We start from the raw sequence: 57,671 nt of genomic DNA, 5'->3' as shown, positions 1-57,671 counted from the left end.
GCATCAATCTGCACCAGCACCTCGGACTGCTCCTCCTGAAAGGGAAGAAAAACATGGTTTCCCGTGTGATAAAAGCGACGCTCCATGAGCTGCTCCGTCTGTGCAAATGCATCGTAAAGCTCAACGTCCGGCGTGATCTCACCCGACACGGCCAGAAAGCATTCCTGGTCCCACATTTCACGAATATAATGGTACAGCTTCCGTCCGAACGCTTCCCAGCCGCCATCCGGCTCCTCGCTAAAAAACAGGATGGACTGCTGTGGGTTCAGGTTCAGATAGTGAAAGGGCATCTGCAAATCGCTCTGCATCTTTTCAATCTGTTCGCTGTTTACCTGTTCAAAATAGTTGTTGGCACACTCCAGCAGTACCATACGGCAAAAATCCCGGACAAAGCTCATATCGAGAAGCGTCTGTGTTTTCTCCTGCATTGCGCTGCGGCTCTGCCCATTGACCATCAGATACAGCAAATGTTCCCGCAGAAACTCCATACTTTCGTCCTTCCGTTTTTCCTCACGCTCACTCTTTGCAAGCTTTTCGTTGATTTCACCAACCACCTTTTCAAATTCTTCCGGGTTGACCGGTTTTAAAATATAGGCGAAAACACCGTAGGAAATCGCCTTTTTTGCGTAGGAAAACTCATCATACCCACTGAAAATCACCGTTTCCGTCCCCGGATACTCCTCATGAATCCGGGAAAGAAGCTCAATTCCATCCATGAACGGCATATTGATGTCGGTCAGCAGTACGTCTATCTTCTCTTTTTCAAACACCTCCAGTGCTTCCTCCCCATTGGAGGCCTCCAGAATATTTTCCCGGATATTCATCCGCGCAAGCAGCATCCGAATGCCCTTTCGTTCTATCATTTCGTCATCTACAATCAGATATGTGTACATGTAGTTATTCCTCTTTCTAAGCAGCATTACATATTGTTTCTATTATACCATTTTTCGTTTAAAACTGTATAGCTTTTGCCGCTCAAAACCGTTCCCGGAAACGCCGGAGCCGTAACCATTTCAAAAAAATGAAATCCGGAACGGTCTCCGATTTTTCGATCCGTTCCGGATTTTGTTTTTCACTTCTGTTTTTACTTTTTATTTCTGCTTTCTGTTCTGAATTCCTGCTTTTCCTCAATGAATAAAGAACGCGTCCTCTTCCTCATCTTCCACAACTGGCATCATCGGGTTATACTCGGTTTCCACCAATTTTTTCACCAGCTCGTGATCGAAGTTGCGGCGAATTTCACAGGTTCTGTCGAAAATCATGGTTGCTTCATCCCCTGGGGTGCATGCCGGCCAGTTCGGGAGGGATGGGGTTTCCGGGCTTCCGTAGCGGGCAAAGTTGATCCAGGCGGTGGCCATACGCTCCTGCAGACGGTCTGTTTCGCCCGGGACATTGCATACGGCAATGCGGTCGATGTTATGGAATACGAACGGAATCTCGGCACAATGCCATGCGGCTTTTCCGCCATCGATCGGGAATTCATAGGTAAACTGATAGGAATAAGTCGGCGCTTCTGTAAACTCCGATTTCTGACGAATGAATTCGATCGTTGCCGGACGGAAGAACGTATCCACAGACCACAGGTCGGCAATTGTTTTGTCCGGGTATGCTTTTTCAAAAAGAGAAATCAGCTCCGGCGTTGCATCACCATATTTTCTTGTCAGAAACGCAATCTGTTCCTCACGGTTCATCTCATGTTTTCCCGGCACAACCGGTCCAAAATCAAACTCACCGATGTTGGTTCCTGCCAGCACCGGAATCGTTTTGGCGTGATCCGTAAATCCGCATTTGATCGGATTTCCGCGGAACCAGCCGTTCTCCATCGGTCCCTGTCCGATATAGCAGCCTTTCGCAGCAACCTCTGCCTCAACTTTATTGTACGCATTTGACAGCTCATAATACGGGATCGTCTCAAGCTTCTCCACCTCGGATTCGTCCAGATTCAGTTCTTTTAACAGAGCCTTCACAATCGCGGTGCCGTCTCCGTCCTCTTTCTGATAAACCTTTGCCTCATAAACACCGCTCTCGATGATACCCTTCTGGAACAGGCCGTCTGCTGCCGGCGTATTCATCAGCGTTGCCACCTTCATACCGCCGCCGGACTGACCGAAAATCGTAACATTCTCCGGGTCTCCGCCGAATGCCGCGATATTGTCATGTACCCACTGCAATGCAGCTACCATATCTGCGTTTCCTGCATTCGCAGAATTTTTGTATTTTTCGCCAAACGGCGAAAGATCGAGATAACCGAGGATATTCAGCCGATGGTTCACGGAAACAACAACGACATCACCGAACTCGCTTAAGTGATCCCCCTCATATGCCACATGCTCAATCGCAGAACCGGCGCTGAAGCCGCCGCCGTGGAGCCATACCATGACCGGCTTTTTCGCACCCGGATCAAGACTCTGTGTCCAGACATTCAGGTTCTGGCAATGCTCGTCCTGCGGCCAGTAACGATGCGGTACCAGCACCTCCATGTTCGGCTCATCCTGCTTTAAAAGCGGACATACATAGCCGTACGCCAGCGCATTTTTGATTCCTTTCCATGGTTTCACCGGCTGTGGCATCTGGAAACGATCCGCCTCGGCGTAATGGATTCCATGAAAGGCATACGTCGTGTTCAGTCGGAAACCGCGTACCTTTCCTGCTTTTGTCTCTACTACCGGATCTGTTTTACTGCATACAAAATAATCTCCCATATTTCAGTTACCTTCTTTCTATCCTGTTCTGTGACGCGCAGTTTCCAAAAAACCACCGCAAAATCCCCCTGATCTTTCCGTTTTTGCACCGGTCTTTGAAGCATCTGTTGTTTTTGCATTTACGCATCTGCTCCTTATTATACCAGACAATTTTTTCAGAAACAATTCTTTTCACTTTTATTTTCGGCTGTTTATATCAATAAAGTCCGAAAATCGCGTCAAAAACTGATATTTCCATCACAACTTCAAAGTGCTACAATAAAAAAGAAGGTAAAATCAACGTAAAAAAGGGGACTACTATGACGAAAACAGTACAAAAGAGCAAAGCCCGCGATATGACCCAGGGCTCTATCTGGAAACAGCTTCTTCTCTTCTCGCTTCCGCTGATGGCCGGAAATCTCTTCCAGCAGCTTTACAACACCGTTGACAGCATCGTTGTCGGCAACTTTGTCGGCAAGGAAGCACTCGCCGCCGTCGGCTCCGTCGGTCCGATCATCAATTCTCTGATCGGCTTTTTCATGGGACTTTCCACCGGTGCCGGTGTCATTATCTCTCAGTATTATGGCGCAAAGGCGGATGAAAAGGTCAGCCGCACCGTCAGCACGACACTGGTGATGACATTTTTTCTCTCTATTGTCTTTACTATTCTCGGCATCTTCATTACACCGTACATGCTCCGCATGATGAGTACGCCGAACGACGTCATCCGCGAGTCAGCAACGTATCTTAAAATTTACTTTGGCGGTGTTGCCGGTCTGATGTTCTACAACATGGGCTCCGGCGTTCTCCGCGCTGTCGGCGATTCCCGCCATCCGCTGTATTTCCTGATTTTTTCCGCTGTTATCAATACCGTGCTCGATCTTTTGTTTGTCGTTTCCTTCGGCATGGGAATCGAGGGTGTGGCGCTTGCAACCGTTATTGCACAGTGCCTTTCGGCGGTTCTGACGCTGTATGTGCTGACCACAACAGACGGCCCATACCGCATCTGTTGGAAAAAGCTCTGCATGGACTGGTCTTTGCTGTACCGCATCGTCTGCGTCGGACTGCCGGCAGCGATCCAGCAGATGGTGACTTCCGTTTCCAACGTTTTCGTGCAGTCCTATATCAATGTATTCGGCTCGGATGTTATGGCAGGCTGGAGTGCCTGCATGAAAATCGACCAGTTTATGATGCTGCCGATGATGAGTGTTGGTCTTGCTTCGACCACCTTCACCGGACAGAACGTCGGTGCCAGCTACATTGACCGTGCAAAGAAGGGTGCTACAACCGCATTCCTGCTTGCTGAGCTTGTAACCATTGTGATGATGATTCCTCTGCTGATTTTCGCCCCGCAAATGGTCTATCTGTTTAACCAGGAGACAGCTGTGATTCGTTACGGAACCCTGTTCCTGTATCTGCTCTCCCCGTTCTACATTCTCTGCTGCGTCAACCAGGTTTATTCCAACGTCCTGCGTGGCGCAGGAGACACCAGAACACCAATGATCGTAATGCTCGGAAGCTTCGTCGTGTTCCGCCAGATTTACCTGTTTGTGATGTCTCATATATTTGATTCCATCATTCCGATTGCACTTGGTTATCCGGCGGGATGGCTGGTATGCAGTGTTCTGATTTATGCCTGCTATCGGAAATTCCGATGGGATAAAGGAATGCGGAAAAACTGAAGGATTCCTTTCCGGACATAAGCAAAAGGGGCTGTTGCACTAAGAAAATGAACGTAGTGCGACAGCCCCTTTTTTCGCATTATTTTTTCAGGAGTGCTGCTGAATGCTCTTTAATCAGAACAACTCTGCAATCGCCGCGATCTTCTCACAGTTTTCCGGCAGCGGACCATTGATTTTCGGTGACTGGCGCGTTACCACGTAACAGCTTGCGATTCCGGCAGAGGCTGCACCGTGGCAGTCAGCGATGTCGTCATTTCCTGTCATCAGGCATTCTGCCGGATCGAGGTGATACTGCTTCAGCAGCATCTCATAAAACGCCGGATCCGGCTTTTTCACACCGGCATCCGATGAGAGCAGGATTCCGTCAAAGTATTTCGTAAGGCCGAGCAGGGAAATTTCCGGCGCGGTGAAAAGCGCCTGTGCGTTGGACAGCAGAAAAACCTTCTTTCCTGCGTCTTTTAAACGCTGCAGCATTTCCGGCACGCCGGGGAACAGTTTCAGTTCTTCTATCGAAATCGCACGGAACATTTTCGCCAGATCTGCAATTTCTTTTTCCGTTACCGAAACAGCTTGATCCTCAAACAGCTGCCGGAACACATCCGCAATGTCGATTTCCGGTACATGGCTGCCGCGGCATTCCATTTTAAGCGCAGCTTCCTGCTCTTTGATTTTTGTCTCATACGCCATCCGGAGTTCTTTCGGCTCATAGGCGGCCCCTTTCATGCCGAAGAACAGGCTCATTTTTTTCCAGAGATACGCTTTCTTTTCATTCGTATGTATATCTACCAGAGTTCCATATAAATCAAAAATATAATTCTGATACATCCTTCATCATCCTTTCTTACGGAAAGTTTTCCACACGACACGTATTCTACCAGACTTTTCTCCACAATTCCATGTCTTTTTTCCAGACTTCCTATCTTTTTTCTCCACCCGGGCTTTCCATCAGACCAGATCGTTGAACTCTGTTTTGCAAAAAAATTCCCCCGTACAGATTTTGTCCGCAACAGGGGAATTCATTACATCTCACAGTTTCCTGCGAATTGTAATCTTTGATTTACTTTCTCGCATCCAGCATTTCTTTCACCAGACGAATATACTCCGGTGTTGTTCCGCAGCAGCCGCCGACAATGCCTGCACCCGCGTCTACCAGAATGTTCATATATCTTGCAAACGTCGGCGCATCCATGCTGTAGATTGCCTCACCGGTCGGCGTGATTTTCGGCAGGCCGGCATTCGGTTTTACGATAACCGGTACTCTTGCCACTTTTTTCATGGAATTTACGACTGCCTCAAGCTGATCCGGTCCGACCGAGCAGTTCAGTCCTACGGCGGATGCTCCCATTTCCTGCAGTGTCTCAACTGCTTCCACAGCGTTTCCGCCGAACAGGGCAGAACCGTCTGCTTCCAGCGTCAGAGAACACATAATCGGCAGATCGCAGACAGAAAGTGCAGCATCCATAAAGACACACGTTTCGTCTACGCTCAGCATCGTCTCCGCTACCAGAAGATCAACGCCTGCATTTGCTACCGCTGTTACCTGCTCTGTGTAGGATTCCAGCAGCTCTTCATAAGAGAGATCGCCTTTTGGCTGCAGCATTCTTCCCGGTGTGGAAAAATCTCCCGCGATCAGCGCACCTGTTCCGGCAAGCGCTTTTTTCGAGATGTCCACCAGGCGTGCATTCAGCTCCTCCACCTCGTTTTCTCTTCCATAATCCGCTAATTTCAATCTGTTTGCACCAAAGGTCGGCGCATAGACAATCTGGCTTCCCGCCTCCACGTAAGCCTTCTGTAAATTTGCCAGAATATCAGGGTGCTCCAGAACCCAAAGCTCTGTACTGACTCCTTTTGGCATTCCCGCTTTTGTCAGATTTGATCCGGTTGCGCCATCCAATAAAATGACACCTGCTCCGGCAAGCTGTTCAAATTCTTCTCTTGTCATTTTCTTTTCTCCATTCTGCCCGAGTTACCTGCAGCACATGTCCGCGTATACTGACAAATCCCGGCTGTTTTTTCTGAACCTGCCGCACTTTTCGCGTCAAATTCATGTTCAGTATAGCATTGTATTGTTTTCCCGACAAGTAGAAAAGAGGTATCCGTTTTGGATACCCCTTCGTCTGTTTCTGTTCACGGATGTTCAGCAAACCCTGACATCCTTAATCATGATGCGCGTCTGAATGATGTGTCTCCGAATGATGCGTCTCCGAATGATGTGTCCTGCCCGAGCTGTTCCCCCCACCGGACGGGATATTCTTCGGTGACCCCGGAGACAAATTTGTTCCCTGGTTCACACGGGTTGCTTTCTGTCCATTTTCCACCTGCGAGGATGCCGATACCGTTGAAACACCCGAATCGGAACTGTTTTCCGTTGCAGCATTTTTTCCACACGCAACGAAAGCCAGTACTGCTGTACCGACAAGTACGGAAATTACTGCCTTCTTCATTTCTCCACCTTCTTTCCTGGTACATCGTTTTCGTCTGAACATTAGAGCGTGTCTGAAAAATTATTTCCGCAATCTGTGAGACACACTCTGGTTGTAATTTCATTTTAAATAAACTTCTTACTATTGTCAATCTACTCTACAAATTCCCTATTATTTTCTTTTTTTGTAACGATTCAGAGCCATGCGAAATGGAAGAAAAATCGCGAATCATGTTTACATGAATGAGCTATTTTTCTGGAATTTCATATGGCGAGAAGCAACATCGAGATGCAGCGTAAGCGGAATCGAGATGGGGCTCTGAATCGTTACCTTTTTTGTTCCAAAATATTTTCAGACACAAACAGCAGCCGGACCCCTCTCCCGGATCCGGCTGCCGTTTGTCCTGTATCGTATGCTTTTATTCTGCAGTGCTTGAAGACGTCGAAGCAGTGCCTGTGCTGCTTGTCGATGTCGTTTCGGTACTGCCTGATGTCGTGCTGTCAGACGTTGTACTGTCCGTTGCTGTACTGTCCGTTGCTGTACTGTCCGTTGTTGTGCTGTCGGTTGTGGTTCCATCTGTGGAATCTGTAGAAGCGCTGTCAACTGTCATCGTATACAGATCTGCGTCCGTTACTTCAAGTTTTTTCCAGTTGGATGCGACCTTGATATCGCTCTCCTTTACCCATCCATCCAGTGTATCGTTGTACTTATCCGATTTGCGGTTGGAAATGATAGTCTGTCTTCTGGACTCGGTTTTATCCTCGTCGAATGCTTTATCTACACGGATCACATAATATGCATCATCGCCTTCGATGACACCATCATAATACTCGCCATCCTTCAGCTTTGCTGCTTCTTCCGCTACCTTATCTCCAAGAGAACAGGTATCGTCATCGTCTTTCTCTGATCCGGTTCCAAAGGATGTCTCGGAAGAGGTCAGATATGAAACTTCAGAGGAGGAATCGCTGTCGGAACTGCTCGATGTGCTCGCGCTTGAAGCGTCGGATGCGCTTGTGTCGGAAGCATCGGAAGAAGAACTGCTCTCATCGGAGCCATCTGCAGAATCGGTGGAATCTGCGGTATTCTCCGCATTTAACTGATCGTTCAGCTCCTTGCGCAGATCAGTAAACGATGCGGTTGCCGGATCCTCAGACTCTTTTAAGAGATCCAGGAATCTCTGTGCGATTTCTTTCTTTGCCGCTTTTTCCTCGTCCGTCAAATCAATCGTTTTTCCATCGTCATCCTTCTCGGTTCCTGCTGTGGATACCGTGATGTAGCTGATGGAGGTCTGCTTTGCCTCTTCATCGGATACCTCGGTATCTACATCTGCGATGATCGGATCATAAATTTTGGTCTGAATAACATACAGCTCCAGTGCATCCTGGATGTCCTCAACGGTTGCGTGCAGCTTTTTCATCACATCGTCACCGTTCTTAACTGCGAATGCCTGTGCGGCCTCTTTCGCCTGCTGTTTTTCCTCATCTGTCAGGGAAATTCCGTATTCCTCAGCGTGCTGCCGCATCAGAAGCTCTTTTTCGATCGTATCAAGAGACTGCTCCTTGAACGTTTCCCCGGTAGTCTTTCCATCATCGCCTTCCTTGTCGTACATCTCAGACGGCATCTGCATTCCGTACATCGAGTACATCTTGGAATAATAATTGTACATGGTTGCCTGCTGATATCTCAGCATGAAATTTGCCTGTCCGAGTGTAATCGACTCGTCATTTACAGTAATTGCCGTTTTTGTTCCGTCCACATTGTCGGAACCGCAGCCGGTCAGTCCCATCGCTGCCATCGAAGCACTCAGCATAACGCAGACTGCTTTTGCTTTTAAATTTTTCATTACTTCCTCCTCATGCAGGGCGAAATGTATGCTCAAAAAGAATTTACCTTTTCAAAACTGTCCGGGCCTTTCAAATGCCCGACTTTTTTACACATTCGAATTTCCGGTCCTGCATCGATTTTTATAAACGCTTTTTCTATTATACCCTTTTTGCTGATACAGGGCAACTTTTTTCTTCCCTGTTCACGCCTTTTTCACACGATTTTGGGGGTATGCGAGTGTTTCACTCCTGCGTGATCTGCAGCAGATCTTCCACCAGTGCATGGCTCTTCTCCAGCAGATCAATCTTTTCCTTTGAATTTCTCCGCCGCGGCGTGTAGACAAACGCCAGCGACTCCATCTGGAATTTCAGTTCGTCGCGGTATTTCTGCAGCAGCTCCGGAATCCGCGCCACATCGATTTTGGCATGCTGCTGTAAGGTGACTCGTACCGAATCGCCCATCTGTTTCAGCTCCGTCACATACGCACAGTGCGCCAGCGCTTTCAGTTCTGCGACAGCCAGAAGATTCTGTACATTTTTCGGCGGTTCCCCGAAGCGGTCGGTCAGCTCCTCCGTCATGTCCTCATACTCTTCCTTATTTTCAATCGCCGCAATTCGCTTATAGGTGTCAAGCTTCAGAGCCTCGTTGCTGATGTAGCCGTCCGGAATATAGGCACTGACATTCAGATCGATCGTTGTCTCGAACGCCTCTGCCGGTGCGATGCCCTTCGCTTCCTGGACAGCCTCTGCGAGCATTTTACAATAGAGATCGTATCCAACCGATTCCATATGGCCCGACTGCTCTGCGCCCAGCAGATTTCCGGCGCCACGGATCTCAAGATCACGCATTGCAATTTTAAAGCCACTTCCCATCTCCGTAAATTCACGAATCGCATGGAGACGCTTCTCCGCCACTTCCTTCAACATCTTGTTTCTGCGGTACATCAGAAATGCGTAGGAAGTCCGGTTCGACCGTCCAACGCGGCCGCGGAGCTGATAGAGCTGTGACAGTCCCATCTGGTCGGAATCATGGATAATCATCGTGTTGACATTCGAAATATCGAGTCCTGTCTCAATGATCGTTGTTGACACCAGCACATCGATCTCTCCGTTGATAAATCCGTACATGATCTTCTCGAGCTCGCGCTCCTTCATCTGCCCGTGCGCAAAGCCTACATTTGCATCCGGCACGAGCTTCTGGATCGTGTTTGCCATATCCGCAATCGACTGGACACGGTTATAGACATAGTAAACCTGCCCGCCCCGCGCCAGTTCACGGTTAATCGCCTCGCGAACCATTTCTTCATTGTATTCACAGACAAAGGTCTGGATGGGCTGGCGATCCTGCGGTGCTTCCTCGAGCACACTCATATCCCGGATTCCAATCAGGCTCATATGCATGGTACGCGGAATCGGTGTCGCCGTCAGTGTCAGAACATCCACATTTTTTTGCAGCTGTTTGATTTTTTCTTTATGCGTCACGCCGAACCGCTGCTCCTCATCGACAATCAGAAGGCCAAGATCTTTGAACTTCACATCCTTTGAAAGAACGCGGTGTGTTCCAATGACAATATCCACGAGTCCTTTTTTCAGATCCTCCAGCGTTTTTTTCTGCTCTGCCGGCGTGCGGAACCGGCACAGAAGATCAACGCGCACCGGAAAGTCCTTCATGCGCTCAACGAACGTATTGTAATGCTGCTGTGCCAGAATGGTGGTCGGAACGAGGTAGACGACCTGTTTGCTCTCCTGTACTGCCTTGAACGCTGCACGGATTGCAACCTCGGTTTTGCCGTATCCGACATCGCCGCAGATCAGGCGGTCCATAATCTTTTTGCTCTCCATGTCCGCCTTTGTCGCCTCAATCGCCGCAAGCTGATCGTCCGTCTCCTCAAACGGAAACAGTTCCTCAAATTCCTTCTGCCAGATCGTATCCTTTCCGAACTGATAGCCGGATGACGCCTGCCGCTCGGCATACAGCTTCACGAGATCCTGTGCGATATTTTTTACCGCATGGCGAACCCGTGTTTTCGTCTTATTCCATTCCTGACCGCCGATTTTATTCAGCTTCGGCACCTTTGCAGCTTCGCCGGACGCATACTTCTGCAGCGTATCGAGCTGGGTGGCCAGCACATAGAGGTTCGATCCGCCCGCATACTCGATTTTCATGTAATCACGCGTTACGCGGTCCATCTCAATTTTCTCGATACCGCGGTAAATACCAAGACCGTGGCTCTCGTGCACGACATAGTCACCGATCGATAGATCCGCAAAATTCTGGATTTTCTGACCGGAATACTCCGATTTCTTCCGGTTTTTCTTCTTCTCTTTTCCAAAAATATCCGTCTCTGTGATCAGCACAAATTTCTGCATCGGATATTCAAAGCCTCTGCGGGCCGCGCCGTGGATCAGCATGACCTCGCCCGGTTTCAGAACACGCTCCTCATTCTCGCTGTAGAAGGCCGGAATTTCCTCATTCTGCAGGTCCTCCGCCAGATGCTGCGCTCTCGTCCGCGACGGACTCGCCAGTACAATACGGTAACCCGCTTTTTTCCAGGATTTCAGATCTTTTACCAGAAGCGGGAACTGATTGTTATACGAATTGACCGATTTCACCGTCACACCGAACTCATCGCGGATGTTCCACTCGCCCTTCTGCGGCTCCATCAGCGATACGGCAACACAGCCGCGACGGTTCAGTTTTGCCACAAGCTCCGCCGTACTGCACATCAGCTTCGCCTGTCCCGGCAGGAGGTATCCCTTTTCGAGACGGTGGCTCACGCTCTCCTGAAACTCTGCTTCCAACGCATCGGCACACTCGATGATGCGGTTCGGCTCATCGAGGAAAATGCGGCTGTTCTCCGGCAGATACTCAAGAAACGAAACGGTCTCCGGATAAAAATAATGAAGATACTGCTCCGCTCCCTGCAGAATTTCGCCCTCGCCGATCTGATCGCAGATTTCCTCTGCCGCATGGCGGATACGCGCCGCTTCCTCCGTCATCATCTTGTCGCGGAACTTTGTGCTCTGCGCTTTTGCCTCTTTTTTAATCGCTTTCACACCGCGCGCAATCGTGTCCTCAGTTAAGATCAGCTCCGATGCCGGATAGATTGTGATTTCCTCGAGGTTTTCAATCGACCGCTGGCTCTCCGCATCGAAGCTTCGGATGGAATCAATCTCATCGCCCCAGAGTTCAATCCGGATCGGGTTCTGTTCCGTCAGCGGATAAATATCGAGAATGCCGCCGCGGACGGAAAACTGGCCGGTCGACTCCACCTGAAAGGTACTCTCATAGCCGAGCCGCACCAGCTCTTTTCTTATTTTATCCAGATCGAGTTCGCTGTCATTGCGCAGATGGATACAGTGCTTTTCAAACACGTCAAGAGGCAGAAGAAAGTCCATACATCCCCCCACACTGGTGATGATGGTAACTTCCTTCCGCTCAAGAAGTGCCTGGATGACCTGAAGCCGCTGCCGGATCAGCAGATTTCCGTGAATGTCCGCCTGATAGAAAATCAGGTCCTTCGCCGGATAATACAGCGTCTCCGCATCGTACAGCTGGTAATCCTCATATAATTCTTTTGCTTTTAATTCATTTTCCGCGATCAGAAGCCGCACCGGGGCATCCTCGGAGAGACCTGCGATCATGTGGGCTTTCTGGCTTTCCAAACAGCCCGAGATCACCGTCACACCTGCGGTTCCTTTTTTCAGATCACGGAACAGCTCGTCAAAACGGGCAATTTCTTTGATCGGTTCTAATAACGCTTTCATTTTCCTTACTCTGCCGGGTTTGCAGATTTGCGGTTATACTCATTCATAGCTGCGTCCACATCCCCGTTCAGCATCTGCTCGATTGCTTTTGCCGCATGCTCGATCGCCAGATTTACAAGGGGACGTTCGTCTTTCGTAAACGGACTTAACACGTAGTCCGCCAGATCCCAGTTTTTCGGTTTCTCACCGACGCCGACCTTCACACGCATAAATCGGTCGGTGCCAAGATTGGCAATGATGTTTTTGATGCCATTGTGGCCGCCCGCGCTTCCTTTTTTGCGGATACGGATCTGTCCCGGCGCCAGGCTGATATCATCGTAAACCACGATCAGCTCGCTCTCCGGATCCACTTTGTAATAGTTCACCAGCTCCCGAACGGACTCGCCGCTCAGGTTCATATATGTCATCGGCTTTGCGACAATGACTTTCTGGCCTGCGATCATGCCCTTTCCGAACAGTGCCTTGTGGCCTGCACCGGAAGACGGGATCTGATATTCGTCGATCAGGTAATCGATGGTGTCGAATCCGACGTTGTGCTTCGTGCCCTCATACTGGCGCGTCGGATTTCCCAAACCTACTATAATAAACATACTTCCTCCTGCAATGCAGACAACAGAGAGCAGAAAAAACTTTCTCTGCCCTCTGTTGTCTGATGTATGATTGTTCTTTTTCTTTAGTTAAAATATACCAGTTCGCTCTCCGGTTTCTTGGCCGGTTTGATTTCTTTTGCATACAGAACCGGGCCTTCGCCGTCGTAAACCTTCATATAGCCCCATTTTACCGTTGCAGTCACGTCAACCCAGGAACCCATTACGAGAGATTTGGCGCTTGCGCATTTGCAGACGTAACCGATAAAGGAAGTATCGTCTGCACAGCAGGTCATTGCCATACGGCCCGGGACAAAGAAATCAGCTCCGACGTCTTTGCTCTTTAATACCATGCCTCGGAAATGAACGGTTTTGCCCTCGTAGCGCTCCGGGTTGTCGCCCATGTCGACATACCAGATTCCGTAATCGGCATCGTCGATTTCGATCACATCGGCATCGGTATCGAACGGCATCTGATCCTCAAAAATGTTGTCAATTTCGCCTTCTTCATTCTCAAACAGAACGTCGCATGCCTGATTGACTACTTTGATGCTGCGGCGGAATGCCGGAAGTGGATCTTCCGGACGACAGCGGTTGAACATAACCATATCCGCATTTTTTGCCATCTCCATGAAAACAGATTTCATATTCTGCATATAAATCTGGAAGCAGCTTGCATCGACGGTTACAATCTCCTGTACAATGCCCCAGCCGCGCGGCAGCTCCATTTCTTCGAGTTTTTTTACGCTCCAAAGCGGATTGTATTCCAGAATAATACGCTCCGGGCGATATTTACGGTTCAGTTTTTTCAGGTAATCTAAAGTAAACTGCTCCGGTCCTTCTACGATTTCCAGTACTGTATTGTGTTTGAGCAGTTCTTTTTCGTCATACTCTACCTCACCCTCTTCGGTTGTGATCAGAAGGGTCGGCCCGTCAATCTGGAAATAGTCCTGTGCTACGGTGAAATTGATAAAAGAGGTTTTTCCACTCTCCAGAAATCCTGTTATGAGATAAATCGGAATTTCTACTTCGTCTTCTTCGTACATTTTGTACCTCCGTTGTCTTTGACGTACTCCCGGAATCTTTCTGCACTTGCTTTTGCGGCTGAGATTCCGGGCGTACCTTTTGCTTTGTCTCTAAATCAAGGAAAAAGCTGCCACATCGGATTTTGTTTCTGATGCGGCAGCTTCGTTACAATTCACAGGTAGCCGCGAACCGTAATTTTCGCAGCTACTTTGTATTTTTACAGTCCGAACAGCTCTGCCAGCTTATCTTCTGCTAATTTGGAACCGATGACACAGATTCTTCCGGTGAATTCCGGTGCTCCGTCACGTACTTCGTACTCTTCCGGAACCATATCGAAATAGATCCACTGTCCATCGGCGCCTGCTACCATACCTTTGGCCCGAAGAACCATACCATAAGCGGTATCCTCGGAAAGTTTCTTTAAGATGCCTTCGATCTGCTCTTTGGTGAAGGTCTTCACAGTCTCCTGACCCCAGCTTGTGAAAACTTCGTCTGCGTGATGATGGTGATGATGCTCATGACCACAGCCGCACTCGTCATCGTGGTGATGATGATGCTCATGGTCGTGATCATGGCCGCAGCAGCACTCGTCATCATGGTCGTGGTGATGATGCTCATGCTCCTCGTCGTGATCGTGGCCGCAGCAGCACTCGCCGTCATGGTCGTGGTGATGATGTTCATGTTCATCCTCATCATGATCGTGATGATGGTGCTCATGCTCCTCATCGTGGTCATGGCCGCAGCAGCACTCGTCGTGGTCATGATGATGGTGATGATGCTCTTCCTCTTCTACCTGCTCAAGGTTGATGATCGCACCTTCCATCGTATCGAGTACTTTCTTGCCGCCCAGAACTTCAACCGGTGTGGTGATGATGTGTGCTTCCGGATTCAGCTCGCGGAGCATCTTTACTGCTGCCTCTACTTTTGCAGTGTCAGCCTTATCGGTACGGCTCAGGATGATGGTTCCTGCGCTCTTAACCTGGTTCTCGAAAAATTCGCCGAAGTTTCTGAGATACATTTTGCATTTCATAACGTCGACTACGGTTGTTGCGGAATTCAGGGCTACGCCTGCTTCTTTTTCTACACCGTCTACAGCTTTAATGACGTCGGAGAGTTTACCTACGCCGGACGGCTCGATGATGATGCGGTCCGGGTGATATTTGGTGATAACGTCTTTTAATGCTGCGCCGAAGTCTCCCACAAGAGAGCAGCAGATGCAGCCGGAGTTCATTTCACGGATTTCGATACCGGCATCTTTTAAGAAGCCTCCGTCGATTCCGATTTCACCGAATTCGTTCTCGATCAGAACAACCTGCTGGCCTTTCAGTGCGTCTCCGAGGAGTTTTTTGATCAGGGTTGTTTTTCCTGCGCCCAGGAAACCTGAAATAATGTCTATTCTTGTCATTGATTTAACCTCTTTATCTTGTTGATTCCGTTTATAGTTAGCTACAAAAGGGCCGAAGTTTATCCTCCGCCCCACACTCACGCTTATTATAGCAACCATAGAACAAAAAATCAAGAGAATTTCCCTTGCTTTTTCTGCATTTCACCATTATAATATATTACATGTCTTTTCTACTTTAACGCGTTGAATGGACAAATCATTTTACCTATGAATGGGGGATTTTTTTATGAGTGGAACGAAAGAAAAAAAACTCAATCTGCCACAGTCACTGCTTTTGCTGCTGCTGATCATCGTATCCGTCGCAGTCTGTATCCGCCTGAAAACCGGCGGTCCTATGATCGGCCTGTTTGCAAGCTGGATTTTTATCTATCTGTTTTGTAAGATTTTCGGTATTTCTTACGCCAACATTGTTGCCGGCGCATACGATGCCATCCGTATGGTCGTCCCGACGCTCTGCCTTCTGATGGCCATCGGTGTCATGATCGGCACCTGGCTGCAGAGTGGCACCATTGCCACCATCATTTCCTGGGGCTTAAAAATGATTAACCCGTCCTGGCTGCTGCCTCTGACGCTGCTGTTCTGCTCCATTTTGAGTATTGTAACCGGTACTTCCTATGGTTCCGCCGGAAGCGCAGGTGTTGCCATGATGGCGATCGGAAACGCCATGGGTATCCATCCTGGCATGGTAGCCGGTGCTGTTATCTGCGGTGCCATGTTCGGTGACAAATTAAGTCCTCTTTCCGATACCACAAACCTTGCTCCGGCCGTTGCAGATGCCAAACTTGGCGATCATATCCGCTCGATGCTCTGGACCACCCTTCCAACATATGTGATAACCTTAATTCTTTTTACTATTCTCGGTTTCCAGCAGACCAGCGGAAGCTATACCGAGGGAAGCATTACCGTTTACATCGATGCTTTAAACGGTGAATTCCAGCTTGGATGGATTACCATGATCCCTGCCATCCTGATTATTGTATTGCTCCTCTGCAAAGTAAATGCGATCTCTGCACTTGGTCTTTCCAGCTTCGCTGCCGGATTTGTTTCCTATTTTGTGCAACACGATACTCTGCAGGGCATCATCCGCACAGCTTACAACGGTTACACAACCGCAATCGAAGAACCGGTATTACAATCCATCTTAAACCGCGGCGGCATGGGAAGCATGCTCCAGTACGTAGCCATTATCTGCTTTGCTGTCGGCATGGGCGGCATGCTGGAAAAACTTGGTGTACTGGATCACATTCTTCAGGCAATTGTAAAGAGAATCAACAGCGATGGAAGTATGATCCTGGCAACGATGATTGTCGGTTACGTGACCAGCCTCATCAGCTGCTCCCAGCCGATGGCACACGTTCTGACCGGCCGTCTGATGGCACCTGTCTTTCAAGAGCGCAAGGTTGCACCGGAAATTCTTTCCCGCTGCCTCGAAGACTCCGGAACTATGGCTGGTCCTATGATTCCATGGCATGGCTACGGCGTATACATGGCCGGCACACTTGGTGTTGCATGGTCGGCATTTTTCCCGTACTTATTCCTGCTTTACCTGACCCCGGTTTTCAGTATTTTCTATGGATTTACCGGAATTTCCATTAAGCATCTTCCGGAAACCAAAAACAATGAATCAAAAGAAGAGAAATAAGGCAAAAGCAGAAATCGTAACAGGAAATCATAAACAGAAACAGAAACAAAAAATGAAAAGGAAAAGAGAAAGAATGCAGACAAAACTTGTTCTTCTCGGAACCGGCACACCAAATGCGTGTCCGAATGCCAACGGACCTTCCTCCGCTGTCGTGGTCGGTGACCGTGCTTATCTGGTAGATTTTGGCCCTGGCGTTGTCCGCCAGGCCTCAGCCGCCTATTTTAACGGCGTGGATGCCCTGCGGCCGGATCTTCTGACCGTTGCCTTCTGTACGCACCTTCACACAGACCATACCGCAGGATACCCGGATCTGATTTTTACTCCGTGGGTGCTGGAGCGCCCGGTTCCATTGAAAGTTTTCGGGCCAAAGGGCTTACAGCACATGACCGATCATATCTTACAGGCCTATGAAACCGACATTGATTTCCGAATTCACGGTTTCGAAAAAGCAAACGAATCCGGCTACCGCGTTGAGGTAACAGAAATTGAATCCGGCATTGTCTACCGGGATGACCTGGTTACGGTGGAGGCTTTTCCGGTCAGCCACGGAACACTGGAATGCTACGGCTATAAATTCACCACACCGGACCGCACAATCGTCATCACCGGCGATACTGCTCCGCTGGATCTCGTGGCAGAAAAATCGAAAGGCTGTGATATCCTGCTGCACGAAGTGGAATACGCCGCCGGAATCTCCTGCCGCGAACTAAAATGGCAGAAATACCACCGGGAAGTGCATACGTTAAGCACGGATCTTGCCGGTGTTGCAAAAAAGGCAAATCCGAAACTGCTCGTTACGTATCACCGGATTTACCATATGAATGTACAGGATAACCACAAAAACCTTGCCGCCGAGATGGCATGGCGCGATACTGCGATACTGGATGAAATCCGGGATGCAGGGTATGACGGATATGTCGTGAACGGAAAAGACCTGGATGTATTTTAAAATACGGGGCAGCGTACCAATTCTGGTTTACGAATTGGTACGCTGCCCCGTTCGTTTTGGGATGAGCCCGGAGACGCTTTCTATTTTCATTTACCCGACTGGCAGATTCTACCATACTCTGCGTTATTTCAGAACTGTTTTTTCTGTCTCTGCCTGTGATTTACCACAGGACGCAGAAGAAAATACGCAAAAACAGCCAGTGATGAAAACCATTTATTTCTTTGACATTAACCTCCTCAGAACGTATAATCATAGTATTACAACTCTGGCAAAACAGCAGGATTTTCTGCTGTTTGTCGTTACAGGAACCTGATCCGCAGACGGCTTGCACAGTCTGCCTTTCGTTTGCGTTCCAGAAAGGATGTTTTATATGGCAGCTACTACTGCGAAACCCGTAAAAAGCGCCGGTAAAATTCCCGGCAGTACCTTGAAAATCATTGCGATGGTCTGTATGCTGATCGACCACACTGCAGCTGTACTTTTCGACCGAATCCTGATTTCCCGCGGTCTTCTGAATGCGGTGAACGCTTCGGACGGAGGCGCATCATTTCTCTCTACCGGAAACACAGCTGTGATTTATTATGCGGATATGATTATGCGCGCAATCGGAAGGATCAGTTTTCCGATTTTCTGTTTTCTGTTGATTGAAGGGTTCATGCATACGCATGATGTGAAAAAGTATGCGCTGAATCTTGGGATTTTTGCACTGGTTTCGGAGATTCCGTTCGATCTGGCATTTGCGGGAAAACCGTTTTATCTGGATTATCAGAATGTCTTTTTCACTTTATTTATCGGCCTTGTGATGATGATTTTTCTGCAGAAAATCGATTCAAAAGCGCAAAAAGATGCCGGTGCATGGCAGAGGGCGAACTGGAAGGTTTCGGTTGGCAAGCTGCTGGTGATTGTGGCAGCCTGTGCAGTGGCCACGCTGTTGAAGACAGATTACAGTGCAATGGGAATTCTGACGATTGTGCTGATGTATAATATGAGAAAGAATAAAATGTACTGTATCGGAATCGGGTGTGCGGTGCTTACGCTGTTGAGTCTGAATGAAATCACCTGTTTTCTGGCTATGATTCCGGTGCATTTTTATAACGGAAAACGGGGATTGAATCTGAAGTATCCGTTTTATGCGTTTTATCCGGTGCATCTGCTGGTGCTGTTTGCGATTGCGGCGGTACTGGGGATGGCGGGGGTTGCGGTGATTTGACGGACGCCCGGAAGTGCGCCTGCGCCGCCTGGGACTGTGCCCTGGGGCGATGGCTGTGAGAAATGTGAAGTAGTTCTAATAGAAAAAGAGCGGGGCGAATAACAGACACCGGCATAATGCGCCAGGAAATCCTGATGATTTCCCGGCTTAGTATGCCTTGCCTGCTGGTGTGGAACACCATCAGGCAGTCTGTCATTCGCCCCGCTCTTTTTCTAAGAACTACTAACACATTTCTCAACGCCACCGCCCCAGGGCACAGTCCCAGGCGACACAGACGCACTTCCGGGCTGATAGTTGAGGACGGGAGGTCGAGAAGGTCTGGATTTGCTGCGCAAATCGGCGTGAGATTCTACTTAATATACTTCTTAACTTCCAGCGGATACCCCAAAAGCTCTTCGCTGCGAATCACTTCAAAATTCTCCGGTTGAAAATCTTTGCGTAACGTCACGGTGTTCAGGCAATGATATCCCAATCTATGATAGAGTTTCATCGCTTCAAAATTTCGCGCAGCTACCTCAAGATAGACAGATTCAGAATACTTTTTTATCTCGGCTTCGACCAGCGCAATCGCATGACTTCCGTATCCGTTTCCCTGGTATTCCGGAAGTACGAAAAGATCTTCGATCCAGTCAACTTCCGCCCCGCGGCTTCCGAGATGCACAAATCCAATGGGGATCTCTTCTTTTAAGATAATATAAAACACATGCCCTTTGTCTGTCCAGGCAGCAAGATTCTCCGCAGCCTCTTCGTCGGTTATGACATAATCACCATGAGCCAGCCAAAAGCCTCGAATCAGATCTTTTGCAAGTTGTGCTTCGTTTTCATATTTCTGTAAAGCTATAATTTCATTCATTTTTTCATCTCCCTTGTTTTTTTAACCGAATCAAGTAAGTCCCAACCCCCTGCTTATTGCTTCGCACAATGGTACCAGGCTCAAAAAGCTAATGCAAGCTCTGAATTGCCGAAGTGGCATAACTGATTCAGCCTCGAAGGACTCCCTGTCATACGCGCTGGGGTGTTTTTATATATGATTCATCTCGTTTCCGTTTCTCATAAATCGCTTCCATCCATTCCAGCACATCCTCTTTGTTCTGCTGAAACGGTTCGCTGTGGCTCAGAAAAAAATGCGGCGCACGCACGTTTTTTAGAACTCGGATTTCTGCCAGCAGGCGCTCGGCATTATAAACGGTCTGTCCGTTTTTCTGCGTCGCATATGCGGCATCTCCGAGGAAACACCACGTTTCATTCACTTCCAATGCAAGCGATCCTTTGGCATGACTCGATGGAATCGGAAATAAATGTAACCGCACGTCACCGTCCTGAAACCACGTATCTTCTTCTATCACAGTTCCTGTTTTTGTATAACGAAACGTATTTTTCCCCTGGTAAACCGCTTCGCACGAAATCTCCGACAGATTCCCGATATGGTCGGGATGAAAATGGGATAAAATCACCCGAATTTCTTTTCCGGTCTGTTCTGACTTTTTCTGCAGAATTTCTGAAACCGCAGGATGATTTCCCACGTCATATATCCAGAAAAATGCATCACCCTCGATGATCACAACATTTGCCGAAAGTGGATGTTCTGTCGGTGTAAGATAGGAAATGTGATTGTTGATTGTCTGGATGTGCGGAATCTGTATCGGCTCTTTTCTTTCTTCTTTCATCAAATCAACACCTCTTTTCCTTCGAACACAAAACACAATGACCGACAGATTTATGAAATCTCTTTCGTTCTCTGCCGGTCATGATATTAATGAAAATTAGCAGCTATTCAGAGCCCCATCTCGATTCCGCTTACGCTGCATCTCGATGTTGCTTCTCGCCATATGAAATTCCAGAAAAACAGCTCATTCATGTAAACATGATTCACGATTTTTCTTCCATTTCGCATGGTTCTGAATCGTTACAAAAATTATCTTATTTAGAAGCTGAACACCGCCACACCATACGCCGGAAGTGAATAGGCAATCCGATATGGCTGGCCATCGCATTCTCCCGTTTTGGCGCGGTAGACTACCTGGCGTTTTTCGGTCGGACCGCCGTATTTCATATCGGAGCTGTCGAGTACCAGGCGGTACTGTTTTTTGCGCGGTACACCACACATATAGTCCGGACGCTCGACCGGTGTGAAATTGCAAACAAACAACAGGTTGTTTTTTCCTGTCGGTGACCAGCGGACAAAGCTGTAGATGCTCCTGTCGCCGTCGTCGGCGTTGATCCACTGGAAGCCTTCGTAGCCGCAATCATTCGCATAAAGTGCCGGATACTTTCTGTACATTTTCAGCAGGTCACTAAAGAAGGCCTGCAAATGCTGATGTCCCTCTTCTGCCAGCAGGAACCAGTCAATCTCCCGTTCCTCGCTCCACTCGCGGAGCTGTCCGAAATCCTGTCCCATGAACAGCAGCTTTTTACCGGGATGGCCAAACATGAAGGCATAGCCCACCATCAGGTTTTGGAATTTTTCATCCAGATTGCCCGGCATTTTGTTGATCATAGAGCATTTCAGGTGAACCACCTCGTCATGCGACAACACAAGAATGTAATTTTCGGAAAACGCATACGTCATACCGAACGTCATCTTGTTATGGTTGTATTTGCGGAAATACGGATCGAGCTTCATATAATCAAGGAAGTCATGCATCCATCCCATGTTCCATTTGTAGGAGAAGTGCAGGCCGCCTTCCTCCACGCTTCCGGTTACCTTCGGCCATGTTGTGGACTCCTCGGCGATCATGATCACACCCTTGTTTCGTCCGCGCACCAGTGTATTCAGATGTTTGAAAAACTCAACGGCTTCCAGATTTTCATTTCCACCGTTCCTGTTCGGCACCCACTGACCTGGCTCTTTTCCGTAATCGAGATACAGCATGGAAGCAACCGCATCTACACGAAGACCGTCTACATGGTACTCTTCAACCCAGTAGAGCGCATTCGCCAGCATGAAGTTCTTGACTTCATTTTTGCCATAGTCAAAGATCTTGGTTCCCCACTCCGGGTGCTCGCCCTTTCTCGGGTCGGCGTACTCGTACAGCGGCTGTCCATCGAAGTCGGCCAGTCCGTGCGCATCCTTCGGGAAATGCGCCGGTACCCAGTCCAGAATAACACCGATTTTATTTTTATGCAGATAATCAACAAGATATTTGAACTCTTTCGGTGTTCCGTAGCGGGAGGTCGGTGCGTAATAGCCCGTTACCTGATAGCCCCAGGAACCATCAAACGGATGCTCGGCGATTCCCATCAGTTCTACGTGGGTATAGCCCATTTTTTTGACGTAATCGGCAAGCGAATGTGCGAGCTGCACGTAATTGTAGAATCCATCCGGGTTGGATTCGGACCACGGATGTTTCATCCAGGAACCCGGATGCACTTCGTAGATGGAGAGCGCGGATTTCTGAACGTCAAATTTTTTGCGGTTCGTCAGCCATTCGCTGTCACCCCAGCGGTAGCCCTCGATTTCGGCTACTTTGGAAGCGGTACCCGGCCGTTTTTCGGATGCAAATGCGTATGGATCTGCTTTGTACAGTTCTCTTCCGTCCGGTGTGCGGATGTAATATTTATACATCATTCCTTCTGTCACGCCTGGAACGAACACTTCATAAACGCCGTCCTCGCCGACTTTCCGCATCACATTGGCATGGGCATCCCAGCCGTTGAATTCGCCGATGACAGATACTTCCGCCGCATGCGGAGCCCATACGGTGAACCAGGCTCCTACTTTGCCGTCTTTTTTGTCCAGGTGCGCACCCATTTTACGGAAAATATCGTAATGGGTTGCCTGGCCGAATAAGTACTGATCCAGTTCAGAAAATCTTGGCTGATAGCCCACCGGTTTTTTCGGCGCTTTTCCTTTTTTCGCTGTTGTTCTTGCCGTTGTTTTCGCAGTTTCCTTCATAGAAAAAATCCCCTTTATGCTTCTTTTTCAATCAGAACACAGCCACACGGAGGTATCTCAACGAAAAGTCTTCCATTTTCCGGAGAAATGGCTTCGCCGGTTACCGCGTTTTTCCATGTTCCGTCGCAAGGTGCCGGAATCGAAACTCCCGCACTCTGGTTTTCATCATTATTTACTGCCGTGATCAGAGCGTCTGTTTCATCCAGGCGCGCAAAAGCATACTGGCGGTTGGTCAGCATGAGTTCGCGGTATCTTCCCGTTCGTGCTGCAGGATGTTTTTTTCTGACGTCTGATAATGTTTTGATCCAAGCCGGAAGTTTTTCTGCCGGCGGATTTTTTTCCAGTTCTTCCAGATTCAGCGCCGGGCGCAGCGGATCATCGTTTCCGCCTTCTTTTCTTCCCTCGATGCCGAATTCCGATCCGTAATAGATGGACGGGATGCCCGGCAGGAAGTACAGCAGCGCATAAATTGGAATCATGTTTTCTTTTACGTTCAGCTTGCTGGCCAGACGGTCTACATCGTGGTTGTCAACAAAGCTGTACAGTTTCTTTCCTTTGTAAATACCGCCGTTTTCATCAAATTCGCGGCGGATCGTATGTGCAATTTCAAAGTAATTATGATCGTTATGTCCCGAATAAAGTCCTTTGTGAAGCTCGTAGTTTGTGACGCTGTGCAGCAGATGCTGTCCATCTCCGATATAACGTGCATAGTCGCCGTGGATGACTTCACCCATCAGCCAGAAATCCTGTTTTTTTGCGGATGTGCGTGCACGCATCTGTTCCATAAACCCAAAATCCAGGCAGTCTGCGCAGTCGAGACGGATACCGTCAATGTCGAATTCGTCGATCCAGAAATCGATGACGTCCAGCAGATAGTCACGAACCTGCTGGTTCTGGAGATTCAGATTGACAAGCTCAAAGCAGTTTCTCCATGCTTCGTAGGAAAATCCGTCGTTATAGCAGGTGTTCCCTCCAAACCAGATTCCTTTATACCAGCTGCAGTACGGAGACTGTTCTCTTTTTTCCTGAATGTCGCGGAACGCAAAAAATTCACGGCCGGTGTGGTTGAAGACACCGTCTACGACCACTTTGATACCGAGTTTGTGCGCTTTTTTCACGTAAGCGGTAAAATCCGCATTGTCGCCTAAACGACGGTCTACCTGTTTGTAGTCTTTTGTATCGTATCCATGTGTGGTTGATTCAAACAAGGGTCCAATGTAGATTGCAGTGCAGCCAAGATCAGCGATATGTGAAAGCCACTGTTCCAGTGTGGAAAAACGGTGTGCCGTTTCTTCCAATTCATTTTTCCTCGGCGCACCGGTCAGTCCGATCGGATAGATGTGATAAAATTCTGCCTCTTCATACCATGGTGCCATTATAATTGTCCTCCTTGTTTTTGCGTTATGAATAAATTCCATACATAAATTGGTGTACCAGCCGGTAGACTTCTTCGTCCCGGATGACAAGCCCGGAAAGATCGGAGTGATTTCCTGCTGTCATCATCAGGTAATGCATCAGAGTTCCGGAAAAGCCTACGGCGAATTGTTCCTGGCGGCCGTTCATGTTGCCGAGTTCTGCGCTGGCGTTGTCGAAGACATCGACGCACAGGCGGTAGAAACGGTCGATCATGGGGTATACGGTGCGGAAGCCTTCGCTTTTTCTTCCGGAATAGAACAGTGACATCATCAGCATATAGAACTTCGGATCTTCCGAGGCTCCGTTGAAGAAGGCACGCGCGATGCGGTACAGTTTTTCGGGGATGTTTTTCCCGATCTCGGAGGCTTCGGTGAGTTTTTGTTCCATAGGCTGAAAGTGTTCGTTTAACAGAGCTTCGAGGAGACCCTGTTTGCTGCCGAAGTAATAGTATAAGGTCGGTTTGGAGACTCCGACGGAGTCTACGATCTGCTGAACACCGACGGCGTCGTACCCGCTTTCGTAGAAGAGGGTCAGAGCTGAGTTCATGATTAGCTGACGATTGTCCATTTTGATTCCTCTTGTGGATGCGGATGGCGAACTCCAGAGAGCTGAGCCTGGCCGCGGTGTGGTTGTTGGGTTGATTGGTTACGTGTGAGTTTGCATTTGTTTTGTTATGAAATGCTTTTGTTGGTTATTGTTGTAAGAAGTCTGTATTTGTGTGTGATGGTCGGATTGCGTGAATGATTGGCAATTTTGACGAATTTTGTTGGATTTTGCAGGCTTCTTATGTGTGTTTCTGTTATCATTATACCAATCGGTATATAAAAAGTCAATGCAAAATATATAATGGGCGAAAATAGGTACAAAAGAAAAAGAACCAACGGGGAAATCTTGGTTTTGGTTTAGGATTTCCCTGTCGGTTCTTTTTTTATTTTCAGGACTGTTGTTTACACGAGTTCAAGTTCTTTTCTTTCTATCATTGCACGCACTTCGTCTTCTGACTTATCCGTAATCGATGCAATCTGTTCAACAGGAAAACCTTTTTGATAAAGTTTGCGGATAATCTCACTCTCTCCTTCTGCAAATGCTTCTCTTTTAATCCCTTCACTCAAACTGCCCATAGCTTTCACTTCCTTTCCTAACTCCTGCTCCATTGGTATGTCATACTCTTCTTCTAGTATATCACTTTTTCTCTCTACGGAAAGCTTTTTTGACAACAAAGCCCCAAGCAGACGATGCAGTTCATATTCTTCGCTCTGCTCCGGCAATGTTTTTCCCAGACCGATCATTACAATATTGATCAGATCTCTTTTTCCTTTCCAATAATACGATCCAAGGACAGGCTCGTCTGTGAAATGGAAGTAATTCATACAGTTTTCTTTCCAGTCCATACAGATCCAAATGGAATATATACGCTTAATATCATCATAATTTGAATTTTTGAAATCTCGTTCTTTCTGTGACGAGATCATGCGACTGGCGTAGAATGTGGCTCTGTTCAGGATGTCGTATTCGTTTGGGTCGCCGCGCTGGGCTTCGATATTGATGATGATCTGGGACAGGCCGTCGCGCATTCGCACGTAAAAGATGATGTCAAAGCGAATCAAGCCCTCATTCAGTTCCTGATTTTCTGTATTCAGACCGACGATACGCTCTCCGTTTTTTTCATATGTATGATTGGTCAGGCCAGGGTCAATCGGTACTTTACTGATATAGGGCTGGCCTTCAATTAAAAGTGCGGCGACTTTTGGGTTCATTCCGTAAAATTCGTCCACGGTTTTTACCAGGATATGTGCCAGGATGATTTTCTGGCCTAATATTCTTTTGGCACAGGCGTCGTACTGCGCACCCATGTCTGTTGTGGTTTCTATGGTATTTTTAATTTCCTGATTCAATAGTCCTCCTTCTGCGTTTTTGGCATTTTCTCTTTTTGTTCTCCAATTGCTGTTTTCCTTCGGATGCCGTATAATGGAAACAGCATTTTTTCAAATTTATTTTAAGGAGAACGTAAACTGATGATACGATTTAATAATGACTACAATCATGGCGCACATTCTGAGATTCTGGAGGCGCTGGGGGCAATTAACGAGAACAGTTATGGTGGATATGGTGAGGATGAATGGTGTGAGAAGGCTGCGGAGCTGATTCGGAAGAAGATTCATTGTGCGGATGCGGCGGTTCACTTTTTTCCGGGGGCGACGCAGGCGAATTTTATTGTGACGGCGGCGGCGCTTTCGCCGGTGCAGAGTGTGATTGCGGCGGATACCGGGCATATTAACTGCCATGAGGCGGCTTCGATTGAGAACACCGGACATAAGATTCTGGAGCTGCCGAATACAGATGGCAAAATTTCGGCGGAACAGATTGCTGCGTGTGCGGCGGCTTATTATGAAGGCGGCGAGCCGGAATATCTGACGGAGCCGAAGATGGTGTATCTTTCATTTCCGACGGAGCAGGGAACGCTGTATTCGCTGCAGGAGCTGAAGAATATTCATGATGTCTGCCGCAAGTATGGTATGTATCTGTTTTTAGACGGGGCACGGCTTGGATACGGGCTTGGTTCGGAAAAGAATGATGTTGCACTCACAGATCTTGCTGCGCTCACGGATGTTTTCTATTTCGGCGGAACGAAATGCGGTGCACTGTTTGGTGAAGCAGTTGTGATTACAGCGGATGCGCTGAAAAAACGCTTTAAAGCCTATATGAAGCAGAACGGTGCTGTTCTGGCAAAAGGCTGGCTGCTCGGACTGCAGTTCCACTGTCTGCTGGAGCATGATCTCTATTTCACTGCGACACGCCGTGCAGACGAGCTTGCGATGAAACTCCGCGAAGCATTTGCGGCGCAGGGAATTCCGTTCTGGGTGGAGAGTTTTACGAATCAGCAGTTTGTGATTCTCACCGATGCACAGAAGGAAACTCTGGAAAAACGCTATATTTTCGAGCCGATGGGAAAATCCGCAGACGGCGGAAATATTGCGCGGTTCTGCACCAGCTGGGCAACGACGGAGGCGGAAGTGCAGGCACTGATTGATGACCTCAAAGCCTTATAATTTTTGACAAAACCGGCATTCTGCAAACACCGGCGATCTCTAAATCTACTTTGCAAAGTTAAAGAAAAAGCTGTCCGGCGTGCCACGAAAATACAGATTTTGCCTTGTTTTACTCTAAGAAAGGATTTCTTTATGTCTCGTAAAATTGGCATTACCGCCTGCTCCAACCCCATGCGTCCTTCCTTTTCCGCCGATCTGGCGCGCCTCTGTCAGATTCTGCAGGAGCTGGGCTTCGAGCCTGTTTTAAGCCCCTGCCTCTACGACAATGGTTCCGGCTTTTCCGGTACCGGCGCGGAGCGGGCAGCCGCGTTGATGAACCTTTACCGTGACCCGGAAATTACGGATATTTTTGATATTTCCGGCGGCGATATGGCGAATGAAGTTCTGCCGTATCTGGATTTTTCCGTCATCGCGGCTTCCGGCAAGCGTTTCTGGGGATACAGTGATCTCACTACGATTGTCAATGCCATCACGGCTGCGACCGGAAATGAGTCGATGCTGTATCAGGTTCGGAATCTGCTGTACGACCACAGCGCCGAGCAGATTACTCTGTTCCAAAACGCTTTTTCCGGGCAGTCTCCCAGTCTCTTTGACTTCCCGTGCACATTTCTGCAGGGCGATCACATGGAAGGCGTGCTGATCGGCGGAAATATCCGCTGTTTTCTGAAGCTCGCCGGAACAGATTTTCAGCCGGACTTCCGCGGAAAAATCCTGCTTCTCGAAGCCATGGGCGGCGGTGTTCCGCAGATGGTTACATTTCTGTCCCAGTTGAAAATGATGCATGCATTTGAGCAGATCAATGGAATTCTCCTCGGAACATTTTCCAAAATGGAGTGCGACCAGCTGACACCGGATATGCCGCACCTTGTCCGTCAATTCGCCGGGTCGGATCTTCCAATTGCGCAAACTCCATACATCGGCCACGGCACGGACGCGCACGCTGCTGTGATCGGCAGATTCTATCAGATTTCTTCTGACTGATACACATCCGCGTAGCGCACGCCGAACTCCTGCGCATCTGCGTGATTTTCCATGTAGATATCAATGTGGCCGTACGGCGTGCCGCGGTCCTCGACCGTGTAAATTTTGCCGCCGATGTTCAGTTTTGTGCCGAACGGCAGAACACCGGTTGCAATGGTGCGGCCCTGCTCCGGCATTTTTCCGGACGCGGTCGGGCCGCCCGCCCAGCGGCCGCAGCAGACGGCGCAGTTGCAGTAGGCGGTCAGTTTGAAATTGCCGAGATATTTTCCCGAAGCGGTTTCCAACTGTTCACCTGCGGTACTGTTTTCTGCATTTTCTGCACTTGTCTTCTGCACATTTTCTGCTCCCGCCTTTTCTTTTCCACCATTCCCGTTTTCTACGGCCTGGTTTTCCACAGAATTTTTTTCTTTTCTCCCATTATCCACATCTTTCGTTTCTGTTTTGCTGTCACGCACTTCTTCCGGAATCACCCGCACGGCAAATTCCGTTGATTTTTCATAGTTAAAATCCGAAATCAGAATTCCCGTCGCCTCACTTCCAGCGTGAATCACTTTTCCATCGCCGAGGTAAATCATGACATGATAAATAAACCCGCTCTCCCGCTGGTAAAACAGCAGATCGCCAGGCTTTGCCTCCTGTATGGGAATGCGTGTTCCAGCCTTTGCCTGCTGGCGTGAGGTGCGCGGAAGGGCGTAGCCGAAATTGGAAAAAATCTGCTGGATAAATCCGGAACAGTCACAGCCGTTTATGAGACTCGTTCCACCCCAGACATACGGATTTCCCAGAAAATTTTTCGCATACTGCAGAAGCTCACCACGTGCTTCGCCGGAGGAAAGGAGTGTTTTTGTCGTCGCATACGTATAGGTATATGCCTTGTTATTCCATGGTTTTACCCACATTTCCGCCAGGGAAAAGCTTTCCTCTTGACAACGGTTTACCTCTTTTTCCGCCGCTTCTCCGCGCAGAAGATACCGCGCGCAGACAAATCCGCGGACGTCTCCCGATTCCACATAAACCCAGTCGGAATCTTCATCCGCCAGGATATAGCAGAGGCTTCCCTTCGGCAGGATTCCGACGATTTTCTGGTCTGTGCCTTTTCCTTCGCGGACGTGAAGCCAGGAATTGACATCGGCGATGGCATATGTTTTTTCTACCGTATGAAACAGCCATGGCATACGGGAAATCGTGACTTTTTCGGCTTCTGCCATTTGCCATGCGCTGTAGCTTTCCCGCATGCGCGCGGCTTCCTGCTCGGCAGAAAAGACAGGTTCTGCCCCGGCGGCTGGCGGTTCGACTGATGGTGATGAAGCAGAATTCGAAGAGGCTTCCGCTGTCTTATCCTCACGATTCGCACTGGCACTGCCTCCTGTGCTTTCATCAACACTTCCTTCCGAGCCGTTTTCTTCCTCCGGCGGCTCTAACTGAGTTCCATCTCCATCGCCGTTTTCCTCTTTCCTGCCTTCTGTTTCTTCCTGCCCCGGCCAGGGATCGTTGGAAACATCTTCCCCTTCTCCCGGCCACGGATCATCCGTTTCGCTGTTTCCCGGCTTTTCCGAAGTATCTGTGTCGCCTTCTGAACCCGGTGTCTCCGGCATATCTGTATGATCTCCCGAATCTGGCATTTCCGATATTTCGCCATGATTTCCCGAATCCGGCTCTCCCGGTTTCGTCACCCCCGTATCTTCTCCGCTCTCAGGTTTCTGCACTTCATCTGCATCCGCCCCCGGCTTCTCCACGTCCGCACTCTCTCCCAAATCCGGTCCCTGCGGCTTCTCCGAATCCGTTTCTTCTGTTCCATCATCCTGCGGACTTTCCGGTTCTGCCGCACTGTCATTTCCAGCCTCTTCCGTCCCGGACGCATCACCATTTTCTTCCGCATTCTGTTCCACCGAAACCTCGGCCGCCTGCGCCTCCGCCGCATCTTCTTCCACGCAAAAAGAAGCAGCCCCAACGGCTGCTTCCCCTGCAATCTCAATTCCAATCTGTCCCGGATCGGCCGTTTCCTCTTCTGCTGCATAAACGGCTGTCGGGTTTCCCAGTGTCACTGCGAGCGCGCCGATCATCGCGGCGCGCACCAGCTCGGCGCATTTGTCGCCCATCATTGTTTTATCAACCATTTTCGCTTTCTCCTATTCAATTTGTCCGGCCAGACGAAATTGATCCGAACAAATAAAACAGAAGAAACACCTCTTGTATCGCTTCCTATTTCTCTGCCCGAAACAGTCTGACCGCATTTTTTTCTGTCGTCTCAATGACTTCTTCTTCCGAAATTCCCTTGAGTTCTGCGATCTCCCGCACCACGTACGGCAGATACAGAGAAGAATTTCGTTTTCCCCGGTACGGAACCGGTGCCAGATACGGACTGTCTGTTTCCAGCAGAATACGCTCCATCGGAGCCATCTGAACCACTTCTTTGATCTTCTTCGCATTTTTGAACGTCACCACGCCGCCAATGCCAAGATAAAATCCCATTTTCAGGTATTCCTCCGCCATCTCCACGGAGTAGGAAAAACAATGAATGACGCCGCCGATCTCCTCCGATTTTTCCTCTTTCATGACGCGGAGCGTATCGGCCGCCGCCTCCCTGCTGTGAATAATCATCGGAAGTTTTTCTTCCCGGGCAAGCGCAATCTGACGGCGGAACCAGTATTCCTGCTTCTCGTGATTCTCCTTGTCCCAGTAATAGTCAAGGCCGATCTCACCGACCGCGACCGCCTTTTCCATGCGGCAGAGTTCCCGCATCCGCGCCATCACGTCCTCGTTCAGATCACCCACCTCATCCGGGTGAAAGCCGAACGCGCCGTAGATGAACGGATACGCTTCCATCAGTTTTCTTGTATTTTCCAGTGATTCCAGATTTGCCGAGACATTGATGATGCGCCCGATCCCGTTTTCCTGCATCGAAGAAAGCAGCTCTGCGCGGTCTTCATCAAATTTCTCATCGTCATAATGTGCATGTGTTTCAAATATCATATCCGAATTTCTCCTTAAAAAAACGAAACAGAAACGGAAGAAAGCTCTGCATAGCCTTCCCCTGTTTCCGTTTCCACGTTTATCTATCCTATCGTTCGTTGTTTTTCGTAAAAGTAAAGTGCGCCGCTGCGCCTGTGCTTATTATAACGCATTCATTTTTCCCGCGTCAACCAGGAAACGAAAAAATATATCACAGATTAACACGATCACCGCCGCGCCGCGATCTCGTCCAGCAGGCAGCCAGCCACTTCGTCTTTTCCCATGAGCGGAAGCTCCTTGATGCCGTCCTTCGTGATCAGCGTCACCACATTCGTCGCCACACCGAAGCCGGCGCCCTCCGTCTTCAGATTGTTCGCCGCGATCATGTCGAGATGCTTCTTCTCCAGCTTCGCGCGCGAGTTTTCCACCATATTCTCCGTTTCCATCGAAAATCCGCACACAAACAGACCCGGATGACGGTTCTTTTCCACCCATCCCAGAATATCATCGGTGCGCTCCAGCGGAATACTCATGTCGCCGTCTTTCTTTTTGATCTTCTGATCCGCCACTGTCGCAGGCCGGTAATCGGCAACTGCGGCCGCCTTGATCAGAATGTCTGTCTCCGGCAATGTCTCCTGCACCGCCTCCAGCATATCCTTCGCCGTCGTCACCGGTCGCATCGCAACGCCCGGAACCGGGGCTAATGAAACCGGGCCGGAAATCAGCGTTACCTGCGCGCCGCGGAGCATCGCCTCCCGCGCAATCGCGTATCCCATGCGGCCGCTGCTGTGGTTCGTCAGATACCGCACCGGATCGAGGGATTCCTGCGTCGGGCCTGCGGTCACGGTAACGCGCACACCGGCAAGCGTTTTTTCGTGCGCCAGTTCCATCGCAATGTAATCAAGCAGCACCTCCGGGTCCGGCAGTTTTCCTTTTCCGACATCCTTGCACGCCAGCATTCCCACGCTCGGCTCGATGATGCTGAAGCCGTATTTTTTCAGCGTCGCCAGATTATCCTGCGTAATCGGATTTTCCAGCATCGCCGTATTCATCGCCGGAGCGACCAGCTTTTTGCACTGCGCTGCGAGCACCACCGTCGTCAGCATATCATCTGCAATGCCGTGTGCCATTTTTGCAATCACATTGGCGGTAGCCGGGGCAATCATGATCAGATCCGCCGCTTTTGCCAGCGAAATATGCGTCACCTCATATTTAAAATCACGCGCAAACGTATCGACCACGCAGCGGTTGTTGGTCAGCGTCTCAAACGTCAGCGGGGTGATGAACTGCGTCGCATTTTCGGTCATGATGACATGCACATCCGCTCCGGCTTTCCGAAGGCCGCTTGCCACGTTTGCCATTTTATAGGCGGCAATTCCGCCTGTCACACCAAGTACAACACATTTTCCGTGAAGATTTTCCATTGTAACTCCGTTCTGCTGCCTCGAAGCAGCTTTTTCCTAAGATAGTTTTAGTATAGCAGACAAAAAAACAGATTACAACCAATCCTGTTTGCCATTGATGCAAAAAGGCTTTATAATAAAAGGACAAAAGAGCTCTACTTTTAAAATAAGCGCGAGGTATTTTTATGATTTTAGCCATCGATATCGGGAATACAACCGTCACGCTCGGCGGCGTCCGGACCGCACCGCAGCAGGCGTATTCCCTCGAATTTACAGCCCGGATTGACATCAACCACACCTGGTCTGCCAGCCAGTATGAGACTGCGATCGAGCAGCTTTTTGAAGACGAAAATCTTTCCCCGTCCGACTTTCGCGGAGTCATCATTTCCAGCGTCGTTCCGCCGGTCCTGACGCTTCTGCAGGAATGTGTCCGCTATCTGTTCGGCACAGAACCGCTGCTCGTCACATCCGAAAGTGATCTCGGCATGACGTTTTCCATCCCGGAACCGGAAAGAGTAGGCCGCGACCGCCTCGTCGATGCAGCCTGGGCTGCCGCACATTATCCACTGCCGGTCATCACCGTGGATCTCGGAACCGCAACGACGTTCAATGTCATCCGCGAAAACAGCGTCTTCTGCGGCGGAGCTATCGCACCGGGACTCGACATGGGACTTAACGCCCTCTCCGAGCGGACCGCCCAGCTCCCACGGCTCGACCTCCAGACTCCGGTGCGTATCATCGGGCAAAACACCGAAGAATGCATCCTCTCCGGCACAATTGCCGGCATGGCCGCGATGCTCGACGGCATGGTGCAGCGCATCGAAGCCGAACTCGGCTCCCCCGCCACCCTCATCCTCACCGGCGGCGCCGCCCGCTTCATCGAACCGCTCGTCCAGCACCCCCACATCTACGACCCGGATCTGCTGCTGAAGGGGCTGGCGTTTTTGTATGAGAAGAATTGTACGCATTAAGCAAAAATCGTTGCATCCCGAAGAGAACGTATCAGAACTCTTTCCGGTGATGCAGCGATTCTTTTATTTTAATAATTTCTTCCACTCCCGTATTGCATTCTCAGCAAGCGCACGTTTCTCTCCCTCATCCGACTGCGCGCCATATTTCATCAGCAAAGCATTCAGCTTTCCATCCAGCTCACTGTAAAACCGAACGGCTGTGATCTTCCCCTGTATATCCCGCATCTGCTCCTGATCCTCTTTTGAAAGATTCCGTATCCGTTTCTCCAGATCTTTTTTATAAACCGAAACACCCTGTGGAAACTTCACCCCGCTGCCTTCCATCCGCCCATCGATCGGGATTCCCTCTCCGGATAAAACTTCTTCGCTGTACAGCAGCTGCAGAAAAGAAACTGCCTTTTTCGGCTGCTTCGTATTTTTATTGATCCCGGCATAATTTATCGTAAGCATAGATCATCTGGTTTCATCTCCTCATCCAAACTTTTTTCAAAACAAAGCAAAAAGAACTTTTGACATTTCCACAAAAGCGTGATACTATGATATTGGAAAAGAGTGCTACCGATAGACGGTTAGTCCGATATAGTTTGCAAAAATAACCGCAACGTTTGTCAGACTGTATGGCGGTTATTTTTGTGTCTTATTGTTATCCTTGCCAAGCGTATATCCGATACTAAAGCAGGTTAAGCCGAAGCTCATTACTGCAAGAAAGTCCATAATACTCATTGGCTTAGCCCTCCTTTCAAAAGATTCTCTTTCGAGTTTCTATGTAATCAGAGGGTCACAGGTCTACACTTCGTTTCGGTCGTTGCTAAACGAGTGCCACCGGCACTCAGCAACCCTCTGTCGAAGGACTAACCGCCTACCGTTTTGATAGCACCCATATTTTTATTATATCCTCTTCACAATCAGCTTTCAACAACAAATTTACTCTTTTCGGTTATATTATAGTGTTTCTTTTTGGTTGTATTTTACGTTCGACACTTATTTCAAAACTTTCTCTTTCCACCACCATACGATCCCCACAACAATTCCTCCCGCCAGCACAAAAATCATCTGCCTTCCTGAAAGCTCCCATCCAAATAACTCAACCCTTACTTTCTTCGGCTGATACGAATACCCCATCAAAATTCTGTTATCATCCCCCGTCCCCACTGTAGCATGGCAATATGTGGTTCCCATAAATTTCATTGCAGAATTTGATGTTCCCAACTGGCTTCCGGAATAGCCGGCGCCGTTTAGCTGTTGATTATTTGCGACAAGATTTCCACTGACTTCCCAGTCGTTCATTTTGCTGTTTTTGTACCATAAGGTTCCGCCAAATTCATACGGTCTTATCGCCTCTCCCAACAAAAACGAAAAGCTGTCGTTTCCACAGAGTTTTTTGTTCTCTGTAAATTCATAGGTCGGATAAATATAAATCGTCGAACCATTTTTGAAGGCTGATGCATAGAACTCAATCCCTTCGAAATCTTCCTCTCTTCCATTCATCGCCTGTTTTCCTACATCGATTTTCATATACTCAAATTTTCCATCTCCGCTTTTTAAATCATCGACAATAAACTGCTTCACATGCTCATCCAGCTTTTGTATCTCATTCTCCGGCATCCCTGTTTCCTGCAAATAAGCATCGTAATCAGAAGAAACCTTTTCCTCTGCCTTTACATAAGATACCCCCGCATACAATGACAGTCCGCAGCAAAGTAAAACCAGAAATAACGTCCGCATTTTTCTCATTCAACACTCCTCCTTTCTGTTGTCATATTCGATAAACCCGTTCAAATATTCTCTCTTTATTATTATATTATCATAAGATTCAGAATCTTTATATGACGTTTTCCTTAACTTTTTCACATGCAAAAAATCCCTCCCCACACATCACGCATGGAAAGGGATTTCTCTATTTACTCTATTTTTCTTTTAATCCATCAGCAGATCTCCGCACCCGCCGGCATTGCTTTTTCCGGGGTCATGAGGCATACGTTGCCTTCGGCGTCTTCGGCGCAGAGGAGCATTCCTTCAGACATCATGCCTGCCAGTTTGGCTGGTTTGAGGTTGGTGAGGACCATAACCTTCATTCCGATGGTGTCTTCCGGTTTGTAATATGCTTTGATTCCGGAGACGATCTGTCTTGTCTGGCTTCCGACTTTGACCTGGAAGCAGAGAAGTTTTTTCGATTTCTTCACTGGCTCGCAGGAGATGATTTCACCTACCTGGAACTGCATTTTTCCGAAATCTTCGAAGGTAATTTCCTCCTTCGGCTCAAGGTCGATCACTGCCTCCTCTTCTTTTTCTTCTTCTCCGGATGCGGCAGCCATGGCAGCTTTCTGTTTTGCCTGGATCACTTCTACTTTTTCCATAACCTCTTTGACATCGAGTCTCTGGAACAGGATCTGCGGCTGATCGGTTACTTTATTGCCCGATACATACAGTCCGAACTGATCGAGCTCTTCGTAGCTGCGTTTTTCTGCATTTAACTGAGCAAGGATCTTCTCGGTGGTCTCCGGCATGAAGGACTCCAGCAGACATGCACCGATGGTGATGCTCTCTACCAGGTTGTACAGAACCTCTTCCAGACGGTCTTTCTTTGCCTCGTCCTTTGCCAGCGCCCACGGCATCGTCTCGTCGATGTATTTGTTGCAGCGTTTGAACAGACCAAAGATCTCGGTCATTGCATCTGCCACACGCAGCTCTTCCATCTTGGCAGCAACTTTTGCTTTTGTTGCGGTAACGACTGCTTTCAGATCATCATCCACTTCTTCTGCTGCGCCTGTCTTTGTCACAACGCCGCCGAAGTATTTGTTGCTCATGGAGATGGTACGGTTTACCAGGTTTCCAAGAGTATTGGCAAGGTCGGAATTCATACGCTCAACCAGCAGCTCCCAGGTGATGACACCGTCGTTCTCGAACGGCATCTCGTGCAGAACGAAGTAGCGGACAGCGTCTACGCCGAACAGGTCTACCAGATCGTCTGCGTAGATCACGTTTCCTTTGGATTTACTCATCTTGCCGTCGCCCTGCAGCAGCCACGGATGGCCAAATACCTGTTTCGGCAGCGGCAGATCAAGTGCCATCAGGAAGATCGGCCAGTAAATGGTATGGAAACGGATGATGTCTTTTCCGATCAGATGCAGGTCTGCCGGCCACAGCTTGTTGAACTGCTCGGAGCTGTTTCCGTCACAGTCATAACCGATTCCGGTGATGTAGTTGGTCAGTGCGTCCAGCCATACGTAGGTAACGTGCTTCGGATCGAAGGATACCGGGATTCCCCAGGTGAAGGAGGTTCTGGATACACAGAGATCCTGCAGTCCCGGAAGAAGGAAGTTGTTCATCATCTCGTTCTTTCTGGAAACTGGCTGGATGAACTCCGGATGGGTGTTGATATAATCGATCAGTCTCGGTGCATATTTGCTCATTTTGAAGAAATATGCCTCTTCTTTTGCCGGTGTAACCGGGCGTCCGCAGTCCGGGCATTTTCCGTCTACGAGCTGGGACTCGGTGAAGAAGGATTCACACGGTGTACAGTAAAGTCCTTCATAATATCCTTTGTAGATATCTCCCTGATCGTACAGTTTTTTGAAGATTTTCTGTACCTGCGCCTCATGATCCGCATCGGTGGTACGGATGAATTTGTCATAGGAAGTATTCATCAGATCCCAGATTCTCTTGATCTCGGTGGATACGTTGTCTACGAATTCTTTTGGTGTGATACCTGCCTCTTCTGCTTTCAGCTCGATCTTCTGGCCGTGCTCATCGGTTCCGGTCTGGAAGAATACGTCATAGCCCTGCTGACGTTTGAAGCGGGCGATGCTGTCTGCGAGTACGATCTCGTAGGTGTTTCCAATGTGCGGCTTGCCGGATGTGTAGGCAATCGCCGTGGTGATATAATATTTCGGTCTGATTTTTTCCATTTTATTTGTTTCTCCTTTCCAGTTCGCAGTATGTGCGCAAACTAAAAAAACTGCCTTATTCCGCTCTCTTGCCGTCGGAAGAAGACAGGTTTGTTTACCCGTGATACCACTTCTTTTCGTCCCTGCCTCACAGCAGAAACCTCTGCAGGTACATGTGCTATACCTCTCCGCTGTAACAGGCGGAACCTGTCGCAGCCTTACCGTTTCGGATTGTTGTTCTCACGGTTCGGTGCGCCTCTCGGAAGCCATGTTCGATCTGCCGCTCCTCCTCCCCTCTCAGCCTGCAAAACCGGAATGGTTTTCGGGGGTGTTTTCTGTAAATTCGCGGAAGCAGATGTACTCTCTTCGTCACTGTGTTTTGTTTTTATGCACTGCTTTTGTGCGCTAGTTTTATGCTAACACATTTACATGGATTTGTAAACCGCAAAAAAGCCCGCCGAATGGGGATTTTTCATATTTTTCCCATTCGGCGGACATTCTATTCATCGCAAAAATTATCTGTGGTTTGCTTTGATCACAGACATTGCTGCCTCATCTGCAACAACCGTCAGATCGTTGTGAAGCTGCAGGATGGAAGCCGGAACCTGCGGAGTAACCGGTCCGTACAGAACTTTGTCGAGGATCTCTGCTTTTCCTTCGCCGCTGACGATCAGCAGAACTTTTCTTGCCTGCATGATGTTCTTGATTCCCATGGTGTATGCCTGGGTCGGAACATCTTCTACTTTTTCGAAGAAACGTTTATTTGCCTGAATGGTGCTCTCGGTCAGATCCACGCAGTGTGTCTCTTTCTCGAAAGCTGCGCCCGGCTCGTTGAATCCGATGTGGCCGTTGTTTCCAAGTCCGAGCAGCTGCAGATCAATGCCGCCGACGCTGCGGATGATTTCGTTGTATGCTGCACATGCTTTTTCGCTGTCCGGCTCCAGTCCGTTCGGAACGAAGGTGCGCTCTTTGTTGATGTTGACATGATTGAACAGGTTGGTGTTCATGAAGTAACGATAGCTCTGATCATTCTCCGGGGAGAGTCCTTTGTACTCGTCCAGGTTTACGCTGGTGACGTTTGCGAAATCGAGGTCGCCTTTGTTGTACCACTCAACCAGCTGTTTGTAAGCGCCGACCGGGGTAGATCCGGTTGCAAGGCCGAGCACTGCGTGCGGTTTCATGATCACCTGCGCGGAGATGATGTTTGCTGCTTTTCTGCTCATATCATTATAATCTTTTGCTTCAATTAATAACATTTGTTTTTCCTCCAAATTTCTTCTATATAATAAATTACATAATAACCTGTTTCAGGTTCAGTTCGTCGTCCACCAGAAGTACATGCGCTTTTTTGCCCGGTGCAATGGATCCTACTTCATCGTAGATACCGATGCTCTGTGCCGGATTTCTTGTTGCCGCAAAAATGGCATCTGCCAGCGGAATATCAAACGAAACTGCTTTTCTCATGCAGTCGTACAGGTTCGTAGCGGAACCCGCGATCGTCTCGCCGTCAGTCAGGGTTGCTTTTCCGTCTTTCATCCAGACAGCCTGTCCCCCGAGAGAATACGTTCCGTTCGGCATTCCCGTTGCCATCATGGAATCGCTGATGAGAACCATGCGCTCACTTCCCATCATGGAGAAGGTCGCGCGGACAACCGCACCGTGAATGTGATAGCCGTCACAGATCAGCTCCATGCGGCACTCGGGATCGTCGAATGCGGCGCCGATGACACCAGGATTGCGGTGTGCGAACGGCGGCATGGCGTTGTACAGATGGGTGACATGGTGTGCTCCTGCTTTCATGGCAGCCAGCGCGGTGTCATAGTCTGCTGTCGTATGGCCGATGGAAACCATGACTTCATCGGAAACCTCTTTGATAAATTCCAGTGAGCCAGGCATATTCGGGGCCAGGGTTACGAGACGGATCTTTCCGCCGCTCACCGCATTGCATGCGCGGAAGAACTCAGCGTTCGGAGCCACGATGTTCTCCTCTGCCTGTGCGCCTTTTTTGACCGGGTCAATAAACGGTCCTTCCATGTTGACGCCGGCGATCACTTCTGCTTCCGGCTCATCTTTGATTGCTTCGATGGTTCCGAAGATTTTCAGCAGATCGTCTTTTGGCAGTGTCATGGATGTCGGGCAGTAAGAGGTGATGCCATGCGCTTTCTCGTAGCGCAGGATCTCTTTTAAACCTTCCACGTCTCCGTCTGAAAAATCATGTCCGGCAGCGCCGTGGCTGTGTACGTCAACCAGTCCCGGCAGAACCATCATGCCTTTCGCATCGATCACTTCCTGATCGGTCACTTCTTCTTTTGTGGAAACGAAACGTTTTCCTTCTATATAAAGATCTTTTTCCGCAAACGTTCCGTCTTCCTGAAATACACGTCCGTTTTTGATAATCATTGTCTTGCCTTCTTTCTTTGATCTGTTCTGATTATAATTTATGTTGATTTTATTTTCAACTATTTTTATATTTTAGAAATTACTTTCACATCATTAAAGTTCTTTCCGTTTTTCCGCCTGCTTTTACGTACAATTCACACACAATTGAAAGTTGATTCACCACCCCGCCTGTGATACAATACAGTAAGAAATGGGCTGAAATTTTTTCAGTTACCTACAGATACCAGGAGGACTTACGTTCCATGGAACACTTTGAAAAATCGATTATTCCTGTTATTGAATCTGTCTATCCCTCGTTCACTCCCCTGGAACGGACGGTAGCAGATTTTTTTATTCATAATACCGACGAATCGGATCTGTCCGCGCGCCACGTTTCGGAACTGCTCTATGTTTCGGAGGCTTCGCTCTCCCGCTTTGCGAAAAAATGCGGCTACACGGGCTACCGCGAATTTGTCTACCGTTACCAGGAAGGTCTGAACGCCGCACTGCCTGGCACGGACGATCACATCAAACAGGTGCTGAATACGTATCAGGAGCTGCTGAATAAAAGCTACTCGCTCGCCGACCGCGCGCAGATTGACCGCATCTGCCATATTCTCGCTTCGAAGCGTCGGGTGTATGTTTACGGTCTGGGAAGCTCAGGACTTTCTGCGCAGGAGATGAAGCTGCGGTTTATGCTTGCGGGCGTGGATATTGAAGCAATTACTGATATTCACATCATGAAAATGAACGCAGTTCTGCTTGATGAGAGCTGTGCGGCGATCGGCATCACCGTCAGCGGACGGACGCCGGAGGTGCTGCGGGCACTCGGCGCTGCAAAGGAAAAGGGGGCCTCGACGATTCTCTTTACCTCCCGCAGTTCGAGCGATTACGATACCTTCTGCGATGAGGTGCTGCTGCTGGCAGTCAAGGAGCATCTGAAGAACGGCGGCGCGATCTCTCCGCAGTTCCCGATCCTCGTGATGATCGACGTTCTCTACTCGCATTTTCTCACGACCGACAGTGAACGCAAGGAGGCTTTGTATGAATACGCCGTCACCAAACTCCATGAAACGTGATCCCGGCCGCGGCAGCGCGTATCTTCCTTTTCTGAAGAAACGCTGCCGCGATTTCTTTTTCTTCTGCCTGCTCCTCGGCGTTTACGTCGCCTTCATCACCCTCACAGGCATCGGCTGTCCGATCCGGTTTTCCACCGGCATTTCCTGCCCGGGCTGCGGGATGAGCCGTGCGGTACTGCTTCTGCTCTCGGGTCATTTTCAGGCGGCGTTTCGGATGCATCCGCTTGTCTATGCCGTGCTGCCCGCAGGCGTCTGGCTCTTCTTCGGGCCGGAACAGACGGCGGGACTTCGGCGTTTTAAAAAGGGGATCATTACGGTGCTTGTCGTGCTGTTTCTCGCCGTTTATGCCTGGCGCATTTATCACCACGACCCGCTCCTTTCTATTGACCCCTCGCTCTGGCGCGTGCTACAATGGTTCTATCTTAATTAAAGGGGGTATTTACAAATGAATGTAAAAGACAACCGCAGTTTCTGGGTCTATCTTCTGCTCACATTTCTGACATGCGGACTCTACTCGATTTACTTCTGGTATGTCTATGTAGAAGATCTGAACACAGTCTTTTACGGCGATGGGGAAGACAGCCCGAACTACATTATCGTACTGCTTCTGTCCTGGGTTACCTGTGGAATTTACGGTGTTTACTGGCGTTACAAACAGGCGAACCGCATGTACCGCGAATCCTACGACCGCTACGGTGTGATGATTGAGGAAAACGGTTCCGCCATTCTTCTGTGGACGCTGCTTGGCTACCTGACCGGCGGAATCGGCCAGCTCGTTGCCGACTATTTCATGATCCAGAACCTGAATAAGACGGCACTCGTTTATAATTCACGTGCATATTAAGCAGGGGAGGCGTTTTTTATGGCAACATCTATGGTAAAGGGAAATCCGGTAAAGCTGATGCTCTCGTTTGCCTTTCCGCTTCTCATCGGAAATCTGCTGCAGCAGACGTATAACATCATTGATGCGGCGATCGTCGGCCAGACGCTTGGCCCGGAGGCGCTCGCCAGCGTCGGTGCAAGCAGCAGTGTACAGTTTCTGGTGCTCGGCTTCTGTATGGGAAGCTGCACGGGATTCAGTGTTCCGGTTGCAAAGTATTTCGGCGCCGGAAAGCTTGATAAAATGCGCGATTATATTTTTAATGGTGCTGCACTTGCTGTCCTGATTGCGGCCATTCTGACCACACTCTGCAGTTTACTCTGTGCACCGATTCTGCACCTGCTGTCGGTTCCGTCCGATATCTTTGCGGATGCCTACGCATATCAGCTTGTGATTTTCCTCGGGATCCCGTTTTCGATTCTGTACAATTATCTTTCCAGCATCCTGCGTGCCGTCGGGGACAGCCGCACACCGTTTCTGTTTCTGGCATTTTCGGCAATCCTGAATATTTTCCTCGACCTGTTCTGTATTATCATTCTGCATCTGGGATGCGCAGGCGCGGCGATTGCGACGATTTCCGCCCAGGCGATCAGCGGACTCTTATGTCTGTTTTTTATTTCCCGTAAGGTAAAGCTCCTGCTTCCGACAAAGGAAAACCGCACTCTGCGAAAGGATGCCGCGCAGGAACTCCTCGCAATGGGCATTCCGACGGGACTGCAGTTTTCGATCACGGCGATCGGCAGTATGGTAATGCAGTCAGCGAATAATGGACTTGGCAGTGTTTATGTTTCGGCGTTCACAGCTGCTATGAAAATCAAACAGTTTATGATGTGCCCGTTTGATGCGATCAGTACCGCGGCTTCCGTTTTCTGCAGTCAGAATCTCGGAGCAGGCCAGGCAAAACGAATCCGTCAGGGACTCCGCCAGGGTGTGCTTGTCGGTGTCGGCTATGGTGCGTTTGCAGGTGTCATCATGATTCTGTTCGGACGGCCGCTGACAAAGCTCTTTATTGTCAGCTCTGCTTTCGAGGCAATCAACGCTTCGGCAAAATATCTGCGCTGCCTCGGATTTTTCTACTGGATGCTTGGTATTTTGAATGTCTGCCGTATGGTAACGCAGGGACTTGGCTACTCGGGAAGAGCCGTTTTCTCCGGCGTAATGGAGATGCTGGCACGGACGATTGTCTGCCTGGGATTTGTCGGTGCGTTTGGCTTCACCGCAATCTGCTTTGCGGATCAGGCTGCATGGCTCGCCGCCTGCTGCTATATTGGGCCGACGTGTCTGTACTGTGTGAAGAAATCCACGAAAATGATTGCGGATCGCGGTGCGAAATAATAACGTTATTTTCTGTCTTACAGCGGCTTCCAGATACTTCTCAAGTTATCGCGGCAATCACCAGAAACTTGTTCCATCACGGATTTTGGTTCATTGCCCGCAAAAACAAGAAAAAAGATACTGTTCTGCATGGAATCATCTTCCCCGCAAAACAGTATCTTTTTTCTTGTTTTTTTCAGCGTTACCGCTCGATTCCATCTCTTGCCGCAAGACCCTTGTCAAACGGATGCTTGATTTTTTTCAGCTCCGAAACATAGTCCGCCCGCTCAATCAGCGCCTCCGATGGTCCCTGCCCTGTCAGAATCACTTCCAGCTTCTCCGGCTTGTGATCCAGAAAATCCAGAAGGAGCTGCTCATCAAACAGTTTGCTTCCGATCGTATAGACCAGTTCATCCAGGAACAGCACATCGTATTCTTCCTGAATCGCTTTTTCTGTCACTTTCTGAAACTGCTCTTCATAATACCGCTTCTGCTCTGCCTTCTCCTCCGGCGTCATCAGAAACGAAAACTTTATCTTGTCCTGCCCCGGCACAAACGTCACATTCGGCGACAGCAAGAGCACCTTTCTCTCGCTCGTGCTGTTATCTTTCATAAACTGATAAATTAAAACACGGTATCCATACCCTGCCGCACGCGTGCAGAGTCCCATACCACAAGTCGTCTTTCCTTTTCCATCCCCACAGTAGATGTGGACACAGCCTGTCTGTTTTTCCATGTTGGAATCCCTTTCTTTTTTACTATCCATATCTCATATGTAACGAGGAGTGTGATACTTAACCACACTCCTCTAAGAACATCTTTTGTAAAGAATTTTCTGCTGGTTGTCAGCCCCGGTATCCAGTTAAGATGCCTTTAACGGCATGGAAATTTATCCTGCTCCATCTGCAGTCCAACTTTTAACGATGCTCTTACATCGAGAACATTTCTGTTCTTACTTATTATACTCAATTCAAGTAAAAAATCAACCAGGCTATCATAATCGCGGACTAAAGCTGATTACAGTTCACTGGTATACAGCGACTTGTATGTAAGATTCGTACCTGTTCTAGACGTAAATTTAGCTTGCAGTGTCAACTTCATTGCTGCATAGAAGTTTGGCGTTTTTATTGCAATCATCAACGTTTTCAACTACTCTATTCTTCCCAGTATAGCCGGGAAATTTAGATTTTTCATTTATCAGTATTCACAAGTTTCGTAGCAAGGAATTCAGTAACAGCCTTCTCTGTATCCGCCAGACCATTTTCTTCCAGTTCGTTTACCATGTTGTCCCAATTTGCGTCAAATTCCTCTTCTGTACCCGAAACACATTTTACCAGCCCTGGCCAAGTAATATCTGAAATTGTATTCTGCTGCTCGGTCAGCTCCTGTGGCTGCTGATATGCCCAGAGTGCAGAATATGGAAGAAGCTCAAATTCTTCTGGCTGCGGAAACATATCTGTCAGCATTTCGATTCCCATTGCCTCGCATCCGGCTTTTTCCGCTTCGTTATAATTTGCAATCACAGATTCCTTCGTCGTTGGAGTATACGGGAATCCATCCTCAGTGTAAGAACCTGCTCCATAGATTGGAAATCCAGTATAGTTATCAATACCTGTGTTCTTATGATAGTCTGGATCTGACTGTGCTTTGGCAACTTCTTCATCGGTACGATACGGCTTTCCATTTTCGTCCAGGAAATAATTTTCTCCTTCAATTCCCCAATGATATAAAATCTGTCCTTCATCCGAGCACAGATAATCTATGAATTTGATTGCACGAACTGGGTCCTCACAGCTTTTTGTAATTGCCATTCCATATCCGACCGTTGTTCCCTGATACAAAAGAGCTTTGCAGACCTGATCCTCTCTTAAGGTTACCGGCAGTCCAACATATGTCTGATCTACTTTTCCATCAGCCATCAATGCTGTTTCACACTGACTATAGTGCCATTCTGAATCTGTCAAGGCAACAACACGGCCGCTGGCAACCTTTGCAATATAGTCATCATCCGTCTGTGTTGCAAAATTCGGATCCAGAATTCCTTCATTGTACATACGGCATAACCATCTAAAATACTCTTTTTCTTCCGGCGTAACCGTTTTTAAATGTACTGTATAGTCATCATCAATCAGCCACTGTCCATTATCCGGCGCTGCATCTGCGATAAAGCCTGCCGGGTTACTCAGTGTAATCAGCCAATGCCAGTCTGCTGCACTCATAGTAATTCCAATCATATCCAAACCATCTTCTGTCTTTGGATGAGCTGCCAAATAGCTCTTGATCATTTTTTCATATTCATCTATTGTTTTTGGATATTTGTAATCATTCTCTTTCAGTGCAGCCCACTGGATCTGGCAGGTTCCTCCTGTTGTCAGTGTTTTCTGATTTACACCCGCATAAGAAAGCTGATAAATTCCCGGATCATCTTTACTCCACTGTAATTTTTCCAGCTCATCTCCGTACATTTTTTTTATATTAGGTCCGTATTTTTCAATCAGATCTGTCATATCAATTAAGGCACCGGCTGCATACAGATCCGTTGCATTTGATTTTGCATAAATCAGATCCGGATATTCATCATTTGCAATCATCAACGCAACATCCTCTTTTGCATCTCCTTGCGATGCAACCGGATAGCTGACATCCAACGTAACACCAGTCGCCTCTGTGATCGCTTTTGCTACCGGATTATCCCAATTTCCATTTTTGCCGTCTGCATTGAAATATTCAAATGTGACTGGTGTCTTATCATCACTTTCGTCTGCTTCTGTAGTCTCCGTTTCAGTTTCTGACGACCCGGAAATTACACTTGAACTGCTTTTACTGCTACTGTCTGAACCGCAGCCTGTAAGCATTCCTGCGATCATAGTGCCCGTTAGCATCACTGATATTATTTTTCGTTTCATAAAAACCTCCTTTAAAACCCTGTCTGATATTAGACAATAAGAATTCTCCCTTTTAAATTTGCAAATTTCAGTTTCTACAAACTCATATGATTTTGAATAATCTCAGTATATCAAATATGCTTTTTGTTTTATATGATATTTTTGATCTTGTTTTTATATTTTTTTGTGTTCTTTGACACATACACATTTTCTATACTGTGTTTTTATAAATTTATTCCTATGTTTTTGCTGTTTTTCAACAACTTTTCAACTAATTTCTATGCTATACTTAGATTTAAAGCAAAAAGAATGGGGGTTCTACTATGCAATTTAAAACTGAAAAAATTTCAGAACACATTACAAGAATTCATGGATTCTGCACAGAATTTATGTATCTGATTGAAGGTAGCAAAGCAGCTGTCCTAATCGACACTGGATGCGGATTCTATAGTTTAAAAAACTGTATCCATAACCTGACTAACAAGCCATTAAAAGTCCTGATAACCCACGGTCATGTAGATCACGCCATGGGTGCCAATGAATTTGAAGAAATTTATCTGAATCATAAGGATAAATCCGTATATCAGCTTCATTCTGAAAAAGGCTTCCGTCTGGAAGGCGCGAAAGGATTGTGTCCTGAAAAAGGGCTTATCAAAGAAACAGATATGATACCATCTGCTCCATTTGAAAAATTTCATAATCTGCAGGAAGGTGATGTTTTTGAGCTTGGTGGAATTCATGTTGTTATTTATGAATTACCCGGTCATACCCTGGGCAGTGTTGTCATGCTGATTCCGGAAGAGCGGACAATTCTTCTCGGTGATGCCTGCAATCCATTTTTATTCCTGTTTGACAAATTTTCCACGGGACTTGCTTCCTATGAAAAAAATTTACGAGCGCTACAGAAAAAAATTGCCGGAAAATATGACCGAGTCCTGATCTCACATGGAAATGGAGATTCCAAGCCAACCACTTTAGAAGATGTGCTCAAAGTATGTCAGGATATTCGTTCTGGAAATGTTACGGATCGCAATTTTGTTTTTTCTGGTGAAACACATCCTCTCGCAGATAATGGAACTTATACCTTTATCTGCTATGACAAAAAACGAATAGAAGAATAAAATCAGATTACTCTATTATGTTTTTTCAACATTGTTCAATATACAACTGTCTCAATAATTGATGTGTATTAGCTGATAAGCTGTGAATAAATCATAAAAATCCCAGCTTATCAGCTTTTCTTTACTTAATGTCCCATGCACTGTATTATTTCCGGCATTAAATCGGTATTATTTGCCGACATTTTGTGTTGCAAATATCCTGTTCACACTGCTCTCCATTTAAAATTAAAAGCACATTTTCTTCCTTGGGATTTATCAAAAAAACAGCTGTACACGAAAAAGACATAGGAACTGCAGAAAAAACGCACAAAAAGAGAGAACAGATTTCTCCATTCTCTCTTCAATAAATTTACTCTACTAAAAATTTTTTATTTACCGAAATATCTAGCCAGCAGACCAGCGAATGCTTTTCCGTGTCTTGCTTCGTCTCTTGCCATCTCATGCACGGTGTCATGGATTGCATCAAGATTCAGGGCTTTGGCACGTTTTGCAAGATCTGTTTTACCAGCGGTTGCGCCGTTCTCTGCTTCTACACGCATCTGCAGGTTTTTCTTGGTGCTGTCGGTTACAACTTCGCCGAGAAGCTCTGCGAATTTTGCTGCGTGCTCTGCCTCTTCGTAAGCTGCTTTTTCATAGTACAGGCCTACTTCCGGGTATCCCTCGCGGAATGCTACTCTGGACATTGCCAGGTACATACCAACCTCGGAGCACTCACCCTCGAAATTGGCTCTCAGGTCTTTTTTGATATCTTCCGGAACATCGGATGCTACGCCAACTACATGCTCTGCTGCCCAGGTCAGATCCTCGCCCTGCTCGATAAATTTCTCTTTCGGTGCTTTACAGATCGGACAGACTTCCGGTGCTTCTGCTCCTTCATAAACATATCCACATACGCTGCATACAAATTTTTTCATAGTCTTTCTTTCCTTTCTTTTTGTTGTGTATTTAATTTTATCATTTCCAATTTTGTGTTTTATAACAGTTTTTTATTTTTAATATTAGTAACTGTTACTGATATTACTTTAGCATAAGCTTCCCTTTTTGTCAATGCCTATTTTTAATTTTTTCCTTCTTCCTGGGGATGCTATACGTTCCCCGGGTGATTTTTGCAGTTCTCGCAGATACCGTAAAAATTTACAGAGTAATCTTCGATCGTACCTCTGAAATTTTCCGCTGCCACATTCTTGATTTCACTGATGTCACGCATCGTAAGGTCTGTCACGCAGTGGCATTTTCTGCAAACGAAATGGTGATGCGTGGAAGTATCTCCATCGAACCGGTCCGGGCCATCGCCGGTTGTAAGGCGTTTGATCTCTCCTAATTCAGAAAGAAGAGACAGGTTCCGGTATACTGTGCCAAGACTGATATTGGGAAATTCTTTCCGTACATCGGTATAGAGCATATCTGCGGTCGGGTGATCCTTTCGTCCCTGAAGACAGACCTTGATGCTTTCTCTTTGTCTGCTATACTTGAGTGTTGACATAGTTCTTTTCCTTTCGTGTCTTTCGATAACAGTAATTGTTATTATATTTATACTATAAGGCTGCTTCTCGCAAAAGTCAAGAAAAAGATCACTACCCTGTCTACACAGATTTCCGTCTGTCCCAAGATCAAAAATTCCCCAAAAACGAGGAGTGCCCAGGAACCTCTCGGCGCCTGGGCTATTATTATGAAAAAATCTTAATTGTGTAGTGATTGCATACACGCTGTTCCTTTGGAACTGAGATAACTATACCAATTAATTATGAACAGATTATGAACATGCAGTGAATCTTCTGTGAATCTGTATATTTTTTAGAATTATTTTATACTTTCTTTGTGTATTTATCACATATTTTATTTCTAATTCTGTCCCTTATTCTCTACTCTGTCCAGAAATCGTTTTTCTCCGTTAATTTTTCTATTCGTATTGCCCATCCCCGATTTTCCCTGTCATTTCTCTCTCATTTATGTTAAGATTGATGTACAGCCAATGCGGCAGAATGGAGGATTTTTTATGAGTACCGGAAATCAGGAATATATACGAGACATGAACCGCGCCCTGGTTCTCGAGGCAATCGCCAACCATCCGCCGCTTTCCCGCGCAGATCTGGCGAAAATGCTGCATCTGACAAAAGCAACCGTATCCACCATCGTCCAGGAACTGCTCGACCGCCAGCTCGTCATAGAACTCGGCAGCGCCGAAAAAACTTCCATGGGTCGAAAACCGATTCTGCTTACTTTTAATAATCGCTGCGGTTCCATCATCGCCGTCGATCTCGGCGTAAAAAAGATCACCATTCTCACCGGAGATCTGAAGGGAAAATCATGTACTGTAAAAGAATACCCGATTGATCCATCCCTCTCCCTGGAGGAATACCTGATTTCCCTCCTCCACACAACCAAATCCGACCTCCCCAAGACCCCGTGCGGCCTCGTCGGAATCTCCATCGGAATCTACGGCGTCGTCTGCGACGACCTCGTTTTATTCACACCCTACTACGATCTGAAACACTCCAACCTGAAAAACTACCTCGAAGAAGAATTTCAGGTCCCTGTCATCGTAGAAAACGAAGCCAACCTCTCCGTCATCGGCGAAGCCGCCTGCGCAGAGCACTTTAAAAATATGATCTTCCTGAACATCCACGAAGGCGTCGGCATGGGAATCCTCATTGACGGCGAACTCTATACCGGCCAGAACGGCTACGCCGGCGAATTCGGCCACACCATCCTCTTCCCCGATGGCCGGCCCTGCCCCTGCGGCAACCACGGCTGCCTCGAACAGTACATCTCCGAAGCCGCCGTCCTGAACGATTTTGCCGCCGCCGAAGGCTTAGAAAACGTCTCCGTCGAACGCTTCATCCAGTATTACCAGGAAGGCAGCCCCAACGCCCGCAAAGTAATGCAGGATTTCACCCACTACATCGGAATCAGCCTGAACACGGTTCTCCACACCTTCAACCCGGACGTCATCGTCATCAACAGCTCCTTCACCAACTACATCCCAGGTCTGATCGACGAAATCACCTCCGGAATCCAGAACCGCCTCCGCTGGTACCTCCACGTCCTCCCGGCTCACCTGCAGGATGTCTCCGTCCTCATGGGCGGAATCAGCCTCTGCTCCCGGAACTTCCTCGGAATTTCCACCTTTAAGCTGCTGGACCTGTAACTCAGAAATAAGTCCCTGTTCAGAGCCCCATCTCGATTCCGCTGCGCTGCATCTTGATGTGGCTTCTCGCCATATGAAATTTCAGAAAAAAGTGCTCATTCATGCAAACATGATTCGCAATTTGTTCTGAAATTTCGCATGGCTCTGAATAGTCACAATTTGTTCATGATTTTTTTACAACATGAACACGCTTTCAACATAATTTACCCGTATACTAAAAGCATAAATAATGAATGCCAACATTATTTACACAATTTTCTTTTTCATATTGCCGATTAGAAAATCGGCTCTCCTTCCTTTAAAAATAAAAATGAAAGAAAGCACTGTTTCGCCAACGGTGCTTTTTTTCATGCCCTTTTCCACCGCTGCCATGCGCATCACGCAAGGGCGGACGGGCGGCGGCGAGGCGTCCCCTCTATTTACACAATTCATCCGTCAACCGCGCAAACTCCTGTAAATTCAATGCCTCCCCACGAATCGTAAGCGGCCAGCCGCAGGCTGTGATTGCAGCCTCAATCTCCTCTTTCGAAAAATGCAGCAGCTCCGAATTTTTCAGTCCGTTCGCCAGCGTCTTCCGTCTCTGATTAAACGACGCCCGAATAATGGAGAACATCAACTTCTCATCCTTCGTCTCCACCGGCATCACCTCATGACGCGTCAGCCGGATCACCGCACTTCCAACCTTCGGCCGCGGCATAAAACAGTTCGGCGGCACATTCGCCACAATATACGGCTCCGCATAATACTGCACCGCCAGCGACAGCGCCCCGTAATCCTTCGATCCCGGCCCCGTCTGCATCCGGTCCGCAACCTCCTTCTGAACCATAACCGTAATCGAATCCACCGGCACATGATTCTCAAATAATCCCATAATAATCGGCGTCGTAATATAATACGGAAGATTCGCCACAACCTTGATCGGCCGTCCGTTGTTCTTCTCCTTCGCCAGCGCCGCCAGATCCACCTTCAAAACATCATTGTTGATAACCTCAACATTATCATAATCCGACAGCGTATCCTCCAGAATCGGGATCAGATTCTTGTCAATTTCCACCGCACACACACTCCGCGCAGCATACGCAAGATACTGCGTCAGCGTACCGATACCAGGTCCGATTTCCACAACAAAATCGTCCGGTCCGATACCTGCAGCGGCTACAATCTTATCCAGCACATGTGGATCGATCAGAAAATTCTGACCATACTTTTTCTGAAATACAAAGCCGTACTTCTGCAGTACGGCTATTGTATTCTGCGGCTCCCCGAGCCACGGTTTTACTTTCTCCATAAATTCTCCATGTATTTAGAACTCAAAGTCTTTCTCGTAAAGAATCACGCGGTCGTCCGCATCGGTATGCTTTCTGGACATGCGTCTTCCGAATTTACGGGTTCCCTTTTCTGCATGGGCGATGGCACGATCCACCATATCTTTGACCTGTGAAATCGTCATCGGCTCGCCCTCCTTCTGATTGTTGCCAATCTGTGTATACAGAGCAAGCACACCCATCTCGTCCATCTTGTATCCATTCTCACGCGCATACGTGCGGGCAAACGTAACCAGCTCGTCGTTTGTGAAAACAGGAATCGAAATGACCGTCTCAAACTTCTTCGCAAAATCAGGGTTATTCCGCAGAAGACCTCTCATGCTGACCTTCTCATCCTCGATGATCAGAACCAGACTGTCGGTACGGAAATCCATTGCCTGCGACAGCTTCTCGATCGTCTCCGGGTACATCAGACCGGCACGCTCGATCAGGAGGAAACCTCCCGCCAGCTTTGAAACAATCTGCGCACAGTCCTTTTTGTTCAGAACAGATGCATCCAGACGGGCCATCTTCGTTGCCGGAAGTTTTAAGTCAGCACAGATTGCACGGACGAGATCCTCCGACAGCTTCGTTTTTCCAGTACCGTATCCGCCCATAATGGCAATGTTTCCATGACGGGAAGTACGGTCGCCTGCGTAATGATAAACACCATGCATTGCATCCAGAATCTGGATATCCATGCCTGGAACTTTCGCAAAGTAAGTAAACAGCGCTTTCTGCTCATCACTCAGCTTATCCGGCTGGGTGTCGTTCAGGATGCGGAGTCTTGCCTCCTCCGGCGTCTCCTCGCGGAGCACCTCTTCAATCGATTTCGCAACAGTTCCTTCCGGAATGTTGTCGCGGATCAGCTGAACGGTGGCATCCGTTGTTTTTTCGATGCTCATGTTGATCGTCGCATCGGATACGCGCTCACGCTTTGGCTCGGTCGGAACTTCGATTTCGATTTCCTCCGGGGTAATCTCGATCGGCTGGGTTCCTGCCGGCTCAAACGGATCGGCTGGCTCAGTCTCGGCCGGGGTTTCCGGCTCTGTTTCGCTTTCCGGCTCGTCAGCAGGTTCTGCTTCCGCAGTTTCCGGCTCGTCCGGCAGTTCGATTTCCGATGCTTTTTCAGCTTCCTGCACTTCTGCGTTCAGCGCTGCCTGAAGCTCACTAAAATCGATGGTCAGCCGTGTCTCCTCTGCCGGTTTCAGATCCGGGATGACAACCGTTGCATCCATGGACGGCGTCTCCGCCGGTTCTACGGTTTCCTCAATTTCGGCTTCCGCCTGAGCCTTCTCGGCTGCTTCTGTTTCAGCTTCCACTGCTGGTTCTGTAACTTCTGCTTCTTCGATTTCAGCCTCGGCTGCCGGTTCTATAATCTCTTCGATCTCAGCTTCATCCATCGGCTCTGCAGCTTCTTCGGTTTCAGCCTCATCCGCCGGTTCTGTGATCTCTTCGGTTTCCGCTTCATCTGCCGGTTCTGCATCTTCTTCCGGCTCAGCTTCCGCCTGCGGCTCCTCAGCCGCTTCCCGTGCCTCTGCCTCGGACTCCGGATCCATCGGCTGCTCTGCGGTTTCGGCTTCTGCTGCCTGCTCAGCCGGCTCTTCTGCTTCTTCCTCCGCAACTTCCTCCGACAGGTTTGCTGCGGTCTCCTGGAACAGTGCTTCGAGGTCCGGCTCTTCGTATTTCTTCTCCGGCTTCGGTGCTTTCGGCATTACCGGCTCGGCTTTTTCCTTCGGTTTTGGCTGCGGTCTTGTCTTGATCGTCGTGTTGGCATCCGGGGATACCTCTACGTTTACATCAAGCTGCTCCGGCTCCAGATCTTTTACTTCGTACTGTACCGGCTCTTCGCTTGTCTCTTCCTCGACTGCCGTCTCTTCCTGTTTCTTTCCGCGGAAGGAGAAGACATCGCGGATGCTCTTTGCAAGCTCTGTGTGAAGATCGATCGTATTTCCAAGGTACGTCGGCGTGCTGTCTGCATACGCCTGCTCTTCCGGAATCTCCTCGATCGGCTCCTCTGTCTGCTGCAGTGCTTCGTACTCCTGCACCTGCTCTGCATCTGCCTCGGCCTGCTGTGTTTTCTCATATGCTTCGTACGGCGAACCGGCTTCTTTTTCTTCTTCACCGGCCACATACTGGCTCATCACACCGCCGTTTACCGGTTTTACTTCCGGCGCCTCTGCCGGCTCTTTCGTCGCAGCCATTTCACCGGCTCCGCTCTCTCCGGCTAACCGCACTTCAAGTGCTTCCGGATCCTCGGACGGCTCTTCATTCTTTTTGTAGTCAAAACGATGCTCGTATTTGATCTGCTGGGACGGTGACAGCGGCTCGTACTTCATTTTCAGATCCATTGCCTTTGTCACATATTTGCCCTCGCTGAACCACAGGATCAGCTCATCACAGGCATCGATGCATTTCTGCGTCTCTCCGGCTTTGCTGTAAAGCTTTGCCAGTTCATATGCCCATCTCTCGGTAAATTCCCGCTCTTTGTATTCCTCCAGAAGGGAAACCTGCTCCTCAAGCGGCGCTTTCTGTCCTCTTAAAATCTTGTATTTCAGCAGATACCGGGAATTATCGTGACGTGCGACTGCTTCAAACTCGTTGTAAAAGTCAATCGCCTCATCAAAGTCTTTCATTTTTACGGAGACCTCTACCAGGCGGTACAGAATGCCCTTTCCGATGGAGGAATGGTCATACGCCATCAGCAGAATCTTCTTCGCCTCCGGATATCGTTTGTTCGCCTCATAGACATCCGCTACCATGCCGAGCGTGCGCAGACTCTTGACACGCCGCCAGTCAACGGCTTCTACAACTGCAAGTGCCCCCTCATAGTCCTCTTTTTTTACCAGACTGTTCAGCTCTTCCAGCCGGCTTTGATATTCAGCTTTATCCAATCTTTTCACCTCAATACATTTCAGATTGTTTTAGTTCATAGACACGAACAGTGTACCACACTCCCCGTAGAATGTCAAAAGAATGCCTGTTTTGCAGGCATTTTTCGGGATGCAAATCCTTCCAGCGGTCATCAAAAAAAGAACACCCGCCCCTCCGGTTTTTCCCGGAAAAGCAGGTGTCCCCTAACTACTTATATTTGATTCCGATTACTTTCTGACAGTAATCTTGTCCAGATGCCAGATATCATCTACATACTGCTGGATGGTACGGTCGGATGTGAATTTGCCGCTGTGTGCGGTATTCAGGATCGCGCTTCTTGCCCATGCAGAAGTATTTCTGTATTTATCCTCAACACGCTCCTGTGCTGCCGCATAGGACTTGAAGTCTGCCAAGGTAAAATACATATCCGGGCGCGGAGCATTCTTCGGTGTGAGCAGGGAGTCATACAGATCACGGAACATCATGGTGTCGCCGTTTGAGTATCTTCCGCTGATCAGATCCATCACTACGTTGTGGATGTCCTGATCGTGGATGAAGTAGCTCATCGGATCGTAGGTGTAGTTGTTCTCATATTCGATAACCTGATCTGCGGAAAGTCCGAAGATGAAGGCGTTCTCTTTTCCAACTTCCTCAACGATCTCTACGTTTGCACCGTCCATGGTTCCAAGAGTCAGGGCACCGTTCAGCATGAACTTCATGTTACCGGTACCGGAAGCCTCTTTACTTGCGGTGGAAATCTGCTCGGAAACATCGGCAGCGGCAAAGATCAGCTCTGCGTTGCTGACACGATAATCCTCGATAAATACAACTTTGATCTTTCCTTTGATGGTCGGATCGTTATTTACGACATCCCCAACGGAATTGATCAGTTTGATGATTGCTTTTGCACGCTCATAGCCTGCGGAAGCTTTCGCTCCAAAGATGAAGGTTCTTGGGTAGAACGGCATATCCGGGTTCTTTTTCAGACGGTCATACAGGTACATAATATGAAGAATGTTCATAAACTGGCGTTTGTACTCATGCAGACGCTTTACCTGAACGTCAAAAATAGAGTTCGGATCTACATCAATGCCGTTATGCTCTTTGATGTATTTTGCCAGGCGAACTTTATTTTTATATTTGATTTCCATAAATTCCTTCTGTGCCTGGGTGTCATCTGCCAGCTTAGCGATCTTTTCGATCTTCGGCAGATCGGTGATCCAGCCGTCTCCGGCGTACTCGGTTACCCAGTCAGCCAGGAGCGGGTTTCCGTGAAGCAGGAAACGACGCTGTGTGATACCATTCGTCTTATTGTTGAACTTCTCCGGAGTCATCTCGTAGAAGTCTTTTAAGGTCTGTTTTTTCAGAATCTCGGTATGAAGCTGTGCAACACCGTTGACAGAATAGCCGCCTACAATAGCCAGACGGGCCATATGAACCTGTCCGTCGTAGATCACTGCCATCTGGCGGACTTTCTCTTCATCACCCGGGTACTGCTCTCTTACCTGGATCAGGAAGCGGCGGTTGATCTCCTCTACGATCTGATAGATACGCGGAAGAAGTCTGGAGAACAGGTCAACCGGCCATTTCTCGAGTGCCTCTGCCATGATGGTGTGGTTGGTGTATGCGCAGGTCTTTGTGGTGATCTCCCATGCCTCATCCCAGCCAAGGCCTTCCACGTCCATGAGGATTCGCATCAGCTCCGGAACGGCTACGGTCGGGTGAGTATCGTTCAGCTGGAAGGTAACCTTCTCATACAGCTTTGTGATATCATCGTGATGTTTTTTATATTTTGCAACTGCTCTCTGTACGCTTGCAGAAATAAAGAAATACTGCTGTTTCAGACGCAGCTCTTTTCCTTCGTAATGGTTGTCGTTCGGATACAGAACCTCTACGATGGTTTTTGCAAGGTTTTCCTGCTCAACCGCTTTGTGGTAATCACCTTTGTCGAAGGAATCCAATGAGAAGTCCTGAATAGCCTCTGCATCCCAGATGGTCAGCGTGTTTACAACATCGTTGTCGTATCCTACGATTGGCATATCGTAAGGAATTGCGTTTACAGACTGGTAATCTTTCTGTACGAAGTTTACGCGTCCGGTAGCCTCATCATACTCCTGTGCTACGTATCCGCCAAATTTTACTTCTTTTGCGTATTCCGGGCGTTTCAGCTCGAATGGATAGCCGTGTTTCAGCCAGTTGTCCGGTACTTCTACCTGATAACCGTCGCGGATCTGCTGTTTGAACATACCGTATTTATAACGGATACCGCAGCCGTATGCCGGATATCCCAGTGTAGCCAGGGAATCCAGGAAGCATGCTGCCAGACGGCCAAGACCGCCGTTTCCAAGCGCAGGATCTCTCTCCTGGTCCTCCAGAAGGTTCAGGTTCAGTCCCATCTCATCAAGAGCTTCCTGTACCTGTTTGTATGCAGTCAGGTTAATCAGGTTATTTCCCAGCGCACGTCCCATCAGGAACTCCATGGACATATAGTACAGAATCTTCGGATCCTGCTCATCCATTGCTTTCTGGGTTTTCAGCCAGTTGTCAATAATAACGTCTTTTACTGCGTAGCAGACTGCCTGGTAAATTTCCTGCTGGGAAGCCTCTTCCAGATTTTTTCTGTACAGCATTTTTACGTTTTCTTTGACACTGTTCTTAAAAGTTTCTTTGTTGAACTCGGCGTTTAACATCTGCGTCCTCCTCAATAGCAGTCTGCGAGCGGAGAGCTTGTCTGCATCCCCGCTCGCAGGCTGATTTTTATATTAACGATCGTCGTGGAAACGCATCCAGAAGTATTCTTAGATACGCTCTACTGCCATGGTAACCTTTTCGGAGTTGATATTCCACTCCTTCTCATAGCCCTTTGTCTCTCCAGTCACGATTTCTTCTGCCAGAACTTCAGATTTAATTTCATCACCATGGTTTTTCATGATGCT

At 48.3% G+C, this 57,671-nt stretch carries 46 protein-coding genes (1 of these 46 running past the window's edge); 14 read left to right on the top strand and 32 right to left on the bottom strand.

What is annotated here, in order from left to right; all coding sequences use genetic code 11:
- A protein-coding gene (locus tag ACY2VT_RS02455; RefSeq protein ID WP_461878742.1) for a response regulator crosses the window boundary here: on the bottom strand, positions 1 to 893 show its 5' portion. The gene continues 631 nt to the left of window position 1, outside the view; the window shows 893 of its 1,524 coding nt (coding positions 1–893); it begins with the start codon at positions 891 to 893; its stop codon lies beyond the left edge, outside the window.
- Between the two features lie 234 nt (positions 894 to 1,127).
- A complete protein-coding gene (locus ACY2VT_RS02450) occupies positions 1,128 to 2,702 on the bottom strand; it encodes a carboxylesterase/lipase family protein (RefSeq protein ID WP_118660357.1) in 1,575 nt (524 codons plus the stop codon).
- Positions 2,703 to 3,001: 299 nt separating this feature from the next.
- Here ACY2VT_RS02450 and ACY2VT_RS02445 point away from each other — a divergent pair, with 299 nt between their 5' ends.
- Positions 3,002 to 4,363, top strand: a complete 1,362-nt coding sequence (locus ACY2VT_RS02445; protein ID WP_461878741.1) for an MATE family efflux transporter — start codon at positions 3,002 to 3,004, stop codon at positions 4,361 to 4,363.
- Between the two features lie 114 nt (positions 4,364 to 4,477).
- Here the strand turns inward: ACY2VT_RS02445 and ACY2VT_RS02440 are convergent, their stop codons facing one another.
- The 8 genes from ACY2VT_RS02440 to ACY2VT_RS02405 form a co-directional block, all read right to left on the bottom strand.
- Positions 4,478 to 5,188 carry an HAD family hydrolase gene (locus ACY2VT_RS02440; protein WP_461878740.1) on the bottom strand — a complete coding sequence of 237 codons (711 nt, stop codon included), beginning with the start codon at positions 5,186 to 5,188 and terminating at the stop codon, positions 4,478 to 4,480.
- Positions 5,189 to 5,420: 232 nt separating this feature from the next.
- Complete coding sequence (locus ACY2VT_RS02435; protein ID WP_117813413.1) at positions 5,421 to 6,305, bottom strand: homocysteine S-methyltransferase family protein; 885 nt, start codon at positions 6,303 to 6,305, stop codon at positions 5,421 to 5,423.
- Positions 6,306 to 6,519: 214 nt separating this feature from the next.
- Positions 6,520 to 6,807, bottom strand: a complete 288-nt coding sequence (locus ACY2VT_RS02430; RefSeq protein ID WP_055220917.1) for a hypothetical protein — start codon at positions 6,805 to 6,807, stop codon at positions 6,520 to 6,522.
- A gap of 397 nt (positions 6,808 to 7,204) precedes the next feature.
- Positions 7,205 to 8,629 (bottom strand): SurA N-terminal domain-containing protein, encoded by a 1,425-nt coding sequence (locus ACY2VT_RS02425; protein WP_461878739.1) that lies wholly within the window; start codon positions 8,627 to 8,629, stop codon positions 7,205 to 7,207.
- A 223-nt stretch (positions 8,630 to 8,852) separates the two neighbouring features.
- Positions 8,853 to 12,377 carry a transcription-repair coupling factor gene (gene mfd, locus ACY2VT_RS02420; protein ID WP_461878738.1) on the bottom strand — a complete coding sequence of 1,175 codons (3,525 nt, stop codon included), beginning with the start codon at positions 12,375 to 12,377 and terminating at the stop codon, positions 8,853 to 8,855.
- Positions 12,378 to 12,382: 5 nt separating this feature from the next.
- Complete coding sequence (gene pth / locus ACY2VT_RS02415; protein ID WP_055225751.1) at positions 12,383 to 12,967, bottom strand: aminoacyl-tRNA hydrolase; 585 nt, start codon at positions 12,965 to 12,967, stop codon at positions 12,383 to 12,385.
- 83 nt (positions 12,968 to 13,050) lie between these two features.
- The gene (locus ACY2VT_RS02410; protein ID WP_055225753.1) at positions 13,051 to 14,010 is read right to left on the bottom strand and encodes a TIGR03943 family putative permease subunit; all 960 of its coding nucleotides are present in this window, start codon (positions 14,008 to 14,010) and stop codon (positions 13,051 to 13,053) included.
- A gap of 197 nt (positions 14,011 to 14,207) precedes the next feature.
- A complete protein-coding gene (locus ACY2VT_RS02405; protein WP_173815969.1) occupies positions 14,208 to 15,395 on the bottom strand; it encodes a CobW family GTP-binding protein in 1,188 nt (395 codons plus the stop codon).
- Between the two features lie 226 nt (positions 15,396 to 15,621).
- Between ACY2VT_RS02405 and nhaC the strand changes: the two genes are divergently transcribed.
- The 4 genes from nhaC to ACY2VT_RS02385 all read left to right on the top strand — a co-directional run bounded on the left by nhaC (position 15,622) and on the right by ACY2VT_RS02385 (position 19,196).
- Positions 15,622 to 17,037 (top strand): Na+/H+ antiporter NhaC, encoded by a 1,416-nt coding sequence (gene nhaC / locus ACY2VT_RS02400; protein WP_461878737.1) that lies wholly within the window; start codon positions 15,622 to 15,624, stop codon positions 17,035 to 17,037.
- A gap of 73 nt (positions 17,038 to 17,110) precedes the next feature.
- Positions 17,111 to 17,986: an MBL fold metallo-hydrolase gene (locus ACY2VT_RS02395; RefSeq protein ID WP_461878736.1), complete on the top strand. Its 876-nt coding sequence runs from the start codon at positions 17,111 to 17,113 to the stop codon at positions 17,984 to 17,986.
- On the top strand, positions 17,976 to 18,299 hold the full coding sequence (locus ACY2VT_RS02390; RefSeq protein ID WP_055267449.1) for a hypothetical protein: 324 nt from the start codon (positions 17,976 to 17,978) through the stop codon (positions 18,297 to 18,299). The genes ACY2VT_RS02395 and ACY2VT_RS02390 overlap by 11 nt, the downstream gene beginning before the upstream one ends.
- Positions 18,300 to 18,356: 57 nt before the next feature.
- On the top strand, positions 18,357 to 19,196 hold the full coding sequence (locus tag ACY2VT_RS02385; RefSeq protein WP_461878735.1) for a TraX family protein: 840 nt from the start codon (positions 18,357 to 18,359) through the stop codon (positions 19,194 to 19,196).
- Between the two features lie 349 nt (positions 19,197 to 19,545).
- On the opposite strand, the gene ACY2VT_RS02380 is transcribed toward ACY2VT_RS02385, so the two are convergent.
- From ACY2VT_RS02380 to ACY2VT_RS02355, 6 genes are all read right to left on the bottom strand, one after another.
- The gene (locus tag ACY2VT_RS02380) at positions 19,546 to 20,049 is read right to left on the bottom strand and encodes a GNAT family N-acetyltransferase (RefSeq protein WP_461878734.1); all 504 of its coding nucleotides are present in this window, start codon (positions 20,047 to 20,049) and stop codon (positions 19,546 to 19,548) included.
- A gap of 148 nt (positions 20,050 to 20,197) precedes the next feature.
- Positions 20,198 to 20,863, bottom strand: coding sequence for an MBL fold metallo-hydrolase (locus ACY2VT_RS02375; RefSeq protein WP_461878733.1), 666 nt, complete (start codon positions 20,861 to 20,863; stop codon positions 20,198 to 20,200).
- Positions 20,864 to 21,120: 257 nt separating this feature from the next.
- Positions 21,121 to 23,091 (bottom strand): 1,4-alpha-glucan branching protein GlgB, encoded by a 1,971-nt coding sequence (gene glgB, locus ACY2VT_RS02370; protein ID WP_461878732.1) that lies wholly within the window; start codon positions 23,089 to 23,091, stop codon positions 21,121 to 21,123.
- Positions 23,092 to 23,105: 14 nt separating this feature from the next.
- Positions 23,106 to 24,467 carry an alpha-amylase family glycosyl hydrolase gene (locus tag ACY2VT_RS02365; RefSeq protein ID WP_461878731.1) on the bottom strand — a complete coding sequence of 454 codons (1,362 nt, stop codon included), beginning with the start codon at positions 24,465 to 24,467 and terminating at the stop codon, positions 23,106 to 23,108.
- A 25-nt stretch (positions 24,468 to 24,492) separates the two neighbouring features.
- Positions 24,493 to 25,074 (bottom strand): TetR/AcrR family transcriptional regulator, encoded by a 582-nt coding sequence (locus ACY2VT_RS02360; protein WP_461877773.1) that lies wholly within the window; start codon positions 25,072 to 25,074, stop codon positions 24,493 to 24,495.
- A gap of 380 nt (positions 25,075 to 25,454) precedes the next feature.
- Positions 25,455 to 26,402 carry a hypothetical protein gene (locus tag ACY2VT_RS02355; RefSeq protein WP_461874325.1) on the bottom strand — a complete coding sequence of 316 codons (948 nt, stop codon included), beginning with the start codon at positions 26,400 to 26,402 and terminating at the stop codon, positions 25,455 to 25,457.
- 120 nt (positions 26,403 to 26,522) lie between these two features.
- On the opposite strand from ACY2VT_RS02355, the gene ACY2VT_RS02350 reads away from it, so the two are divergent.
- Positions 26,523 to 27,557: a threonine aldolase family protein gene (locus ACY2VT_RS02350; RefSeq protein ID WP_461878730.1), complete on the top strand. Its 1,035-nt coding sequence runs from the start codon at positions 26,523 to 26,525 to the stop codon at positions 27,555 to 27,557.
- 132 nt (positions 27,558 to 27,689) lie between these two features.
- Positions 27,690 to 28,538: an LD-carboxypeptidase gene (locus ACY2VT_RS02345; protein WP_461874323.1), complete on the top strand. Its 849-nt coding sequence runs from the start codon at positions 27,690 to 27,692 to the stop codon at positions 28,536 to 28,538.
- On the opposite strand, the gene ACY2VT_RS02340 is transcribed toward ACY2VT_RS02345, so the two are convergent.
- The 3 genes from ACY2VT_RS02340 to coaBC form a co-directional block, all read right to left on the bottom strand.
- Positions 28,520 to 30,655: an NlpC/P60 family protein gene (locus ACY2VT_RS02340; RefSeq protein ID WP_461878729.1), complete on the bottom strand. Its 2,136-nt coding sequence runs from the start codon at positions 30,653 to 30,655 to the stop codon at positions 28,520 to 28,522. The genes ACY2VT_RS02345 and ACY2VT_RS02340 overlap by 19 nt on opposite strands.
- A gap of 85 nt (positions 30,656 to 30,740) precedes the next feature.
- A complete protein-coding gene (locus tag ACY2VT_RS02335; RefSeq protein ID WP_461878728.1) occupies positions 30,741 to 31,511 on the bottom strand; it encodes a TatD family hydrolase in 771 nt (256 codons plus the stop codon).
- A gap of 206 nt (positions 31,512 to 31,717) precedes the next feature.
- Complete coding sequence (gene coaBC / locus ACY2VT_RS02330; protein ID WP_461878727.1) at positions 31,718 to 32,914, bottom strand: bifunctional phosphopantothenoylcysteine decarboxylase/phosphopantothenate--cysteine ligase CoaBC; 1,197 nt, start codon at positions 32,912 to 32,914, stop codon at positions 31,718 to 31,720.
- A 164-nt stretch (positions 32,915 to 33,078) separates the two neighbouring features.
- Here coaBC and ACY2VT_RS02325 point away from each other — a divergent pair, with 164 nt between their 5' ends.
- Positions 33,079 to 33,864, top strand: a complete 786-nt coding sequence (locus tag ACY2VT_RS02325; RefSeq protein WP_461878726.1) for a type III pantothenate kinase — start codon at positions 33,079 to 33,081, stop codon at positions 33,862 to 33,864.
- A 63-nt stretch (positions 33,865 to 33,927) separates the two neighbouring features.
- Here ACY2VT_RS02325 and ACY2VT_RS02320 read toward each other — a convergent pair whose 3' ends face one another.
- From ACY2VT_RS02320 to nagA, 5 genes are all read right to left on the bottom strand, one after another.
- Positions 33,928 to 34,314, bottom strand: a complete 387-nt coding sequence (locus ACY2VT_RS02320) for a hypothetical protein (protein ID WP_461878725.1) — start codon at positions 34,312 to 34,314, stop codon at positions 33,928 to 33,930.
- Positions 34,315 to 34,845: 531 nt separating this feature from the next.
- Positions 34,846 to 35,598 (bottom strand): hypothetical protein, encoded by a 753-nt coding sequence (locus ACY2VT_RS02315; protein ID WP_461878724.1) that lies wholly within the window; start codon positions 35,596 to 35,598, stop codon positions 34,846 to 34,848.
- 191 nt (positions 35,599 to 35,789) lie between these two features.
- The gene (gene metG / locus ACY2VT_RS02310) at positions 35,790 to 37,772 is read right to left on the bottom strand and encodes a methionine--tRNA ligase (protein ID WP_461878723.1); all 1,983 of its coding nucleotides are present in this window, start codon (positions 37,770 to 37,772) and stop codon (positions 35,790 to 35,792) included.
- 494 nt (positions 37,773 to 38,266) lie between these two features.
- Positions 38,267 to 39,007 (bottom strand): glucosamine-6-phosphate deaminase, encoded by a 741-nt coding sequence (gene nagB / locus ACY2VT_RS02305; RefSeq protein WP_117761352.1) that lies wholly within the window; start codon positions 39,005 to 39,007, stop codon positions 38,267 to 38,269.
- A 34-nt stretch (positions 39,008 to 39,041) separates the two neighbouring features.
- Complete coding sequence (gene nagA, locus ACY2VT_RS02300) at positions 39,042 to 40,151, bottom strand: N-acetylglucosamine-6-phosphate deacetylase (protein ID WP_461878722.1); 1,110 nt, start codon at positions 40,149 to 40,151, stop codon at positions 39,042 to 39,044.
- 242 nt (positions 40,152 to 40,393) lie between these two features.
- On the opposite strand from nagA, the gene ACY2VT_RS02295 reads away from it, so the two are divergent.
- From ACY2VT_RS02295 to ACY2VT_RS02280, 4 genes are read left to right on the top strand one after another with little or no spacing between them, the layout of a single operon-like run.
- A complete protein-coding gene (locus tag ACY2VT_RS02295) occupies positions 40,394 to 41,209 on the top strand; it encodes a MurR/RpiR family transcriptional regulator (protein WP_461874312.1) in 816 nt (271 codons plus the stop codon).
- Positions 41,175 to 41,639: a DUF2752 domain-containing protein gene (locus ACY2VT_RS02290; protein WP_461878721.1), complete on the top strand. Its 465-nt coding sequence runs from the start codon at positions 41,175 to 41,177 to the stop codon at positions 41,637 to 41,639. The genes ACY2VT_RS02295 and ACY2VT_RS02290 overlap by 35 nt, the downstream gene beginning before the upstream one ends.
- Positions 41,640 to 41,654: 15 nt before the next feature.
- Positions 41,655 to 42,053, top strand: coding sequence for a DUF4234 domain-containing protein (locus tag ACY2VT_RS02285; protein WP_173830376.1), 399 nt, complete (start codon positions 41,655 to 41,657; stop codon positions 42,051 to 42,053).
- Between the two features lie 18 nt (positions 42,054 to 42,071).
- Positions 42,072 to 43,424, top strand: coding sequence for an MATE family efflux transporter (locus ACY2VT_RS02280; RefSeq protein ID WP_461878720.1), 1,353 nt, complete (start codon positions 42,072 to 42,074; stop codon positions 43,422 to 43,424).
- A 181-nt stretch (positions 43,425 to 43,605) separates the two neighbouring features.
- Here the strand turns inward: ACY2VT_RS02280 and ACY2VT_RS02275 are convergent, their stop codons facing one another.
- Both ACY2VT_RS02275 and ACY2VT_RS02270 read right to left on the bottom strand, forming a co-directional pair.
- Positions 43,606 to 44,139 carry a cob(I)yrinic acid a,c-diamide adenosyltransferase gene (locus ACY2VT_RS02275; RefSeq protein WP_173813651.1) on the bottom strand — a complete coding sequence of 178 codons (534 nt, stop codon included), beginning with the start codon at positions 44,137 to 44,139 and terminating at the stop codon, positions 43,606 to 43,608.
- A gap of 454 nt (positions 44,140 to 44,593) precedes the next feature.
- Positions 44,594 to 46,309 (bottom strand): extracellular solute-binding protein, encoded by a 1,716-nt coding sequence (locus ACY2VT_RS02270; protein ID WP_461878719.1) that lies wholly within the window; start codon positions 46,307 to 46,309, stop codon positions 44,594 to 44,596.
- A 302-nt stretch (positions 46,310 to 46,611) separates the two neighbouring features.
- Here ACY2VT_RS02270 and ACY2VT_RS02265 point away from each other — a divergent pair, with 302 nt between their 5' ends.
- Complete coding sequence (locus ACY2VT_RS02265; RefSeq protein ID WP_118742093.1) at positions 46,612 to 47,409, top strand: MBL fold metallo-hydrolase; 798 nt, start codon at positions 46,612 to 46,614, stop codon at positions 47,407 to 47,409.
- A 368-nt stretch (positions 47,410 to 47,777) separates the two neighbouring features.
- On the opposite strand, the gene ACY2VT_RS02260 is transcribed toward ACY2VT_RS02265, so the two are convergent.
- Both ACY2VT_RS02260 and ACY2VT_RS02255 read right to left on the bottom strand, forming a co-directional pair.
- Positions 47,778 to 48,323, bottom strand: a complete 546-nt coding sequence (locus ACY2VT_RS02260; RefSeq protein WP_022462914.1) for an NADH peroxidase — start codon at positions 48,321 to 48,323, stop codon at positions 47,778 to 47,780.
- A gap of 170 nt (positions 48,324 to 48,493) precedes the next feature.
- Positions 48,494 to 48,892, bottom strand: coding sequence for a Fur family transcriptional regulator (locus tag ACY2VT_RS02255; protein WP_461878718.1), 399 nt, complete (start codon positions 48,890 to 48,892; stop codon positions 48,494 to 48,496).
- Between the two features lie 513 nt (positions 48,893 to 49,405).
- Between ACY2VT_RS02255 and ACY2VT_RS02250 the strand changes: the two genes are divergently transcribed.
- A complete protein-coding gene (locus ACY2VT_RS02250; protein ID WP_461878717.1) occupies positions 49,406 to 50,557 on the top strand; it encodes an ROK family protein in 1,152 nt (383 codons plus the stop codon).
- A gap of 246 nt (positions 50,558 to 50,803) precedes the next feature.
- On the opposite strand, the gene ACY2VT_RS02245 is transcribed toward ACY2VT_RS02250, so the two are convergent.
- The 4 genes from ACY2VT_RS02245 to ACY2VT_RS02230 form a co-directional block, all read right to left on the bottom strand.
- Positions 50,804 to 50,929 carry a hypothetical protein gene (locus ACY2VT_RS02245; RefSeq protein WP_461878716.1) on the bottom strand — a complete coding sequence of 42 codons (126 nt, stop codon included), beginning with the start codon at positions 50,927 to 50,929 and terminating at the stop codon, positions 50,804 to 50,806.
- Between the two features lie 43 nt (positions 50,930 to 50,972).
- A complete protein-coding gene (gene rsmA / locus ACY2VT_RS02240) occupies positions 50,973 to 51,845 on the bottom strand; it encodes a 16S rRNA (adenine(1518)-N(6)/adenine(1519)-N(6))-dimethyltransferase RsmA (protein WP_022461748.1) in 873 nt (290 codons plus the stop codon).
- Between the two features lie 15 nt (positions 51,846 to 51,860).
- Entirely contained in the window at positions 51,861 to 54,755 is a 2,895-nt protein-coding gene (locus ACY2VT_RS02235) for a hypothetical protein (protein WP_461878715.1), read from the bottom strand.
- A 207-nt stretch (positions 54,756 to 54,962) separates the two neighbouring features.
- Positions 54,963 to 57,425 (bottom strand): glycogen/starch/alpha-glucan phosphorylase, encoded by a 2,463-nt coding sequence (locus ACY2VT_RS02230; protein ID WP_055222024.1) that lies wholly within the window; start codon positions 57,423 to 57,425, stop codon positions 54,963 to 54,965.
- Positions 57,426 to 57,671: the final 246 nt, after the last annotated feature.

Origin of the sequence: Fusicatenibacter sp., from assembly GCF_050872605.1 — a bacterium.
Classification (GTDB): domain Bacteria; phylum Bacillota; class Clostridia; order Lachnospirales; family Lachnospiraceae; genus Fusicatenibacter.
This window is presented reverse-complemented; position numbering and strand designations above follow the sequence as displayed.

Coding starts and splice junctions, on each gene's coding strand:
- ACY2VT_RS02450 (WP_118660357.1), bottom strand. CDS start 2,702: ATGGGAGATTATTTTGTATGCAGTAAAACAGATCCGGTAGTAGAGACA.
- ACY2VT_RS02445 (WP_461878741.1), top strand. CDS start 3,002: ATGACGAAAACAGTACAAAAGAGCAAAGCCCGCGATATGACCCAGGGC.
- ACY2VT_RS02440 (WP_461878740.1), bottom strand. CDS start 5,188: ATGTATCAGAATTATATTTTTGATTTATATGGAACTCTGGTAGATATA.
- ACY2VT_RS02435 (WP_117813413.1), bottom strand. CDS start 6,305: ATGACAAGAGAAGAATTTGAACAGCTTGCCGGAGCAGGTGTCATTTTA.
- ACY2VT_RS02430 (WP_055220917.1), bottom strand. CDS start 6,807: ATGAAGAAGGCAGTAATTTCCGTACTTGTCGGTACAGCAGTACTGGCT.
- ACY2VT_RS02425 (WP_461878739.1), bottom strand. CDS start 8,629: ATGAAAAATTTAAAAGCAAAAGCAGTCTGCGTTATGCTGAGTGCTTCG.
- mfd (WP_461878738.1), bottom strand. CDS start 12,377: ATGAAAGCGTTATTAGAACCGATCAAAGAAATTGCCCGTTTTGACGAG.
- pth (WP_055225751.1), bottom strand. CDS start 12,967: ATGTTTATTATAGTAGGTTTGGGAAATCCGACGCGCCAGTATGAGGGC.
- ACY2VT_RS02410 (WP_055225753.1), bottom strand. CDS start 14,010: ATGTACGAAGAAGACGAAGTAGAAATTCCGATTTATCTCATAACAGGA.
- ACY2VT_RS02405 (WP_173815969.1), bottom strand. CDS start 15,395: ATGACAAGAATAGACATTATTTCAGGTTTCCTGGGCGCAGGAAAAACA.
- nhaC (WP_461878737.1), top strand. CDS start 15,622: ATGAGTGGAACGAAAGAAAAAAAACTCAATCTGCCACAGTCACTGCTT.
- ACY2VT_RS02395 (WP_461878736.1), top strand. CDS start 17,111: ATGCAGACAAAACTTGTTCTTCTCGGAACCGGCACACCAAATGCGTGT.
- ACY2VT_RS02390 (WP_055267449.1), top strand. CDS start 17,976: ATGTATTTTAAAATACGGGGCAGCGTACCAATTCTGGTTTACGAATTG.
- ACY2VT_RS02385 (WP_461878735.1), top strand. CDS start 18,357: ATGGCAGCTACTACTGCGAAACCCGTAAAAAGCGCCGGTAAAATTCCC.
- ACY2VT_RS02380 (WP_461878734.1), bottom strand. CDS start 20,049: ATGAATGAAATTATAGCTTTACAGAAATATGAAAACGAAGCACAACTT.
- ACY2VT_RS02375 (WP_461878733.1), bottom strand. CDS start 20,863: ATGAAAGAAGAAAGAAAAGAGCCGATACAGATTCCGCACATCCAGACA.
- glgB (WP_461878732.1), bottom strand. CDS start 23,091: ATGAAGGAAACTGCGAAAACAACGGCAAGAACAACAGCGAAAAAAGGA.
- ACY2VT_RS02365 (WP_461878731.1), bottom strand. CDS start 24,467: ATGGCACCATGGTATGAAGAGGCAGAATTTTATCACATCTATCCGATC.
- ACY2VT_RS02360 (WP_461877773.1), bottom strand. CDS start 25,074: ATGGACAATCGTCAGCTAATCATGAACTCAGCTCTGACCCTCTTCTAC.
- ACY2VT_RS02350 (WP_461878730.1), top strand. CDS start 26,523: ATGATACGATTTAATAATGACTACAATCATGGCGCACATTCTGAGATT.
- ACY2VT_RS02345 (WP_461874323.1), top strand. CDS start 27,690: ATGTCTCGTAAAATTGGCATTACCGCCTGCTCCAACCCCATGCGTCCT.
- ACY2VT_RS02340 (WP_461878729.1), bottom strand. CDS start 30,655: ATGGTTGATAAAACAATGATGGGCGACAAATGCGCCGAGCTGGTGCGC.
- ACY2VT_RS02335 (WP_461878728.1), bottom strand. CDS start 31,511: ATGATATTTGAAACACATGCACATTATGACGATGAGAAATTTGATGAA.
- coaBC (WP_461878727.1), bottom strand. CDS start 32,914: ATGGAAAATCTTCACGGAAAATGTGTTGTACTTGGTGTGACAGGCGGA.
- ACY2VT_RS02325 (WP_461878726.1), top strand. CDS start 33,079: ATGATTTTAGCCATCGATATCGGGAATACAACCGTCACGCTCGGCGGC.
- ACY2VT_RS02320 (WP_461878725.1), bottom strand. CDS start 34,314: ATGCTTACGATAAATTATGCCGGGATCAATAAAAATACGAAGCAGCCG.
- ACY2VT_RS02315 (WP_461878724.1), bottom strand. CDS start 35,598: ATGAGAAAAATGCGGACGTTATTTCTGGTTTTACTTTGCTGCGGACTG.
- metG (WP_461878723.1), bottom strand. CDS start 37,772: ATGGAAAAAATCAGACCGAAATATTATATCACCACGGCGATTGCCTAC.
- nagB (WP_117761352.1), bottom strand. CDS start 39,007: ATGTTATTAATTGAAGCAAAAGATTATAATGATATGAGCAGAAAAGCA.
- nagA (WP_461878722.1), bottom strand. CDS start 40,151: ATGATTATCAAAAACGGACGTGTATTTCAGGAAGACGGAACGTTTGCG.
- ACY2VT_RS02295 (WP_461874312.1), top strand. CDS start 40,394: ATGGAACACTTTGAAAAATCGATTATTCCTGTTATTGAATCTGTCTAT.
- ACY2VT_RS02290 (WP_461878721.1), top strand. CDS start 41,175: ATGAATACGCCGTCACCAAACTCCATGAAACGTGATCCCGGCCGCGGC.
- ACY2VT_RS02285 (WP_173830376.1), top strand. CDS start 41,655: ATGAATGTAAAAGACAACCGCAGTTTCTGGGTCTATCTTCTGCTCACA.
- ACY2VT_RS02280 (WP_461878720.1), top strand. CDS start 42,072: ATGGCAACATCTATGGTAAAGGGAAATCCGGTAAAGCTGATGCTCTCG.
- ACY2VT_RS02275 (WP_173813651.1), bottom strand. CDS start 44,139: ATGGAAAAACAGACAGGCTGTGTCCACATCTACTGTGGGGATGGAAAA.
- ACY2VT_RS02270 (WP_461878719.1), bottom strand. CDS start 46,309: ATGAAACGAAAAATAATATCAGTGATGCTAACGGGCACTATGATCGCA.
- ACY2VT_RS02265 (WP_118742093.1), top strand. CDS start 46,612: ATGCAATTTAAAACTGAAAAAATTTCAGAACACATTACAAGAATTCAT.
- ACY2VT_RS02260 (WP_022462914.1), bottom strand. CDS start 48,323: ATGAAAAAATTTGTATGCAGCGTATGTGGATATGTTTATGAAGGAGCA.
- ACY2VT_RS02255 (WP_461878718.1), bottom strand. CDS start 48,892: ATGTCAACACTCAAGTATAGCAGACAAAGAGAAAGCATCAAGGTCTGT.
- ACY2VT_RS02250 (WP_461878717.1), top strand. CDS start 49,406: ATGAGTACCGGAAATCAGGAATATATACGAGACATGAACCGCGCCCTG.
- ACY2VT_RS02245 (WP_461878716.1), bottom strand. CDS start 50,929: ATGGCAGCGGTGGAAAAGGGCATGAAAAAAAGCACCGTTGGCGAAACA.
- rsmA (WP_022461748.1), bottom strand. CDS start 51,845: ATGGAGAAAGTAAAACCGTGGCTCGGGGAGCCGCAGAATACAATAGCC.
- ACY2VT_RS02230 (WP_055222024.1), bottom strand. CDS start 57,425: ATGTTAAACGCCGAGTTCAACAAAGAAACTTTTAAGAACAGTGTCAAA.